Source organism: Vibrio atypicus, assembly GCF_009811315.1.
Taxonomy (GTDB): domain Bacteria; phylum Pseudomonadota; class Gammaproteobacteria; order Enterobacterales; family Vibrionaceae; genus Vibrio; species Vibrio atypicus.
The window spans coordinates 57,672-115,342 of record NZ_BLID01000004.1; the positions used below are offsets into that span (position 1 = coordinate 57,672).

The window sequence follows — 57,671 nt, forward strand, 5'->3', positions numbered from 1 at the left end:
CCGTCTTCAAGCACGATGCCCATCTCGGTTAACTTGTCACGCGCCATATCTGCATTTGCCCAGTCTTTAGATGCTCGGCTGTCGTTACGCAGTTTAATTAACGCTTCAATCTCAGCAACTTCATCATCATTACCACTAGCATCCCCTTTTAGGAACGCCTCCGGATCTTGGTGAAGAATACCGATCACATCAGCCAATTCACGCATCAAGGCACCTAACGCACTTGCTGCTGTGATGTTTTCCGTTTTAAGACGGTTAATTTCACGCGCCATATCAAACAGCACTGAGTATGCTTCTGGTGTATTGAAGTCATCGTTCATTGCATCAGCAAAACGCTGAACATAGTCTTCACCACCTGCTGGAGCAACTGTGACATCTAGACCACGTAACGACGTGTATAGACGCTCTAATGATGCGCGAGCTTGGTTTAGGTTATCTTCACTGTAGTTTAGCTGACTACGGTAGTGACCAGACATCAAGAAGTAACGTACCGTCTCTGCATCGTAGTGCTGTAAAACGTCACGAATCGTGAAGAAGTTACCCAGTGACTTCGACATTTTCTCTTTGTCGACCATCACCATGCCGCTGTGCATCCAAGTATTCACATACTGAGTACCGTGCGCGCAGCATGATTGAGCAATTTCGTTTTCGTGGTGTGGGAATTGAAGATCAGAACCACCGCCGTGAATATCGAAATGATTACCCAAAATTGAAGAGTTCATTGCAGAACATTCAATGTGCCAACCCGGACGACCAGGACCCCAAGGCGATTCCCATGTTGGTTCGCCTGGTTTTGACATTTTCCACAGTACGAAATCAAGTGGGCTGCGTTTCGCACTTTCAACATCAACACGAGCACCCGCTTGCAGCTGATCAAGATCTTGCTTAGAAAGCTTGCCGTACTCGTCGAATTTGCCCACTTCAAACATAACGTCGCCGTTGCTAGCAACATAAGCGAAACCACGTTCAATTAGCTTCTCTACTAATTCGACGATTTCAGCGATAAATTCTGTCGCACGTGGTTCAACATCAGGGCGTTTCATGTTTAGCGCGTCAAAGTCAGCATGCATTTCGCCAATCAAACGTTCAGTCAATGATTCACAGCTTTCACCGTTTTCATTCGCACGTTTGATGATCTTATCGTCAATATCAGTGATGTTACGTACGAAATTCAGATCGTAACCTAAGTAACGTAGGTAACGTGAAACAACATCAAAAGAAACAAAGGTACGACCGTGACCGATGTGACAGAGATCGTAGATGGTTACCCCACAGACATACATGCCAACTTTACCGGCAGTGATTGGTTTGAATTCCTCTTTCTGTCTTGTGAGTGTGTTGTATATCTTTAGCATGATCTCTATCTAATTATTAGGTGAAACAAAATAGTGGGTCAGTATATCAAGGAGTCCGCAGTTACGTAATCCCTCTAACGCGTAAAAAGCCATCAATAGCACCTATACTCAAGTCTCAACCCTTACTTTTCACGTATTAATGTGTGAAAAGTTAAGATAGAATCTTGTTCTCAAATCGAAAACCTATGTAAAGGACATAATCATGATCACCCTTCACACTAATTTTGGTGACATCAAAATTCAGCTAAACGAAGAGAAAGCACCAGAAACAAGCGCGAACTTCCTACAGTACTGTCGTGATGGTTTCTACGACAACACGCTTTTCCACCGTGTTATCGATGGTTTCATGATTCAAGGTGGTGGTATGGAGTCTGGCCTACGTGAAAAGCCAACTCGTGCACCAATCAAGAATGAAGCAAACAACGGCCTAAGCAACAAAGTGGGTACACTTGCAATGGCTCGTACTATGGAACCACATTCTGCTAGCTCACAGTTCTTTATCAACGTGAACAACAACACTTTCCTAGATTTCCGTAGCGAAAGCCTAGACGGTTGGGGTTACTGTGTATTTGGTGAAGTGATTGAAGGCATGGACATCGTTGAGAAAATCAAAGGTGTTAGCACAGGCTCTTACGGCATGCACCAAGACGTACCTCTAGAAGACGTGCTAATTACAAGCACAACTATCGAAGAGTAATGATAGTCAGGAAGAGCGCCCGCCGCTCTTCCTATTATTTGTGCAGGTAAATCACGTATTATGACCACCCTATTCATCTCTGATCTCCACCTTTCCGCTTCGACCAAAAAAATAAACGATAGCTTCATTACCTTTATGCGCGAAGAAGCGATTCATGCCGATGCGCTTTACGTATTGGGCGATCTGTTTGAGTTCTGGATTGGCGATGATGACAAGTCTGACTTTGCATCCTTGATTCGCCAAGAGTTCAAACGACTCACTCAATCAGGTGTGCCTTGCTATTTTACGCAGGGTAACCGTGACTTCTTAGTTGGTAAACGATTCGCAAAAGAAACCGGAATCACACTACTTGGCGATGAAACCGTCATTGATCTTTATGGCCAGCAAGCGGTCATTCTACATGGTGATACTTTATGTACCCGCGATGTCAGCTATTTAAAATTCCGGGAAAAAGTCCATCAACCGTGGCTGCAATGGATATTTAATCGTATCCCTATGTTTATCAAGAAAAAGATTGTCTCTAAGGTACAATCCGATATAAAAGATGATAAACAAACCAAATCTCTCGACATTATGGATGTGACTCAGAGCGAAGTAGAACGCGTTATGGGACATTACAACGTGCCTGTCATGATTCATGGTCATACGCATCGGCCCAAAGTTCACACATTTGATGTAGAAGGCCAGATAAAGACTAGAATTGTTTTAGGGGATTGGTACACTCAGGGTTCTGTACTGGCATACGATAAAAACAATTTTGACCTCCAGCACAGGCCTTTTGTCACTAAATAGACTCGCTAAAACCCTGATTTGGTGACAATTTGACTATTTAATGCAGCAGAATTCTGCTGTGGGTTGTAAACATATCATTGAGCGCGGCGTACACTTTGAAAAATTCGTATATTGCACGGCAACCTATACTAGACAGAACTAAAAAAACGGTTGGATACGAACTGCTATTTAGGGATGGGCCTAAAAACACCTTTCCCGCGGTCGACCCTGAACATGCGACGAGCCGTCTTCTCTCTGACCATTTTTTGTCTACTCATTACGCGACTTTGGGCGACAAGCTCGGTTTTGTAAATTTCCCTTACCAGAGCTTGATCAACAAAGTGCCGACTTTGTTCCCATCTGAAAGCCTAGTAATTGAAATACTCGAAGACTGCACTCCGACACCGGAACTACTCTCCGCAGTGAAAGATATGCACGAACTCGGCTACAAATTGGCGCTTGACGACTTCATTCCATCAAAAGAATGGCGGGCATTTTTACCCTATATTTCATTAATTAAATTTGATATTCGAGCAATTTCTTTTGAAAAAGCGCAGCTGTTTATCGATAGACTGTCCGGTAGCGGTATTCAATTTTTGGCTGAAAAAGTAGAGACTCACGAAGAATTTGATCAAGCCAAAAAAGTCGGCTTTGACTACTTCCAAGGGTACTTCTTTAGTAAGCCGGAAATGATTCAACGAAAATCGCTTGAGCCGTCTTTCATGACTGTTGTACAACTACTAACAGCGATTTCACAGCAAGAGATAGATTACGCGAAGGTAGAGTCCCTTATCAGTAAAGACGTCACACTTTCCTATAAGTTGCTGACATACGTGAACTCCTCGTCCATCGTCAACAATAAGATCCAGTCATTTAAGCAAGCTCTGGTCTATTTGGGTGAAGATAAGCTGCGTAAATTTATCTCTTTGGTCGCGTTGGCCTCTTCTCAAGATGATAAGCCAGACTATCTCTACGGCCTGTCGATCCAGCGAGCGCGGCACTGCGAGTTACTCGCAAACCAACAATCTGAGATTGAACCAGGACAAGCCTTCCTAATGGGCATGTTCTCTCTGCTCGATAGCTTATTAGATCGACCTATCGAACAAATCATCAACGAAATACCCGTCGATGAGGCAGTCAAGCAAGCATTGATATTGGGTTCAGGTGAGCTAGGTGAACTACTCGCTCTCGTCCGTGCTTACGAACGAGCTCAATGGAATGAAGTCAACCAACACTGTCAAGAGCTGGAACTATCGCAAGCAACCTTAAGTGAATCTTACGATAAATCAGTCAAATGGACGGCAGAGCTCCTGACCGTTCAGCGTTAAAACTATTCGGAGTAACCATGCCTTCATGTCCATGTGGTAGCCAGCAAGAATACAACGCTTGCTGCCAACCTATTCACCAGAATCCCAAGTTAGCTCTAACTCCAGAGCAACTCATGCGTTCACGTTATTCTGCGCATGTAAAACAACTTGTAGACTACGTTATCGATACCTATCACCCAAGCTGCGAAGCAGAAAATGAACGGGAGGCTATTGCTGAGTCCGTTTTAAGTAACTGGTGCGGATTAGAAGTCACCTCAACGGAGAGTGGTAGCCACACCGATGAAGGATTCGTCACATTCAAAGCATTCTTCAATCAAGATGGCCAGGAATACTGTTTAGAAGAGCGATCTCGTTTCATTCGAGAAAATGATCAATGGTACTACATCGATGGTACTTTCCCTGAACCTGAGCAAGATGAAAGGCTCACTCAATCTATCAAAGACTTAAAAGTCGGCCGAAATGACCCATGTATTTGTGGGAGTGGGAAAAAATTCAAGAAATGTTGCGGCTAGCCGCTAAATTAAAAAGGCAGAGAGTTCTCTGCCTTTTTTACAACTACTGTTTGTTTGGGTTCACTCGCATAATATCTTGCTGATCGGCTTGGAACTGTTTTTTTAATTCAGCTTTTGATTTAAAGCTGATTTCTCCGCCCTGCGCAACGGTCATGTGCTGAGCTTCGCTGTTATGCTTAGATTGATACATCATCACAGCTTGCATACATGAATCTCGCTGCTCTTGTGTGAGTGTTGTACCCTCAGGCCACTTTCCTGTTTCGACAGCAAAAAGTAGACGCTCATAAGCCTCAGGTGTGATGGCATCAATTAACTGCTTTGCGTCCATGGTGTATCCTTTATGTAGTATTGAACAGCAACGAAAATAACCAGCTGCCTCCATGAGTCAAGGATCGAAGCGGAAATAAGTGTAACGGATCACAAGCGACATCAATATGAAGAAAATACAAGCTCTAACCCTCAGTTTGATCAGCATCGCGCTTGTCGGCTGTTTCGAATCAAGAAAAAACACTGAACAGCTGTGTAATGACAATCCAGCGCTGCGATGTGAACGATTAAACATGAATGACGGTCAATGTCGCGTCCCAAGAACCGACCTCATATGGCATCGTTTCGAAGTGCTGAAAAACCCAACCCCAAGTAACCATATTAAAGAGTATGAATTACTTGCGGAGTACAAAAAGTGTTTGGAGCTCGCATCACAAATCCAAGCGATTGACCAAAATAATGTGAAAGAGAGACGTTTTCATGCACTGGTTAATTCCGGCGATGATCTTGAAGCCTTGGTGAAGACAATAGAAAAATCTAACTCCCCTGACGCGCTCTATTTTTTATGGAGCCGAGTTGGAAGTGAAGAGGCTAGACGGTCATTTCTTCAGTTAGAAGGCACCAAACAGCTTGATACGGCGGAAATGCAGTATGCTTTGGCGACTTTCTATACCAGTCGAGATCAACAGAAAACTCGCCAATTACTCCTTAGAGCATTGGAACTGACCAATCGAAACAATATCAATACCGAAGTCTTTAAATCTCTGGCCAGTACAACCTATCGCCTTGACCGAAAAGAAGAAGCTTATATTTGGGCGATGGTCGCGAGTGAATTTGGTGTGCCAATTGCCACCAAGCACGAACTCGTCTTGCTGTATGGATTTGAAGAAGAGAAATACCAGCAGCTCCAACTTCAAGCAGACACTATCAAAGAATCGATAGAGAATGGCACCTTTAAGAAAAGTCAGATGCCAAGATTTGAATAGAGCAATTGAAAGGATAAAACAAACAGCGGTGATTAAATCACCGCTTTTTTATGAATTGTTGAAAATTAACGACACAGAGTTAACGCAAAAACGATCCCCTGTTGTCTTTGGCCCATCTGGAAAAACGTGACCTAAGTGGCTATCGCATGCCGCACATCTGATCTCTGTACGCACCATTCCGTGACTTATGTCTTCTAAATAGCGAATAGCCTGATCATTTATAGGGGCATCAAAACTCGGCCAACCACAACCAGAGTCGTACTTATTGTCAGATATGAACAGAGGCGCATTACAGCAAGTACAAGAGTAAACACCAGTCTGCTTATTATGCAGCAGCTTTCCAGAGAAAGGCGCTTCCGTTCCTTGCTCTCTACACACTTTGTACTGTTGTTCAGATAGCACCTCACGCCAGTATTCATCTGGCTTTGTGACCTTTTCTACCTTATGTTTCACTCAGTTAAATCTCCATGTTCTCATTTTTAGTTATGACTTTTTTCGCGAAAAACTTGCGAACAATCACCTTTGTAGCACATACTTTGACACCATAACAGGATGGCTAAACTTTCAGCATAGCAGTAAACATCTGAACTATTTTACGTCAACTGGTTAAGGAAAAAAGCAGTAATCCGTTCAAAACATAACCATTTGCGACTAATTGTGAAAAAAAGCGACGCTTTTTTTTGACTTTAAACAAGTTAAGTCCGATTATCAGTTGCAGATTTAGACTGGATTCTGTAATTTTACTACCAGTTATCTTTAATCAGAAATTAAGTTGTGGAGCAACTATAATGACTATCAAAGTAGGTATTAACGGTTTTGGCCGTATCGGCCGTTTCGTATTCCGCGCGGCACAAGAGCGTAATGACATCGAAGTTGTAGGTATTAACGACCTTATCGACGTAGATTACATGGCATACATGCTTAAGTACGACTCAACTCACGGCCGTTTCAACGGTACTGTTGAAGTTGAAGGCGGTAACCTAATCGTTAACGGCAAAACTGTACGTGTAACTGCAGAGCGCAACCCAGAAGACCTAAAATGGGATGCTATCGAAGTAGACGTAGTAGCAGAAGCAACTGGTCTTTTCCTAACTGACGAGACTGCACGTAAGCACATCACTGCTGGTGCTAAGAAAGTTGTTCTTACTGGTCCTTCTAAAGACGCAACTCCAATGATCGTTATGGGTGTTAACCAAGACACTTACGCTGGTCAAGACATCGTTTCTAACGCTTCTTGTACTACTAACTGTCTAGCACCTGTTGCTAAAGTTCTTAACGACAAGTTCGGTATCGTTTCTGGTCTTATGACTACAGTTCACGCTACTACAGCTACTCAAAAAACTGTTGACGGTCCTTCTGCTAAAGACTGGCGCGGTGGTCGTGGTGCTTCTCAGAACATCATCCCATCTTCAACTGGTGCTGCTAAAGCTGTAGGCGTTGTTCTTCCAGAACTAAACGGCAAACTAACTGGTATGGCTTTCCGCGTACCAACAGCTAACGTTTCTGTAGTTGACCTAACAGTTAACCTAGAGAAAGGCGCATCTTACGAAGCTATCTGTGCAGCAATGAAAGAAGCTTCTGAAGGCGAACTAAAAGGCGTTCTAGGCTACACTGAAGACCAAGTTGTTTCTCAAGACTTCATCGGTGAAGTTCAAACTTCAGTATTCGATGCTAAAGCTGGTATCGCTCTAACTGATAACTTCGTTAAAGTTGTATCTTGGTACGACAACGAAATCGGTTACTCAAACAAAGTTCTAGACCTAATCGCTCACATCTCTAAGTAATTACTTAGGATGCGCAATTAGCGTATGAATTTTGAAAAGGCGGCTCTCGAGTCGCCTTTTTTGTATCTAAATTTTGAGTAAACCTCTAGTGTCTAGGACATGAACTATGGATTTGAAAACTCTCCCAACCCTAACGGCATTATCTGACAGCGTCACGATTGTCGAAATTGACCAAACTAAAGTTGTTCGCGTTATTCACGACAAAGCGACAGCTGGTATTTGCCTTCATGGCGGCCACGTTATTTCATTCAAACCTGAAGGCCAAGAAGACCTGATTTGGATGAGTGAAGAGGCGATTTTTGACGGTAAAGCTGCGCTTCGTGGTGGCATTCCAATTTGCTGGCCTTGGTTTGGTCGTATTGCGGCACCTGCGCACGGCTTTGCTCGCAACAGTGAATGGACTTTACTTGAACACCGTGAAAATGAAAACGGCGTGATTGTGGAGCTTGGCTTACTTCCGTCTGAATCAACACTTGCCGTTTGGCCTCATCAATTCCAAGCTCACTTATTGGTTGAGATCGGTGATGAGCTTAAAGTCACGCTAGACGTTACCAATACAGATTCTCAAGCTTGGACGTTCTCTGGCGCACTGCATACTTACCTAACTGTCGGTGACATCGCTCAAGCTAGCACAACAGGCATGGGCCCTGAATACATAGACAGCCTAAAAGGTGGGGAGATTTGTCAGGGTGGCGAAACACTTCAGCTCACTGACACCATCGACCGTGTTTACACTCAACCAACTGAGCAAATCACAGTTCAAGATCCCGTCCTTAAGCGCTCGCTAGTAGTAGAGAATCAAGGCCACAACTCTGCCGTGCTATGGAACCCTTGGGCAGAAGGTGCACAGAGTATGGGTGATATGCAAGACGACGGTTACAAAACCTTCCTGTGTGTTGAATCTACGTTACACGCGCCATCGATTGAGCAAGGTAAAACGCTACAACCTGGTGAAAGCCACCAGCTCATTACCACTGTGTCCTCTAAATAAGCAGCGCACACATCTATAGCCCTAGTTTCGACTGGGGCTAGCCAAAACAATTCCTTTTTCCTCATAGCAGTTCCTGCTAGACTCTGCGCTCTCAAATATCGAATCTGAGCATTTCTATGTCCTACACCTGCCCTCTTTGCCACCAATCGCTCTCATTAACCGCGCGTACTTATCGCTGTGAAAACAATCATTCTTTTGACTTAGCTAAAGAAGGCTATATCAATTTAATGCCAGTTCAGCACAAACGCTCAAAAGATCCGGGTGATAACAAAGAGATGATGCAGGCGCGCCGTCGATTCCTAGAGCAAGAACACTATCAACCAATGAAGCGTAAAATCGCCGACTTGTGTGCTAAATATGTACAAGGTACAAACCACCAGCTGCTCGATATTGGTTGTGGTGAGGGCTATTACACAACAGAAGTGGCAAGTGCACTTCTTAGTCAATCATCAAGTGCGCAGACCTATGGCTTAGACATATCTAAAGTGGCGATAAGATACGCCGCTAAACGCTACCCAAATTGTACTTTTAGTGTTGCCTCGAGCCATCGTCTACCTTTTGAAGAGCGTAGCTTAAACGCAGTTTTACGCATCTACGCACCATGTAAGGCTGAAGAGCTTGCACGCGTTGTAACAGATAATGGCGTAGTCATTACTGTGTCACCGGCAGGTCGTCACCTCTACCAATTGCGTGAGGCCATCTACACCGATGTGAGACTACACAGCGAAGAGATAGAGACCATTGAAGGCTTTGAATTAGAACACGAGGAAAAGCTCTCATACACGATGGAGCTTGATAATGGTGCTGGCTACGATCTCTTGCAAATGACACCTTTTGCTTGGAAAGCATCCGACGAACTTCGCGCTCAGCTCAAGTCAGCTACACTGTTTGAGTGCGAGGCGGACTTTTTAATTCGAATCTATCGAAAGAAGCAATAGAGAATAGTTCTCATTATTATTGAAACCTTTTTAAGCCTCCAGTAGTATGCACCCACTATTTTACGGAGGCTTTTTAATGCGTACTCTTATCGCAACTTCTCTTATTACTCTATTTCTAACGGCTTGCTCAACAACATCGGGCCAAACTTCGCCTACCTTTTTCGATTACCAGCTGTATTCTCCGTCTGCACAGTCGATCCAGCTAAACAATCTGTCACAAGAACTCAAAAATGCAGACGTTATCTTGGTCGGTGAATGGCATACACATACTGGTATTCATCGCTTCCAAACCGATCTACTTCGCGAGCTTATTAATTCAAACCCGAAGGTCGCTCTCTCGATGGAGCAATTCTCCCGCGATAAACAGTCGGTGGTAAACGAATACTTAGCCGGAACCATTGGTGAACAAATGCTGATGAAAAACGGTAACGCATGGCCAAACTACGAGAGTGATTACCGCCCGCTTGTAGAACTAGCGAAATCACAAAACCTAGACATCATCGCTTCTAATGCCCCAAAACCCATTGTTCGCTGCATTGGTCGACAAGGCGTCGATTACCTAGACAAACTAACGCCTAAAGAGCGCACTTTCCTGGCTTCATCGATCGATACTTCAAAGAGCCCATATAAAGAGAAATTTATGGCCTCCATGCACCATGGCAAACCAGAGCAGACTGAAAAGCAATTCGCCGCTCAAGTCACTTGGGATGAGACCATGGCAGAAAGTATCGTCAACTATTTAAGTGATCATCAAGGTGCTCAGGTCATGCATATTGCTGGAAAATTTCATATCGAGCAGGGGCTAGGAACTAAAGCGGCCATAATGAAGCGGAACCCAGCGCTAAAAGTAGTAGTGATTACTCCTGTCAGTGATCTAGAAACAGACATAGGTGATGATTATCGCTTAGAAGTCCTTGAGCCACCGGTTCGTTATGTTCAGATGGAAAACCGAATGGCAGCATATAAGAATCTGAAAGGCCGAAACGACAACCTCACCTGCCGCTAATTTCCACCTTTACTCTCCAGCTCAATCGGTGGCTGGAGAGTTACCTGCCTCGCAATACCACTCCTAAACGACAAAATCAGGCACAGTTTATGCTTGAGTGAATTTCATACAAATTACGCATATTTTGCGCAAGTTTTTCACATTACGGTCGATATAGTGTCTGAGGACAGTATAAGGAGTTCAGTATGACACCAGTAGGAATGGAGCCAGCTAAGCTGACACCAGCCCAGCAGGTCAAGCCTCAAGCGAGCCCAGCCGAGACCTCACAGGCCTCTACTCCACTGAAAGTAGAGCAAAACAAAGTCACCCTTTCTGCTGAAGGTAAAGCCTTGCTGGCCGCTCTTCAGGAAATAGAGAAAGATGCGAAAGCAGATGCTGGGGACAAAACTGTCGGAGACAAAGTCGAATCTTTTGCCCATGGTGCATTAGGTATTGATCATCCTGATAAGATAAAAGAAGAGCAAGACGGATCATACTCTGCGGGGCAATACCTTTCCGCAGCGGCAACGATCGGTGGTATTCTCCTCGCGATTCTTTAATCGACTGACAGACAAACCATTTTAATCATGTCGACAAACAACGTCGTTTGTCGCTATAACCTCGCACACTCCATAATCAAGTTAGTTTTTATTTATGGAAAAATAACTTGTGAGAGACTCATTTTCGCTTATTGATAAGCCAACCTTCTTTGGCGCCATCGCCCTTCTGCTGAGCATCATTTTCCCTCTAATTTTATTCCCTCAGCAGGGTGCGGATTGGATTGCCGTCGCTAAAAGCTTCATGACAGACAAACTGGGCTTTTTATACCTAGCTCTGGGTATTAGTGCATTCTTCTTTATGATTTATGTCGTATTCAGTGACATGGGTCAAATCAAGCTAGGCGACCCAGACGAAAAGCCAGAATTTGCCACTGCGTCATGGGCAGCGATGCTGTTTTGTGGCGGTATCGGCGCAAGTATTTTGTACTGGGGTTGTATTGAGTGGGCTTACTACTATCAATCTCCACCTTTCCAACTTGAACCAGGCAGTGAAGAAGCGGTTCGTTGGGCGGCAACCTACGGCCTATTCCACTGGGGCCCGATCGCTTGGTCTATCTACCTAATTCCAGCGCTTCCTATTGCCTACTTCTTCTATGTTCGTAAGCAACCTGTACTAAAAGTATCGAGTGCACTAATGCCAGTTATTGGCGAAGAACGCACGAAAGGTATGCCAGGTAAAATCGTTGATATCCTATTTATCTTCGGTCTACTTGGTGGCGCAGCGACAACACTAGGCCTTGCTGCGCCTCTTATCGGTGAAGGTCTTTACTTCCTATTTGGTATAGAGCAAAGCACACTTAGTCAGATCGCTATTCTAATGGTGTGTACGGCTATTTTTGCTTACTCTTCGTATGCTGGTATGGAAAAAGGCATCAAGATCCTAAGTAACATTAACTTCTGGGGTGCGATGGGTCTGCTAGCGTTTGTTCTTGCAGTCGGTCCTACCATCTTCATGCTAGAAACGGGTCTAGACTCCATCGGTCGCATGCTATCTAACTTCTTTGTGATGGCAACATGGGCGGAACCATTTGGTGGCTACGGCACATTCGACGATACTCACTTCCCACAAGACTGGACGATTTTCTACTGGGCTTGGTGGTTGGTATTCGCGCCAAGTATGGGTCTATTCGTTGCGCGTATCTCTCGTGGTCGCACAATTAAACAAATGGTCTCTGGCTCTATCTTCTTCGGTTCACTGGGCTGTTTCCTATTCTTCATGATCTTAGGTAACTACGGCCTATCATTGCAATTGTCTGGTGAGCTAGACGTTGTCGGCATCCTGAATGCAGAAGGTGCGACTAAAGCAATCTTCTCTATGCTTGACGCCCTACCAATGAGCACGCTTGTTATTGCAGTATTTACCCTACTCTGCGTGATTTTTACAGCGACGACATTTGACTCAATCTCTTACATCCTAGCTTCTGTAGTACAAAACAATGTGACCGAAGAGCCAATGCGTTGGAACCGTATGTTCTGGGCATTTACGCTGTCGTTCTTACCAACGGTTCTAATGTTCCTTGGAGGTCTAAGCACACTACAAACAGCTGCGATTGTCGGTGGTTTACCACTACTTGGCATTTCTGTCATGCTGATGATTTCAGCAGTACGTGCTACCTCACTAGACCTGCGCCATCAAGAAGATTACGTTGAGCCAACCATCAACATTGAAGAACTACCAGATATGGATCCTTGGTCTTCTGAAGGTATGGCTTTAGCACGCTTTGAAAGTAGCCGTGATGCAGCGCAAGAGGCCGCTGAACTTGAACGTGAAGCTATGGCCAACGTCATGAAAGTGAAAAAACGCATCCGCGCTTTCGCTCTTGAACACAATGGCGAAGAAGAATTCTCTGATCACCACTTACCGCAAGAGCTGCAAGATGATTTGCAAGCAGCTCTAGAAGCTGTATCTAAAGCGCAAGATGCTAAGATTGCGGCATCTGAGCAAGCTCAACAGGCAAGAAGCGAGTTTAATCAAGCGGTTGTAGCCGCAGCAAGCTAAACCTATTTGACCTCATTTTCTTCTCCTTCCTAACTCAAAGCCCACTTCTCGGTGGGCTTTTTTTATCGAAGTAATAAAAACTGAATGATTACTCAATTTCATCTAGTTGAAACATAGACGAAGCAATTTTGAAATAAAGCAGTGCTTTAATCATCCCGCTTATATAAAAAGGGATAAACAATGAAGCAGTTAATCAAACCCATTATTGCCGCAGTGGCAACCTCTACGCTCTCTTTCAATGCGCTTTCCGCAGAGATCAAAAACGTTATTTTGATGATTGGTGACGGTATGGGTCCGCAGCAAGTGGGCTTATTGGAGACTTATGCTAATCAAGCTCCAAACTCAATTTATAAGGGAAAGAAAACCGCTCTGTATCAACTTGCTCAAGATGGTGTCATTGGCTCTTCTCTGACTCATCCAGAAGATGCGATTGTCGTGGATTCCGCATGTTCAGCAACTATGCTTGCTACCGGTATTTACACCGCTTCAGAAGTGATTGGTATCGACTCTCAAGGAAACCATGTTGAAACCGTACTTGAGAAAGCAAAGAAAGCAGGTAAAGCGACAGGCTTAGTCTCTGATACGCGCTTAACTCACGCGACACCAGCCGCATTTGCTGCACATCAACCTCACCGCTCGTTAGAAAATGACATTGCATCAGACATGCTTGAAACCGGTGTCGACGTTATGTTGTCTGGAGGCTTACGCCATTGGATTCCAAAATCAACCAATGATAAGGGCGAAACTTACAAAGAGCTTGAACAGCTGACTCATGGTGACGTCTACCTCAAATCAAAACGTAAAGATGAACGTAACTTACTGAGCGAAGCGCAAAGTGATGGTTACCAACTCGCCTTCAACCGTAACATGTTGGACCAAGCTAAGGGTGACAAACTGCTCGGATTGTTTGCCTATTCTGGTATGGATGACGGCATCACTTACAGCAACAACAAATCCAACCCAGAAAGAACTCAGCCAAGCTTGAAAGAGATGACCGATAAAGCATTGAATGTACTTTCAAAGGATAAAGATGGCTTTTTCCTAATGGTTGAAGGCGGTCAAATTGATTGGGCGGGTCACAGCAATGACGCTGGTACAATGTTACACGAGATGATCAAGTTTGATGAAGCAGTACAATCAGTTTATCAGTGGGCGAAAGATCGTGATGACACGATTGTTATCGTAACCGCGGACCACGAGACCGGCTCTTTCGGCTTTAGCTACTCTTCACAAGATTTACCTCAACCGCAAAAGCGTTCCGGCGAAGCGTTCTCGAATCGTGACTATGCGCCTAACTTCAACTTTGGCGCATTTAAGATTCTTGATGGCTTGTACAATCAAAAACAGAGCTACTACAGTATGATCAGCCAGTTCCAAAAACTGGATAAGAGTGAACAAACGCCTGAGAAATTAGCGGAAATCGTTAACCAGAACAGCGCATTCCCTATTACGGCAGAACAAGCGAAAAACGTTATGGCTAGTAAGCCAAATCCTTATCGCTTAGCACAGCACAAATACTTGTCGAAAGAAGAAGTCCCAGCGATAAATGACTTCGATGCTTTCTTCCCATACAACGATCGCGGCAACCTACTGGCTCGCGAACAAGCCACTGGACAAAACATTGTTTGGGGAACAGGAACCCACACCCACACACCGGTGAATGTGTTTGCTTGGGGACCTGCAGAAAAAATTCTTCCCGTATCAAAGATCATGCACCATTCTGAACTGGGTGAATACATAAAAGCACAAGTGAACTAGCCTGAATAAGTGTCACTTGTTTGGTTCAACGCCCTTCGGGGCGTTTTTTATTTATAGTGCTATTGATTGACTCATCACTCTCGAAAAGATAAAAATAGATCCACACTCGCAAACTAGCCCGATAATTATGTGTGATATCTTCTCCAAACAACCTCAAGAAAACTATCAAACGGTTGCTCGTTCAATTCGAATCGATGGTCATGCAACCAGCATTAAACTAGAAGCCAGCTTCTGGCAAATTTTGGAAGAGATTGCAGCCAAGCAAGATATGACCTTGCCTCGCTTTATCAGTTACATCTACAAAGAGGCTTTAGAACATAATGGAGAGATCAGTAATTTTACCTCTCTACTACGCTGCGCATGCCTAATCTATTTACGTCAGCCAGACGATGTCATGAGTATTGTCAAACAACAGCTCATCCCAAATCACTAAAGTTCTTGCTGTCGTACTCTAGTACTACCTACTCACATTTCTCTGCCCTTATTCTAACGTCCATCAGAATAAGAGGTAGATATGACAAAACTCATCCACTCAATGGTCAGGGTCAGCAACCTTGCCGAGTCCATTAACTTTTACCGCAACGCTCTTGAGCTTGAAATCAAAGATCAGTATATCTTCGACAGCTTTAGCCTAACCTATTTAGCCAATGCGGAAACAGGATTCGAACTTGAACTGACCCACAACCACGATCAATCAGAGCCTTATACCCATGGCTCTGGTTACGGTCACCTTGCGGTTAGCGTTGAAGATATCGAACAAGCACACCAACGAATCCGTGATCTCGGGATTGAAGCTTCAGACGTTAAGGCGTTTGACCACAACGAAACTCATCTCGCGACCTTCTTTTTTATTACCGATCCAGATGGATACAAAATCGAATTCCTGCAAAGACAGGGCCGATACTTATAACAAACCCAAAAAGAGTAAACACAATGATCAATTTGACAGCAACATTTCACGCTAAAGCCGGACAAGAACAACAGCTTGAATCACTATTAGTTGCAATGCTAGCACCCACTCGCCAAGAACCAGGTAATACGCGCTACTGCCTCTTTAAAGATAAAGAGAATGCTGCAATCTTTACCTTCCAAGAGCAATTTTCTGATCAAGCGGCATTTGACGAGCACTGTAAACAACCGCACTTTACTCAGCTACTCGCGAGCTTAGACGGCCTTTTAGAACAGGAACCAAAGATTACTTTCTTAGAAGAGTTATCCGCATAAAAAAAGAGCGCCTTTCGGCGCTCTTTTTACTGCTCTGTGGTCTCGTTTTCTTTCACCATGTGCAAGTGAACGTCCTGTTGAGGGAACGGAATAGAGATGCCCTCTTTATCAAAGCGCAATTTCACTTCTTTGGTTACATCCCAATAAACATCCCAGTAATCATCAGTTTTTACCCAAGGACGTACAATGAAATCAACAGATGATGTATTCAAAGTATGCACTTTGATATTTGGCTCTGGTGTACGTAGAACTGATGGGTGGTTCATGACAATTTCAGTCAGTACTGATTCTGCTTTTAGTAAGTCGTCACCATAACCAATACCAAACACCATGTCCACGCGACGTACTCGCTCATGGGTTACGTTTTTAATCACATCGCCCCAGATCTTACTGTTTGGAATAATAATGATCTGGTTATCGAAGGTTTTAATCGTGGTATTCACCAAGCTCATGTGGCTAACTTTTCCGTCTACCCCACCAGCGAACACAAAATCACCTACATCAAATGGACGATAAATTAGCAGCATCATACCGGCAGCGAAGTTCGATAGCGTATCTTGCAGTGCAAAACCGATAATCACACCCGCAATACCAAAACCTGTCAGCACTGGCGCCAGATTCAATCCAATCTGTGATAGCGCAACAAGAATACCAATCACCCAGACGATATTGCCTGACATACCAATGAAGAAGTCCTGCATCAGCTGAGACAGCTTCAGATTTTTCGATACCACGGTTTTACTGATCACTTTACGCGTTAACTTCGCCATCAGGCTAGTAGCAAACAGTAACAGTCCAAACACAAATAATTGGAACAAATGCTGCGGCGCATTGTTGGCAATCCAATCCCAAATATTTGTCGACCAATGGGAAACAATCGATAACAACACCTGACCATCAAGCAGATCTTGAGTGATACTGCCTGTCACCTCAAACATGAGCCTTTTATATTCAGAAGTATCGATATCTAACTGATCACCGATAGAGATCAGTGAGCTTAAGCTATCTACCGCAATTGTCATACGCTGCTTAATCACAAGCTGAGATAGCTGCAATGAAGACTTTTCAGATTCTGGGCTTGCAGTAAGCTGCTTACCAACAAGATCAATTTGCTGACTAAAATACTCAACCGAAGCCGCCATTAAGCGCAATCGCTTCGCGACGAGGTCGCGGAAACTGGCTTCAGCTGCAGATTCATCAACCCCGAGTTTTTTCAGCCACTCAATGTTTTGCCAGTTCGCTTCAATAACCGTGTCTTGATAATGCTGAAGTTCTTGATAATCATTGAGCAGAGTTAAGCGCTCATCATCTTTCGCACTATTGATTTTCTCATTGAGTGCTTTGATTTTATCTTCAAGATAGACCGTCGCACCGTGCGAGTAGTTTTGCTGCATCTCAACTTGTGCAATCAACTTCTCTTTCGGAATACTCTCGCGGCTAATAGCACTGGCGAGCGCCGTTCTAAGATCTTCATTTTTTTGGAACAGTTTGAGCTGCAACGCATCTTTTTCTTCGCCACTGGCACTCGCCAAAGCGTCAGACAGATCTTTCAAATCAAGGTTGATTCGCTCTAACGTTTGCTCTGCTTTTGTCAGTTGAGGCGATTCCGTCTCTTGCGTAGCATGCACATTGAAACTAAAAGCAACGAAAAACGCTGCCCACAAACATAATAGAGAGAAACCTCTATTCCCACGAGATAACCGTCTCATGAACACCTCAAACAATAAGTCGTTGTTTCTGTTGTAGATAGCAGTAAGTGTACACCACAATATTGAAAACCCTTGTCTATTATTCGTCAAAGGTCAGCAAATAGAAAAACAGCCGCGATAAGCGGCTGTTTGAAAAGAGTTAGTCTCGGGCTGGGTGGTTCAAAATGTGGTCTTCCCAGTTTACGACTTCTATCTCATAGACCACTTTATTCCGCACACTTTCACCTGCGGCATGCATGGCAGATTTTGAACCTGTGATCAGCGGGTGCCACTCAGGAAGCGGCTGATCTTCCGCTAACAAACGGTAAGCACAAGTGTGTGGTAGCCAAGTAAAATCTTCGATATCGTCACGAGTGAGCTTGGTGCACTCTTCATCGTAGTTGAAACGATTTGGGTAATCTTTACACGAACATGTTTTGCTATTGAGTAGACTACATGCCACGTTGGTGTAGTAGATTTCATCCGTGTCTTCATCCATGAGCTTATGTAGGCAGCATTTACCACAACCATCACAAAGAGACTCCCACTCTTGCTCAGTCATCTGCTCTAGTCTTTTACTTTGCCAAAAAGGTGCGCTCATCGGTGTTACTTCATTATCGGACAGGGGTGCGATTTATACCGTTTAGGCTTTAAAATTTCAAGGGCAAAGTTTGAGCTGATCAGGCAATGCTTTTTTGCTACTATCGCGCCCTTAAAATTTTTCGAGGTTATCGTGATGGATTGTCGCCTAGGCTGTGGTGCCTGTTGTATTGCGCCAAGTATCTCTTCTTCTATTCCTGGCATGCCAAATGGCAAACCTGCTGGCGTTCGCTGTATTCAGCTAAATGAAGATAATCTTTGTAAACTGTTCGGCAAACCAGAAAGACCTAAAGTGTGTCATGACTTCAAAGCATGCCCTGTGATCTGCGGTAAAACCAATCAGCAAGCTTTGGACAACATTACCGAGTTGGAAATTCTGACATAAACCTTGTTTCATAACTAAGACAATATGAGTCTAGTGACTCTATTGTTAGAAATTACTACTTTCACTCACACCCTGCTGACATTTCTCAACTATCTTCCTTGGGTCTTCCACGTATAAAAAATCAGGAAACCCATGAATAAATATATTGCAGAATCTTTTGGTACGTTTTGGCTAGTACTTGGTGGCTGTGGTAGTGCGGTATTGGCGGCCGGCTTCCCAGATGTTGGTATTGGCTTGCTAGGAGTATCTCTTGCCTTTGGTCTAACCGTACTGACTATGGCTTATGCAATTGGTCATATCTCAGGCTGTCACCTGAATCCAGCGGTAACGATTGGCCTTTGGGCTGGTGGCCGTTTTGAAGCGAAACACGTCCTTCCATATATCCTTGCTCAAGTTTTCGGTGGCTTAATTGCAGGCGGCGTGCTTTATCTTATTGCTTCTGGCCAAGCGGGCTTTGATGTTGCAGCATCAGGCTTCGCAGCAAATGGCTTTGGCGAGCACTCTCCTGGCCAATACTCAATGACTGCAGCTTTGATTTCAGAAGTTGTCATGACGATGATGTTCCTTATCATTATCATGGGTGCAACCGATGAGCGCGCTCCGCAAGGGTTTGCCCCAATTGCTATTGGTTTGGGCCTAACACTAATCCACCTTATCAGCATTCCAGTGACCAATACATCAGTTAACCCTGCTCGTAGTACCGCAGTCGCGATGTATGTCGGTGAGTGGGCAGCCTCTCAACTTTGGCTATTCTGGGTAGCGCCGATTGTTGGTGGTATCTTAGGTGCCGTTATTTATCGTGCAATCTCTGCATCAAAATAAGCATCCATTAGATCTAAAAAGCCGCAGCGTTTGCTGCGGCTTTTTCGTATTTGTCATAGCAGTTAAAGCTTGTGTCGACCAAGAAGTGAATGGGACAAAGTGGTACCGTCCACCAGCTCAAGCTCACCACCAACGGGCACGCCATGAGCAATGCGGCTGGCGGAGACTTCACTCGCTTTACAAAGCTCTGCGATATAATGCGCGGTCGCTTCCCCTTCGACGGTAGGGTTGGTTGCCAGAATCACTTCTGAAATGTCCCCACGTCGTAAGCGGTAGTCCAATACATCCAAGCCAATATCACTAGGCCCGATACCGTCTAGTGGAGATAAGTGCCCCATCAAAACAAAGTAACGTCCAGAATATTGCCCTGTTGCTTCTACAGCAGCAATGTCTGCAGGGCTTTCTACCACACACAGTTGACCATTTTCCTGACGTTTAGGATTGGTACAAATATGACAAACTTCTTCCTCAGTAAAAGTTCGGCACTCTGTGCAGTGGCCAATTTCGGTCATTGACTGACTTAAAGCGTCTGCGAGTTGCAGGCCGCCTTTTCTATCTCGCTGTAACAAATGAAAGGCCATACGCTGCGCCGACTTGGGACCAACCCCAGGTAGACAACGTAAGGCCTCCATCAATTGCTCCAGCATATGACTGGTGCGCATTTAACTAACCTTGTCGATTAGAATGGCATTTTCATACCTGGTGGTAATTGCATACCGCCAGTTACGCCAGCCATTTTCTCTTTTTGTGTTTCTTCAACACGACGAGCCGCATCATTGAATGCCGCTGCGATCAGATCTTCAAGCATCTCTTTGTCGTCTTCCATCAGACTTTCGTCGATTTCTACACGGCGCACGCTATGACTACCAGTAATCGTTACTTTTACAAGGCCAGCACCAGATTCACCGGTTACTTCCATATTTGCGATTTCTTCTTGAAGCTTTTGCATGCGATCTTGCATTTGCTGGGCTTGCTTCATTAGGTTGCCCATACCGCCTTTACCAAACATGTTTATCTCTCTGGTTAGTTAGCTTGTTTCGTTATTAGATGGGGCTGAAAACGTAAACTTTCAACCCCGAAAATCAAATCGGTCTCACGCTTTCTTTATCAAGCTCCGCAGCAAAGCGCATCTCAATAAACTTAACATGATCATCATTCTCTAGGCTGGTAAACGCTTGGCTTAACTTACCTTGATAGAGCTTATCTCTTAATTCTAGCGGGGTTTCACCACTATCGCCGACTTCAACACTGAGATGACACTCTTCGCCTAATGCGGTATTGAGTGCTTGCAGAAGTTCGCTCTGAGCGCGATCTGTGTTTAAGTGCGCTTGTTGCGGTCTTAGCGTTAGTGAAATGGACGAACCATTTTTCTCGTAGTACGAGTTAAGCGCTAACTGCTCTGTCAATTTGGCTGTTTCAAGCTTACTGATTAGCTGAGCCCAATCACTCTGCTCTAGGCTCTCTGCAAACAACTTCTTCGACATCTCTGGCGTTTTTTCGTGTTCTAGCGCTTTCTTCAATAACGTTGGAGTCAGCTCTGTTTTTTCTTTTTGCTGCGTCTGCGGCAAAATTGGCTTCCAACGATATGGTTCATTTTTATCAGATTCAGGTGTTGCGACTGATGGATTAGACAATGGCGACACCTGCGCAGTTCCCGCGTGTTTTTGTGCTACACGATCGAGGACTGATTCTGATTTAGCAGATGTCGCTTTAGCCTTTTTTGGCCCATTTCCCGAATTGTCTTGGCTGGGCGCTAACCCTTTACGCTGTGAACGCAATTGATGACGTAGCCCGCTGATTGGCGAAGAACTTCGACTCGCTGGCTGCTCAGCTTGCTGCACAGGTTGAGACGGAGTAGGTGCAGGACTTGGCTGCATTTGCGGCGGCTGAGCCTCACCATACATTGGTGGCTCATCATACATTGGCGGCGCATCGTATTGTGGTGGCTCAGACATGTATCCCGCAGGCGGCATGTCATAGTTTTGCTCCGGTGCAACCTGAGGCTGTCTCTGCACCGGCGGCGTTGATGGTGCAGCTTGCGCACTTGGAGCGGGTGCAACTGGCTGAGATTGCGCCGCTTGCTGAGACTGAGCTTTAGGTGCTACTGCCACTTGCTCGGTTGGTTCAGACTGAGTTGAAATGACATTAGCTTGCGGCTTGGACGCTGGTCTGAACGCCATCATACGCAGTACAACCATCTCGAGACCAATACACTCAGAAGGCGCAAGTGGTAAGTCTTGACGACCTTTCAATGCAATCTGGTAGTAGAGTTGAACGTCTTGCGGACTTAACGCGCGGCTCAGTAATTCAATCTTTTCGGCATCTGGCTGCGCTTTATCTAACGTCGAAGGTAAAGCTTGGAACATCGCCATGCGGTGCAGCTGAGTAGCAAGTTGCTGCAGTAGCCCATCCCACTCTACACCGTTTTGCGCAAGCTGAGACAATGTTTCCATTGCTTGTTGTGGCTGCTTAGAGCTAATCGCTTCAAGCAAATGCAGAGCCTGATCAGTATCAAGAGTACCAAGCATGTGGGCGACGCTGTCAGTTAAAACAGTACCATTACCCAGAGCAATCGCTTGATCCGTTAAACTTAAGGCATCACGCATACTGCCGTCAGCGGCGTGCGAGATCATGCCTAACGCGCGAGGCTCAGCAGTCACTTGCTCTTGAGCTAAAATATGGTCCAGCTGCTCATGGATGGTATCCACATTGATAGGCTTCAAGTGGAACTGAAGACAGCGAGACAAAATCGTCACTGGCAGCTTTTGCGGATCTGTGGTCGCCAGTAAGAACTTCACATACTCAGGCGGCTCTTCTAAGGTTTTAAGTAAGGCATTAAAACTGTGGCGCGAGAGCATGTGAACTTCATCGATCAGGTAAACCTTGAATCGACCACGAGCTGGTTTGTATTGAACATTGTCTAGCAGTTCACGAGTATCTTCGACCTTAGTTCGGGACGCTGCATCTATCTCAAGAAGATCAACAAAACGACCTTCATCGATCTCTTTACAAGTATCACAAACGCCACACGGGTTCGCAGTAATACCTGTCTCACAGTTCAGTCCTTTAGCAAACAAACGACCAATTGAGGTTTTACCCACACCACGCGTACCACTAAACAGATAAGCATGGTGGAGGCGATTCTGTGCTAACGCATTTTCCAGTGCGGTTAATACGTGGCTTTGTCCTATCACTTCATTGAATTTACTAGGACGCCATTTTCTCGCTAAGGCAAGATAACTCATGAAACTATACCCATTAATAACCTACCCGATTAGTGACCTTCAAACTCACAGATGCTGTAAACGTTCAGGCCTAGGCCTTCAAGACGCTTGTCACCACCAATTTCAGGAAGGTTAATCACGAATGCTGCATGTTCGACAACACCACCAAGCTGACGAATCAGTTTAGTTGTTGCTTCGATTGTTCCGCCCGTTGCTAGTAGGTCGTCAACAACAAGAACCTTGTCACCTTCTACGATAGCATCTGTGTGGATTTCTAGCGTGTCAGTACCGTACTCAAGCTCGTAAGACTGAGCGACAGTTTCACGTGGCAGTTTGCCTGGTTTACGAACCGGTACGAAACCTACGCCAAGCTCTAGAGCAAGCGGCGCACCAAACAGGAAGCCGCGCGCTTCAGTACCGACAATCTTGGTAAAACCCATAGATTGATACTTTTCTACTAATAGTTTAATCGTTGCTCGGTACGCGGCAGAATCTTCCATCAGACTCGTCACATCACGAAACAGAATGCCTGGCTTTGGATAGTCTTGAATGCTTTTAATACTAGATTTGATCAGTGAGAGTGTTTCAGTTGTCATAATTCTTTACTTAGATTGGCTAGGCTTGGCTATTTATATAATTAGTATTTTCAAGCTATAGCGTGGGTTCTCTGCACAAGTAGACGATTCGAGCCTGCTCAAACTGCTGACTAAATTTGACTGTGCCTAAAAAACAAACGCCCACATAGAAGGTGGGCACGCTTCCTTGCAATCTTAGTGATTTTCTTGCTTGTCAGCAAGGTGCTCCATCACAGGCAACCGAATAAACCAAGTGAGTAATGCCACCAGCATAAAAACAAGTGCAATTTTTAACCAAAAGTGCGGCACAAACCAAATTGAAAAAGAGAAACTAAGAAGAATGTACACCGCCCCTCGCCTTTTCACTTTTGCAGTGACGGCTCTGTGCTGATGCCAGTTATCTAGAATAGGACCAAACGTTTTGTGTTCGTGCAACCAACGATGAAAGCGTGGGCTACTGCGCATAAAGCATGCACTTGCTAGCAGCACAAAAGGCGTTGTTGGAAGAAGAGGAAGGAATATGCCCAGAAAACCCAGGCACAAACTTGTAATACCAACAATATTTAAACTCAATCTTCGAATACTGATGGTACGCTCCAAATGATTTAGAAGCCCGCGTATCCGTTTAAAACACGAATCCAAGTCAAAGTCGCTGGAAGTGTTGGGATAAGAAGGACTGCAATAAAACCTAAAAAGTAAAAGATATTATAAGGTTCTTTAAAATCTTTGTCTGCCATGGGATTACTTCTCTAAGTGTCGATTGTTATTTTTTAAACCTACGTTAAGTGAGCGTTAACGCTTTGGTTTATTTTTGTTTCGGCGGACTATACCCCAAACTCAAGACAACAAACACCGAGTAATAAAAGGGTTATTAAGATTTTATGACACGTAAGGTAGCGCTTAAGCACTACCTCCACTATAGATATCAAGAGTGAAGCTACTAGAACCTAGGCAGCTTAATGCAATCTGACAAGCTGACTGAATCGGTAAGTCAGTAGTAATGAAGTTTTTAATGCAGTTGTCACCAAGATTCACACCTGGTTGAATATGCTGAGATACATACCCATTTGACCACTGACAATCTAGGCCTGCTGGCAATAAAGATAAGGTACTCTCAGAAAGGTCCGCCACACCAAACAGAGCTTTGACGGGAGTGGCACATTCCGAGCATTGAATACCCTTTTCTAGTAAATAGGCAATATCTTTCAAATCAGCATTAAAGCATTTCAAATTGCGAAGATAGTCGTGGAATAAAGCTCGAACGAGCAACGTCGTCGCAGCGCCATGCTCACCTTCACTGGCAGAATCCACAATGTAAAAGGCAAACTGACCATTCATCAGCCATGCGTAATCAAACACGATAGGCATGACATCTGTCGATTGCAATAAGCGATAGCTGCACTTCCAACTGCCCTGCGATGTGTCTCGCTCTGGGAGCAAAGCGTGCAGTAAATCTTTCGCTGCACTGCGATTATCTTGTAAAAACTCAAGGTGCCAGTGCAACTCCTGCTCTTCAGGAATATCACCGCTATCAACGCGGAACCATTGGCTAGAAAAGTCTCGTTGATCACTCAGATGATTGTCTGAATCATCTAGAGTGTTTTCAATAGCACATACAAGGTGTTCGTAATTGCCAATCGGTTTTGGTAAAAAGTCTTTAATGCCGTAGCGAAGCGCTTTGGCGACATCGGACATATCATCCGTTGCTGACACTACGATAAGTGGCAGAGATGGATACTCTAAACTCACTTCTTCAACAAACTCGATGCCATCTAATACTGGCATTGCTAAGTCACACATGACGATGTCTGGTTCCGCATCACGAAGCTTCCTTAGACCCTCCAGTCCATTTTCAGCTTCAACAACTTTGTAGCCTTGGGTAACTAGGAAAGCGGACGTAATTCGGCGGAATATAGGGTCATCATCAACCAACATGACAAGTTTTTCACCTACAGCGATAGCCGGTACGTCGCTGGGTGCAACTTCTATCGTTTTATACATAAACCTTTGCCTCACACAACTAAAGTACAACTGATTTATTATTGTTATTTGTAAATTCAAACGCTCTATAAAAAATAGTCATGAAAGGCCTTTTATACAAATCTTCCACTTTGGCTCTAGGTTGCATACTATATGTATGGAATCTTAAATATCGATAAAGTTGTTGATGTGACTCAACCTTTGACATTTGATATAGAGATAAATTAACCGAATTCGTAAAAAAATGTGTCTGGTGAAATGAAATTAGATGATCTCAACTTGTTCAGGCTTGTCGTAGAAAATGGGAGTTATACAGCAACTTCCCGTAAAACGATGATTCCTGTTGCAACCATTACGCGACGTATTCAAGCTTTAGAAGACTCTCTAAACTTGCGTCTGCTAAATAGACACGCACGTAAACTTTCGCTTACGGAAGCGGGAGAACGCTTTTACAGCGAATGCTCACCTCTGTTGGATAGATTAACGCTAACCGCAGAAGAGTTGTCTGATGAATGCCGCGGAGCTGCGGGGAAAATTCGTATTACTTCGCCATCCAATTTGACCAAACGCATGATGATGCCGATGTTCAATGCATTCATGAGCCAGTATCCAGACATTAACCTTGAGCTAACAACCAGCAACCACTCAGATCAACTTGATCCAACAGAGTGGGATGTGATCTTCCGCGTTGGCCCGCAGCGAGACTCCAGCTTAATCGCTCGTAAAATCAACTCAGTGGAAGATATCTTAGTTGCTAGCCCAGAGTATTTGAAAGCGCACCCGGCGCCTAAACACGCTGAAGAGCTGCATAACCACAGCCTACTCAAGGGTGCTCCACTGCTAAAGTGGCAGTTGTCGAATCAAAATGGTGAAACAGTCATCAACAATGATAAGGGCCGATTCCAATCAAATACTCTTAACGTTGTTCGTAGTGCTTGTTCTGATGGCTTAGGGATTACCTTGATGCCTGATGTGATGCTTAAAGAGTACATTGATGATGGCAGCTTAATTCGTGTGCTTTCTGATTGGAGTGCCAACCCGCGCGATATTTATATGTTGTACAACCATAAAGACCACTTACCAGAGAAAGTGCGTTTATTTATTGATTTTGTCATCGCTTACAACATCCACTAAACAAAAAAGAGCTTGGTTATCCACCAAGCTCTTTTCTATTGCATGCTATAAAAATTCAACAAATTTACTTAGGTCTCGCTCCGGCACCTTCATCGGTGTACAACCCGGTGTTCCTAAGTAAAGGAAACCAACGATCTCATCGTCCCCTTCTAAACCGAATGCTTGATGAACCTCTGAATGGAACATCCACTTTCCTGAGCGCCAAAAACCTTGGAAGCCTTGAGCAACCGCAGCCATCTGCATAGCTTGAGCAGCGCAACCTGCAGATAAATACTGTTCTAAAGCCGGCACCTTGTCGTGTTCCGTCACTTTAGCAATCACAGTAATCACCATAGGTGCTCTAAAAGGCGCATTTTTCACCTTCTCTACCACGGCTTCGTCGCTGTTGTCCGCTTCTGCCGCTTTAACCAAAATATCAGAGAGCTTGTTCAACCCTTCACCCTGAGCAATCACAAAGCGCCAAGGCGTCAGTGCTGCGTGGTCAGGCGCACGTAAACCTGCGCGGATGATGTTTTCTAATACTTGACCTTCCGGCGCCGGGGCCGAAAGTTTGGCAATAGAGCGACGGTTGAGCAATAGATCTAAAGCGTCCATTTGAATTCCTTAACGTTTACTCGTTGTTTTTCTTGATAATAACTCTCAAATAAAAAAAAGGCGAACCTAATGGCTCGCCTATCTATCATTATTGCGGCTATTCGTAGAACGGCTTATCAAGCCCTGCTCGAGTTAACAACCCATCACACGGAGCAAAACGATCACCGTATTTCTCTGCGTGCTCATTCATGATCTCGACCAGTTTCTTGATGCCGATTTGATCCATATAACGGAACGGACCGCCTAAGAATGGCGGGAAGCCAATACCAAAGATTGCACCAATATCACCATCTCGTGGACTGCGGATAATACCCTCATCCAAACAACGAACCGCTTCATTCAACATTGGTAACACGCAACGCATCGCCATGTCGTTTTGAGCCATTTTAGATTCAGGGCTCAGGCCAAGCAGCTTGTAGACAGATTTATCGACTTCTTTCTTCTTACCTTTGTAGGTATAGAAACCTTTACCACTCTTACGTCCTTTACGGCCGTCATTGAGCAGCTTGTCAAATACATCTGGGCCTTTGAAGCGATCACCTAGCTCGTTAACCAAAATAGGCATGATTTTCGCGCCGATATCGACACCAACTTCATCCAATAAGGTAATTGGGCCGACAGGGAAACCAAAGTTAAGCAACGCTTTATCTAGATGACCTATTGGCTCACCAGACATCAGCACCTGCGCCGCTTCATTCATGTAAGGCGCCAGAATTCGGTTGACGTAAAAACCGGCACAGTCTTTAACAACGATTGGCGTTTTACCTTGCTTACGAGCAAATTCAACCACAGTTGAAATAGCTTCGTCCGACGTCCCTGCGTGTGGAATCACTTCAACCAAAGGCATTTTTTCTACCGGGCTAAAGTAATGCAGACCGACGACATTTTCAGGACGTTTTGCTTTTTCAGCAATCTGAGAAATAGGTAGCGAAGAAGTATTTGTCGCGAAAACCGTGCTATCTTTCGCGTTATCTTCAATATCTGCAACTATACTCTGCTTAAGTTCAAGATCTTCAAATACTGCTTCAATAACAATATCCGCATGATTGAAGCTGGTAAAATCAATGCCACCTGACAGTTGCAGCATCTTTTCTTGCACTTGCGCTTTTGACAAGATACGGCGTTTTCGCTGCGTTTCGAATAATTTATGGTTGTACTTGAGGGCATTCAGTACGCCATCATTAGACACATCTTTAATACGAACCGGCACTTTAGCTTTAGCCACACTAACATGGCTAATGCCTGCGCCCATCAAACCACCGCCCAGTACAGCAGCGCGTTTTACGGTTAGCGGCTCGGCATCACTGCCATTTTCTTTCTTCATTTCTGTCGTTGCAAAGAAGATAGAACGTAGCGCTTTGGATTCAGGAGTCATAACTAGCTCAGCAAAACGCTGCGCCTCTTTCTGTTGCCCTTTTTCGAACCCTTTCTCTAAACCAGTGCGAATGACTTCGAGAATTGCGTCTGCTGCTGGGTAGTTACCGCGAGTTTTCTCGTGAGTTTTCTTCGCAGCTTGTTCAAAAATAACTTTGCGACCAAGGCCAGTATTTGAAATGAGCTTCTCTTTGGTTGAAACTTTACGCTTCGCTTTTTTGCCTCCGCCATTCTTTTCGACAAAGCTCTTGGCAACGTCTAGTAAAATGGTATCTGGCACAACCGCGTCAACCACACCCAATTTCTTGGCTTTTTTCGCTCGTAATTGCTTACCTGTAAGAATCAAATCCAATGATGGTAGTAAACCAATTAGACGAGGTAAACGCTGAGTACCGCCTGACCCCGGCAATAAACCAAGTTGAACTTCAGGAAGACCTAAGCGTGTTTTGTCTGAGTCGGTACAAACGCGATAATCACATGCTAGTGCCAACTCAAGACCACCACCCAAACATGGACCGTGAATCGCAGCAACAACTGGGTAAGGCAGATCAGACAGGTGTTGGAACATCTGCTGGCCTTTTTCTGCTAACGCTTGAGCTTCATCAACAGTAGTACAGGCATCTAACATGCGAACATCTGCACCCGCGACAAAATTATCTGGTTTAAGGGAGTGTAGAATCAGCCCTTTGATTGAAGATTTCTTCTTTTCAAGTTGCGTGAACACCTCTTCCATCTCTTGCGCGAATGCAGCCTGAAGCGTATTCATTTTTTCGCCAGGTACATCAATCGCTAGCCAAGCAATGTCATTTTCATCAATATTTAGCTTAAACGCTTTCTGTTCGCTCATTACTCAACCTCCAAAATCATCGCTGCGCCAAGACCACCCGCTGCACACGCGGTATTTAGAGCCAAACCACCACCACGGCGTTGAAGCTCTCGTAGCGTTTGAGTAATCATTCGAGCGCCAGTCGCTGCAAATGGGTGACCATAAGCAATCGAACCGCCAAGAACATTAAACTTATCCATATCAATCTCGCCAATCGCCTTTGAACGACCAAGGTGCTGCTGGGCAAACTGATCGCTAGCAAACATTTTTACATTGGATAACGCTTGTGCGGCAAAAGCTTCATGCATATCAATTAAGGTCAAATCTGACAATTCGATACCCGCACGCTCTAGTGCCATTGGTGTTGCGAAAGAAGGCCCCATCAACATGTCTTTTTCGACGCCGATGGCTGAAAATGCATAAGAACGGATGTAACCCATAATATCGAGACCAAGCTCTTTTGCTCGACCTTCACGCATCAACATGATTGCAGCAGCGCCGTCTGTTAATGGCGTGCTGTTTGCCGCAGTCACACTACCGTATTGACGGTCAAACGCAGGGCGCAGTTTTTCATAGCCTTCCAGCGTCGAGTCATAACGAATATTGTTGTCTTGAGAGATCCACTTTTTATAAGGTTCAGGGAAAGCGGTCATGACCTCCCCTTCAATTTTTCCATCTTGCCAAGCTTGGGCCGCAAGCGTATGAGAACGGTGCGCGAGTGCGTCTTGTTCTTGACGAGTAATACCATGTGACTTCGCCATTTGTTCGGCTGTTTGCCCCATAGAAAGGCCTGTCGAATACTCTGCAACCGCAGGTGGAACAGGCACCAAATCTTTTAGCGATAAGCTTTTTAGTATTTTTAGTTTTTGACCTACTGTTTTGGTTTTACTCAATGCCAACAAATTCGCTGCAAGCTTTTTAGAAACACCGATAGGTAAAACAGAAGAAGAGTCAGCGCCACCCGCAATACCCACATCAATGGTGCCAGACATAATGCTCTCTGCCACGTTGACCGCAGATTGGAAACTCGTCGCACAAGCACGAGTTACGCTATACGCATCAGTATTGATATCCATGCCAGTGCCTAACACAATTTCACGTGCGATGTTTGGCGCTTCCGGCATTTGTACTACTTGGCCAAATACCAATTGATCAACCATCTTCGGGTCAATCTCCGTACGCGCCATCATCTCGCTCACCACCATTTTGCCTAGGTCAACAGCAGGAACTTGGCTAAATTCCGTGCTCTGACGAGCAAAAGGGGTTCGCAAACCAGCGACAATTGCAACGCGCTCACCTGAGCGGGTTTTCATTTCCTGCTTGCCCATTGTTTCTCCTTGGATATTAAGAGGTCTGACCACGTCATTGTAACGAGATTGTTAACGCAATCAAACGATCGTTTGAATAAACGTGATTTAGAATTGAAAAGTGCTTCTTGAGATATAATGATTTAGTATGAATCGCACTGTTTTAATTTGATGTTTATCAATATGTTGACAGAGCTGAATTGCCACTGCGTCAAATCAGTGCAACTTTAGCGTTTGATTTGTTTCAGGCAAAAAAAAACCACACAAAACTGTGTGGTCGGAATGTATAAAGCAATTAACTTACGCCAATTGAAATAATCAGTTTCCTGATTAGGAGAAAGTAAAGTCAGCCTTCAAAAGGAAGTGTCATCTTGCTCAACATGTCAGTGAAACACTGACTAGATGACAGGTGCTACTATAACCTTTGAGATGCGCTAGATTTTGAAATAGATCAATTTTAAGTGAGTTTCTATCACCGTATGGCATTTATATATCGTTCAAATAACAGTGATGCGTGTGAATAGATATTTATTGAACAAATAATACTCACTATTACTTATTCGTTTGCTAGAAAATAGGTTCAGTAGAAATCGAGTTTTGTCAGACCTTTAGTTTGATTAAGCAGTATGAATCACAGAGCAGTTAGGGAGGCTCTTGTGTCGATAATCAATTTTTTTGGAAAGAAAAAGTCTGCCACCCCGGTCAACTCGGATATGGACAGACAAAGAAAATACGAAGCGCTCGTTCGCGCCTATCATCGAGATCTTTATCGCTATGCCTACTGGCTTTGCAAAGATCCCACGGTATCAGAAGACTTAGTGCAAGAAACCTGTTTACGCGCCTGGAAGTCTCTTGATAGCTTGCAAGATGAAAAGGCCGCTAAATCATGGCTTATCACTATCTTAAGACGTGAGAATGCACGACGCTTTGAGCGTAAACAATTTGATCTGGTTGATATCGACGATCATGGTAACGATGCTAAAGTCAGCGATGATCCTCACCATCAAACCGAGTGGATTCAGGCACAGATTATGAAACTCGACGTGGATTATCGAGAACCTCTTTTCCTCCAAGTCGTTGGTGGGTTTAGTGGTGAAGAGATTAGTCACATTCTGGATCTAAATAAAAATACGGTAATGACCCGTCTCTTTCGAGCTCGAAACCAACTTAAAGAGATGATCGATCCGGATAACAATCAAAGAGGACAGCATAATGGATGATTTAGAATTTCGTCGCAGCATCATGTCCGATCCAAAGTACAGAGACAACGAGCTCAATGAAGCCATCAAAAGTAGTGAAGCCAATTGCAAGTTTGCCGATGAAATTTTAGATTTGGATGCTCAAATAGCAAAAGCTATGAATGTGGATGTACCAGAAGATCTCGCCGACCGAATACTGTTTAACCAAACATCGAGTTCACAAGAAGACAATGTGATCAGGCCTAACTTTGCTCGACGTGCAATGGCAATGGCTGCATCAGTAGCGTTTGTTGCTGGCTTACTCGTTGGACAAGTGAATTGGGGTAATATTGTCGTTTCTTCAGCGCAGGCAAGCTTGGCTTCAACGGCAATAAAGCACGTCATTGCGGAAAAACCGTTCGTTAAAGATCTTGATGAGCAAGTTCAATCGTCGCAGATCAATGCCAAGATGGCGCCATTTGCTCATCATTTAGCAGAGAATTTCCCTTATCATGTCTACTACCTCAACCATTGTGGTTTTGGTGATTCAAATGCACTGCACATGGTGTTTGAAGGTCAAAAAGGCAAAGTTACTCTATTTTTGACAGGTATTGCTTCAGACAAAACCACAGACTTTGTCAAAGAAGGTATGGTTGGTGTAGTAGAACCAATCGGTCACACTAGTATGATCATCGTGGGCGATGAAGGTGAAGATGTAGCGAAGATCGCCGAAAACATCGCAGAAATCATCAAACCTATGAGTTAACAAAAAAATAACATTTTGTGACTTAGCTCAAGGCCTGAACAATCTGTTCAGGCCTTATTTTCGCCCAAAACTTAGAGTTAACACTCTAAAAAGGCGAGTTTTACAGCATTTTCCTGCTAGATAACCATCATTTCAGCAATTTTACCCCCCAAATAGGCAATGGTCGGATTTCTATATTCTATACTTGGGTCTAGTATCAGCCACCACTGAGCTTTTGCTCAAATATATCGCCCAGCTAGAGGCGAACTAAAAAGGAAAAAGCACCAATGAACAAGACGCGTCTGTTTAAAAAATCACTTTTAGCAGTGACAATTACCACAGCAACACTCGCTTCGCAGCACACTCTAGCTGCTGGCTTCCAACTTAACGCCCAATCTGCAACCGGTATCGGCCGTGCATTCGCCGGTGACGCAGTAATCGCAGATAACGCATCTGTTATGGCTCGTAACCCAGCGGCAATGGCACTGTTTGATGACGTAGAGCTTTCTCTAGGTTTTGAAAGCATTACTTCGATGATTGAAGTGAAAGATGCTACTTACACTCGACTTCTTGTTGATGGAAGTGGTAACCCGCTAGCAGCACCAACTCAATCAGACGCTAGTTACGATGATGCGGGTGGTACTTCTATTGCACCGAACATTCACCTAATCGTTCCAGTCAACGAGACTTTTGCTTGGGGTATCAACGCTTACACTAACTTCGGTACTAAAACAGAGTTCAGCGACGATTATGTTGCTGGCGAATACGGCGGCCTAACCGATGTTAAAAGCATGAATATCGGCCTTGCGGGCTCATTCCGTATGAATGAGCAATGGAGTTTCGGTGCTGGTCTAGATATTATTTATGGTCAAGGCAAGCTAGAGCGTTCTTTGACAGGCGGCCCAGAATTACTTGACGTAGACGCTGATGGTTGGGCACTTGGTTTTAACGTAGGTACAGTTTACGAACTCAACGAAAACAACCGTTTTGGCTTAGCTTACCACTACTCACCTAAGCTGCAGGCAACAGGCGATATCAACTTTGCTGGCTACACAGGCTCGAATAGTGCAATCAGCGACACATTATACATGCCTCTACCAGACCTACTGGAATTTTCTGGTTACCACCGCATCGAAGACACTAAGTTTGCCGTTCACTACAGCATTCAGTACATTGGTTGGAGTTCGTTCGATAAGTTAGAAGCGGATAAGAGTGGCACTCTAAACGATTACGAATGGCAAAATGGCATGCACTACGCACTTGGTGGTACTTACTACCTGAACCAAGACTGGACACTACGTGCCGGCTACATGTATGACACCAGCGCACAAGATGAGCTAACGTCAATCTCTGTACCAGATTCAGACCGTCAATGGTTCTCAACTGGCTTTACATACCACCTAGACAGTAAGTCAAACATCGACTTCGGCTTTACCTACCTAATGGGTAAGGATGTTGATGTTAAAGAAAGTAAAGCACTACCAACATCGACATCTGGTGTATACCTAGCAACACAGGTAGAAGGTACAACCCATGCTGACGCTATCTTGCTAGGCCTACAATACAGCCGTAGCTTCTAAGACTAGCTAACAAATACAATCCAAAAGGCCAGTGTTCACTGGCCTTTTTTGTACTCCCAATCTTTGTAATCCCCTGAAACTCATCATTTCTTCTATTGCTCGTTGCTGATTTTGGCTTACACCTGTTGCGCTAAACGCCATTCCAAACCTACAAGTGTACGCTGAAATGAATAAACAACTGCGTAACAATCAAAATTTATCACTACCAATCAAAGGTTATGACAAATTAAACTCCAAATAGACTTAGTACACTGTTTTTAATTTTTAAAGTAATAGCTCTAACCTTATCATCGCCCGACTGATTAAACTCAATCTCAGCGAACATTATAATGAAAACAAATAAGACTCTCCTTTCACTAGCAGTAGCGTGTAGCCTAGTGAGCACCTCAGCGGCAGTTAATGCAGCAGGCTTCCAATTAGCAGAATACTCAGCAACGGGTCTAGGTCGTGCGTACGCTGGTGAAGCAGCAATGGCAGACAACGCAAGCGCACAGTGGCGTAACCCAGCAATGCTGACTTACCTAGAAGGTACTCAGGTTTCTGTCGGTGCGATTTATGTGGATCCAAACATTGATATTGACGGGGAAATCACAACAGCTTCTATGACAGGTGATCGCCGCGGCGCAACTTCGGCTAAAGATATTGCTCACAGCGCTGTCGTTCCTAACTTTTACCTTTCACACAAGTACAGTGACAAGCTCGCCGTTGGTTTCGCTCTAGGCACCAACTACGGAATGGAAACAGAACTGGAAAGCTCTTTCAATGCTATCCACTTCGGCGACGAAGCAAAAGTAATGACAGTTGAAGCAGTCACAAGCATTGCATACCAAGTTAACGAAGAAGTTAGTATTGGTGGCGGTATTCGCTATGTAACTGGTGAAGGCCACTTTGGCGCAAGCAACCAAGTTCTTAAAACCCTCAAATATATGGAAGGCGACGATAGTTCTTGGGGCTATCAAGTCGGTACAGCATGGCAGATTAATGACAATAACCGCATTGGTTTTGCATACAAATCTGAAGTTACCATGGACTTTGAAGGCTACGCGACAGGCTTCGGCTTTAACGCTACAAATCCAACAGCAAAAAAAGATGGCAGCTTAGCGATTATCTTACCAGCGACAGCGGAAATTGCGTCATACAGCCAAATCAATGAGAAAGTTGGTGTTCACGCAAGTATTAACTGGACTGACTGGAGCACGTTTAAAGAGCTGAAGGCAGATTTCGACGATGGTACATCAGACGTTATTAAAACCGAAAACTGGAAAGACAACTACCGCTTTGCAGTCGGCGCAACGTACCAAGTAGACCCTAAACTAGCCCTTCGTTCAGGTATCGCTTACGACACTGCAGCTGTAGATGACAAATATCGTACAACAACGATTCCTGAAACAGACCGTACTTGGCTAAGCTTTGGTGCTTCTTACGAATTCACCAAAAACTTAACTCTTGATGGCGGTTTTACCTACATTATTGCTAAAGACGCTCCAATCAAAGAACCACGTGACGCATCTGATAATTTATCAGCAGCAATTGGCGGTGAATTCGAAGGTGAAATCTCTGGTGACATCTGGCTAATCGGCGTACAAGCAAACTACAAATTCTAATCGTTGCTAAAGCACATATTAAAAAGGCTTGGTCCGTGACCAAGCCTTTTTAATATGTGCAGTTTTGATAACTAGAAATCGTCTAGATACTCATCTAAATACGCTTCTTCATCAACATTGTATTCATCTGACTCAATTTCCGCTTTAAAGTCTTGTCGCTGCAAGTATGCATCACGCGTCAAAGAGTATGGATCAGGCGAGTTATGGAGCATTGCTTCTTGCGGAACTAAGGCAGCTCGACTTTCCATTCCCTCTAAAGCCCACTTCCCGAGCCCTGCCCAGAAGTTAAGGTAGGTCAATGGTACATACATACCATCCACAACATCGGATGCTTCACGTACTGTCCAAGGGCCGTAACCTGGCACCATTACATATGGACCATTCCCAACACCATAATGGCCTACGGCATCACTGAACGCCTTATCATTGTGATCCGAAATACCTGCTGCGCTAGCAATATCGATCAAACCTAGCAAACCAAATGTGCTGTTAATCCAAAAACGGTTAAAGTGATCAACGGCCTTTTCACCATTTCCCATAATGATGTTATTGACCATACTGGATGGCTCATCAAGATTGCTCAAGAAGTTCGCAACACCTTTACGTACTGGTACTGGTACATAATCTACATAAGCGAGTGAAACTGGACGTACTAAATAGGGATCAAGGTAGTCATAGTTGATATCCCACATCGCACGGTTGAACCCTTCTATAGGGTCATTAACCTCTGATTCAAAAGGTGTTGACTCAGATTCAGAGGTTGCTTCTGGAGATCCCGCGCAACCCGCTAAGAATAAAGTCGCGGAGAGCGCCAACCACATCTGAGACTTAAAACTATTCATTATTATAATTTCCATAAAAAAGGCCGGTGAATCACCGGCCTCTATTCATTGATAATTCACAGTTATTAATACTGCTTATCAATCACAACTTCAACTGGTTCGCCTATTTTAACGGCTTCACTCTCGCCAAACCAGTCCCCATCTCGAGTCGCAACATTGCCATCGCTATCAATACGTGCGCGAACCATTAACGATTCAAGTGAAGAAAGCTTACGCTCAGCCATCATGCTGTTGCCATCATCCAAAACAACTGTACGAGGCAGACTGCCCACAGGATAACGCGCTGCTGCGATAGGCATTGGAGAACCATCAGCAGAATGAACAGAAACGATAAGTGCAGCATTCGGGTCAGCGACAACATTCTCAGCGACTGAGATTGTGACTGCGACAGATTTGCCCGTCCCTACTTGTTGACCCATCTGTTTCTGCGCGTTCTCAATACTGCGACCAAGCATCTCATAACGGCTGTCTTCTGGACCGATCATTTGCTGCATAATACTCCAGTAACGAACCGCCGCTGGGAAGTCTTTACGCTCAAATGCATCAAATGCCAACAATGAGAACACACGTAGGTCGACGTAATCATTCTGAACAAGACGACCTAAGATACGGCGTGCGTTGTCCTGATCAACATCATCTTGAGATAACATCAAAGCTTGCGCGTAACCTAACATGATATCGTTGCTATCTGGCTCAAGTTTATACGCTTTTTTCATTGCACCAATCGCCGTATCCACACTGCGATTTGCCAGCGCAATACGGCCAAGCAACAACCAACCTGTTGAATCTTCAGGTTGATAATGTAGGCGAGTGCGTAGTGCTAAAGACAGGTCTTGCATTTCATCTTCACTAAGCTCAGCACCTTGTGGAGACATCAGCTTCTTCGACAATGCAGGTAAGTTAGACGTTACTTCTTGCCACTGCTTCACGTCATCCTGAGCACCAAACTTAAAGTACATTGCATAAGAAAGACCAACCACCAAAATCATCGATGGAATCAACACAGCCATCGGAGATACTGCGTTTTCTTTCTCTCGCTTTTCATCTGCGGGAATATCGTCTAGCAGTGATTGTTTCAAGTCATCAATCAGATCTTGCTGGTTTTCAACAAGCCCTTCTTCCGCCTCTTCTTCAAGTTCACTCAGACGATCTTTATAAAACGCTTTGTTCAATTCATCGCGCAGCGCTTCATCATTATTTGCTTTCTGTTTCAATATCGGCAGTGCAACAAGTACACAGCTCAATACGACAAGAATGACTGAAGCTATCCAAAATAGTGTCATTACTGCTTATCTCCATCATTCTTTTCATCAAGCAGAGCTTTTAAACGTGCTTCTTTACCTTGATCCCAATCATCTTGCTGCTCAGTCGTAACTTTCTTTGCTCGACTACGCAAAACGATAAAACCAAAGCCAAACAAGACAACGCTAATTGGACCTAACCATAAGATCGCAGTCGCCGCTGTAAATGGAGGGTTATACGTCACAAAGTTACCGTAACGTGCGATCATGTAATCAATGATCTCTTGCTTTGATTTACCCGCTTTCGTCATCTCATAGACTTTTTCACGTAAATCAACCGCAAGTTCGGCATTGGAATCTGCAATCGTGTTGTTCTGACACTTAGGACAACGAAGCGTATTACCCAGCTCTTTAAACTGTTGTTCTTGCTCTAATGTATCAAATTCATGAACTTCGATAGCAGCATGCGCTGCCATCGAAAATGCGACTGCGGCAAACAAAGAAAGCATTAACTTCTTCATTGTTTAGCCTCCGCTAGCAGTTCTTCATACATTGGTTTAAGTTTTTCGTTCCAGTTACGAACGTTAACATCACCAACATGACGGTAGCGGATCACGCCATTAGCATCGATTAAGAAGGTTTCCGGCGCGCCGTATACACCAAGGTCAAGGCCTAACATGCCGTTGCCATCGAACAGGCTAATCAAGTAGGGATTGCCTAAGTCATTTAGCCAACCTATCGCCTTATTGCGATCATCTTTGTAGTTCATACCGATGATCTTGACACCTTCACTTGCCAATTCATTAAGATACTGGTGCTCTGCATAACAAGTCGGGCACCAAGTCGCCCAAACGTTAAGCAGTAAGGGCTCACCTTTGAAAATAGCTTGGTCGTACAACTTACCTGGCTCAGCCAAGTCTTCAAGACGGAACTCAGGCACTGCCTTACCAACCAGCACAGATTCAAGCTTTGTTGGATCGTCACCTTGCGAGTTTTTAACAAGCTGAGTGGCAAACACAGCCACCAAGCCCATAAACGCCAACAGTGGGATAAAGAGAAGTTTCTTATTCATTATGCCTCCTGCTTCTTCGCGCTTTTTCTAAAGCGGTAACGTTTGTCACTAATTGAGATAAGACCACCAAGTGCCATCAACAATGAACCAGCCCAGATCCAACGCACAAATGGTTTGTGATAGATACGAACTGCCCATGACTTGTTGTCATCCAATCTTTCACCCATCGCGATGTATAGGTCGCGAGTAATACCGCGATCAATCGCCGCTTCGGTCATCATTGAGCGTGCTGTGCGATAGAAACGTTTCTCCGCATGAAGCGTATTTACGTACTTACCATCAAGGGTAATTTCAAAATCAGCAATGTAGCCGTCATAGTTCGGGCCATCTTTATCACGCAAACCTTTGAAATAGAAATCATAGCCTTGGATCTGATAATGCTCACCCGGCGCCAAACGTACATCACGTTCAATACTGTAGTTTTGCACCATTGCAATACCGATGATTGAAACTGCAAGACCAATATGACCAAGCATCATTGCCCAATGACTACGTTGCAGTTTCTTCACGCCTTCCATAAATGAATGACGGTGAGTTGCACGTTGATGTAATTCAAAGCCATGCATGAAGATAATCCACAGCGCCATTACCCAACCGATGTAAGCCATAGTTAGGAAAAAGTCTGAGAACAACACAGTAAACACATAAGCCAACGCGAATGATGCAACACCTGAAATTAGCATTGGCTTTTTCAAGCTTGATAGATCATCACGCTTCCAGCGAATCATTGGGCCAATACCCAACAAGAACGAGAATGGAATCATTAACCACGCGAAAAGCATGTCAAAGAATGGCGCGCCGATAGAAACCGAACCAAGACCAATCTGCTTGTGAACCAATGGTAGTAGTGTACCTACAAGTACAACGACTAAAGCTGCGATAAGTAGAACGTTATTTGCTAACAGTGCATTCTCGCGAGAGACCAAATCAAAGTTACCACGAACTCGAACTGAAGCCCCTTTCAGAGCAAACAGGAGTAGCGAACCACCAATAACAAAGACTAGGAAGCCTAAAATAAACATACCGCGAGATGGATCCGACGCAAATGCGTGAACCGAAACCAAAATGCCTGAACGGACTAGGAAAGTACCCAGTAAGCTAAGTGAGAATGCAGAGATAGCTAGCAATACCGTCCATGCTTTGAACGTACCGCGTTTTTCTGTCACTGCTAATGAGTGCATCAATGCCGTACCCGCAAGCCAAGGCATAAACGAAGCATTTTCTACTGGATCCCAGAACCACCAGCCACCCCAGCCAAGTTCGTAGTAAGCCCACCATGAGCCTAATGCGATACCCAGAGTTAGGAATAACCATGCTGCTGTTGTCCAAGGACGAGACCAACGAGCCCAAGCAGTATCAAGGCGACCAGTCATCAGTGACGCAATCGCAAAAGAGAAAGCAACGGAGAAACCTACGTAACCCATGTACAGCATCGGCGGGTGGATAATCAAGCCCGGATCTTGAAGTAATGGGTTAAGATCTCGACCGTCAACTGGGAAGAAAGGTAAAGTTCGTAAGAACGGGTTTGAGGTTACGATGATAAACAGTAGGAAACCAACGGTAATCATACCCATTACAGCTAGCACTCGTGCTACCGACTCTTGAGGCATACCACGACTAAATGAGGCAACCGCCACAGTCCAAGCAGCTTGAATCAATACCCAAAGTAGTAATGAGCCTTCGTGAGCGCCCCATACTGCCGTTAAACGGTAATACCAAGGTAACAAACTGTTCGAGTTTGTTGCCACATAGTTCAGCGTAAAGTCGTTGGTATAGAAAGCCCAAAGCAGTACACCAAACGAAAGGGAAAGAAGTAAGAACATACCCCAAGACAAAGGTCTTGCGGTGTTCATAAGCATGGTGTTGTTACGCGATGCCCCAACCAACGGCAAAATACTTAAAAGTACTGCCATTGCCAAAGAGACAATTAGGGCAAAATGACCAATTTCAGCAATCATTGACCGCTTCCTTGTTTTTGTTGTTCACTGTATTGAAGCGGCTCGTGAGTCTTCTTCATTGCTTCTGCCACTTCTGGCGGCATGTATTCTTCATCGTGTTTTGCCAACACTTCGAAAGCTTCAATCGTGGTTGCATCTTTTAATACGCCCTGCGCAACGATCCCCTGCCCCTCACGGAATAGATCCGGCAAAATACCATCATATAAGATAGTGACTTTTGGGCCGACATCATGCAGATCAAACGAAACACGGAGTGATTCAACATCACGCTTCACAGACCCTTCTACCACCATGCCACCAATACGTAGTCGCTGACCTACCTCTGGTTTTGAACCATCAGGTTTGCCATTCACTAGCTCAGTTGGGGTATAGAAAAGGTCCATATTTTGATTTAAGGCATACAGCATTAGGCCGATTGTGGCACTAACACCAATGAAAATGGCAAGAACAATGCCGAGCCTCTTTTTACGTCTTGGGTTCATAGTGTGTTCTCCAAATTCTTAGCGGCGTCAATACGAGCTTGTCTGTCGACTTTTGATTGCACTTCATTTAGCAAAGCTTTTCCACGGCGAACACTCACAATAAGCAAAATCAACATGGAAAGAAAAGTAATACCAAATGCGCTCCAGACATAGCCTGCGTAACCACCCATAGCGAAAAAATCGCTCAAAGATTCAAAATGCATAATTTAGTTACCTCTCTGAGACTTAGCAGCAGCTAACTTCATCACCCATGGGCGGTGACTTTCGTTATTAATGATTTCATTGCGGAAGCGAACCATAGTCACCGCCCCAAAGAAGAAAGCAAAACCAAAAATATTTAGCAGCAACGGCCACAACATATCACTAGAGATCGATGGCTTTTCGAACTTAGTGATCGTGGCACCTTGGTGAAGGGTGTTCCACCATTCAACAGAGAAATGAATAATTGGCAAGTTAGCAACACCAACAATCGCCAGAATACCTGCGGCTTTGGATGCGGTCTTTTGATCATCAAAAGCGTGGTAAAGCGCAATTACACCCAAATAAAGGAATAGAAGAATGAGCTCTGCAGTCAGGCGAGCATCCCATACCCACCAAGCGCCCCACATAGGTTTACCCCATACGGCACCAGTAAGTAGAGCAATAAATGTGTAAACAGCACCGATTGGAGCCATCGCTGAAGCAGCAAGATCGGATAATCTAATTTGCCAAACTAAGCCAATAAAAGCGGCAATGGCCATCGACATATACACACCCATTGACCAAATCGCAGAAGGTACATGGATGTAAATAATTCTAAAGCTATCGCCTTGCTGATAGTCCGACGGGGCAAACGCTAATCCCCATACCGTACCTACTGATAAACACAGCAGTGCCAATATGGAAAACCAAGGTAGAAGCTTACCGCTGAGCTGATAAGCTGATTCGGGCTTGGCGTAAGGATGGAGCCATTTCCACATGTTTAATTCTCGCTCTTACTTCAGTGTTGTCTTATGTTCTAACGTCACAGAGACAATTATTGGTTTTGTAATTTATATAATGGGAAAATTTCGTGCTTGATCGAGAACAACTAATTGACGCTTACTCGCAATGCGGCACTAATTGCAAACGGTGTAAGGGTTAATGCTCCCATGAACATTGCACCCAAAATTGCCAATTGCCCGTTATACGCGATACCTAAAGATGCAGCATCAATCGCAGACGTGGCAAAAATTAAAATTGGTATGTAGAGCGGCAGTACAAGAAGGCTCAACAAAACGCCTCCTTTTTGTAACCCTACCGTCAGAGCTACACCAATTGCACCAATAAAACTCAATGTTGGCGTTCCGACAAGAAGAGTCAGCACAACAGCAAGCCAGGTGTTAAAGTCTAGCGACAGTAAAATCGCTAGCAATGGACTGATCAAAATGAGTGGCAAACCCGTCAATATCCAATGCGCAATCACCTTTGAGATCACGACAATCGGTAATGGGACAGGCATTAACATCATTTGTTCCAATGAACCATCTTGAAAGTCGTCACGGAACAACCTTTCCAGCGATAACAATGCAGAAAGGAGAGCTGCAACCCAAACTATCCCCGCCGCAATACGGGCTAGTAGGTTTGGCTCAGGGCCAATACTCAATGGAAATAAAGTGATGACAATGATGAAAAACCACAATGGGTTAAACACATCCGCTTGACGACGAAATGCAATCAACAGTTCACGACGAACGATACTATTCATAATGCCTATCATGATTAATCACCCAGTTTAATTTTTCTAAGTTTCGGGTTATCCGTGAACATATCTTGGTGGGTGGTTAATACCACAATGCCACCTTGCTCCGCATGATTAAGAAAAAGTGATTCCAAAACCTTAACCCCTTGCTTATCAATCGCAGTTAGAGGTTCATCCAGAATCCACAATTTGTGCTCGCTTAACCATAATCGAGCTAAAGCAACGCGGCGTTGTTGACCTGCGGACAGCTGCGCGACAGGAACATCTTCACGTCCGGCAAGACCTACTTTTAATAGTGCGTTGTAGATAGTTTCTTTATCGACGGGAGTCTTGGAGTGCACGTTCAGATAAAAACGTAGATTCTCATATGCAGTGAGCTCACGCTTTACGCCTGTAGAGTGACCAAGAAACAACAAATCTTCATGGTAAGCATCTCGGTTAGATTCGATGTTTTCACCGTTCCAGAAAATCTCACCATTATCTCGGTCGCCCAAGCCAGTCACAATACGCAGCAATGTTGTTTTACCGGTACCATTGCGGCCTTCTATCTGGACTAACTCACCGGAATCTATAGTAAAAGACAGGGATTCAAAGAGAATTCTTTCATCTCGGATGGCAGTAAGCTGAGATACTTCTAACATGGGCGGTCACTACTAAAATTTTGAGAATGTATATTACCACAGCCAGTTAAACACAAAACAGCATTAGACCTATACGAATCACGAAACTACGTAAGAATCTGTTAACAATTATACATATAGTGACTTATATACCACTAAATGGTTACATGCAATCATAAAAAAAGGTGCTAATCAGCACCTTGTTTATTTTTATCTTCTAACTGGACGTTTTTGTCGAACAGCTTTGTGTCTATCAGGACTGCTTTCCAAAGGAGGAACTTTTTCTTTGCCTGCTATTTTTTTCTGCAATGACATCATAAGTTCCGCTTCTGCTTTCGGCAATTCACACTCTTCAATCAGCTCATTAAGATCAGCACCTAGTTGTACCATCTTGCTTGCTCTTGAGTACATGCGCCCATCACTATCTTCTTGTTCTAGTTCTGTAATGCGCTCGTTTAAGTGCTGAATAATATCATGTTGCTCACTTACCCTTTGCCCTAAGCCAACAACGACTGATCGAACCTCAAGCAGTTGCTTGCTTGATTTTTGTAGCTCTTTATCTAAATGTCGATTCTGCTGACGAAGTTGATCCGCGACTTTTCTTTGGCTAGCTTTTACTCGCAATAACAGCAATAGCAAAAGCAGTACAACTAGAGCAACAGCCCCAGCGATTGCTGGAGCACTAGATAGAAAACCAACGTCCATTATAGGTGAGCCATCTCATCCCATTCTTCGTCTGTCAGTAGTTTGTTCAAGTCGACAAGGATAAGCAGTTTACCATCACGGTTGCTCACACCTTGGATGAACTTAGCACTTTCATCTGTACCAACGCTTGGCGTTGTATCGATTTCTGAAGAGCGCAAGTAAACGACTTCAGCAACACTATCCACCAAAATACCGATCACTTGGTGCTCTGACTCGATCACGATAATACGTGTGTTGTCGGTGATTTCACCTTCAATCAAACCAAAACGAGAGCGAGTATCGATTACCGTAACCACATTACCACGTAGGTTGATAATACCTAGTACGTAGTCTGGTGCACCCGGTACAGGAGCAATTTCCGTATAACGAAGAACTTCACGGACTTGCATTACGTTAATGCCGTAAGTCTCTTCCTCAAGCTGGAACGTCACCCACTGAAGCACTTCGTCATTAGACTGGTCCTTTCTTACTTCTACTTCATTAGTTTGAGACATACCTAATCCTCTCTATGCCTAAATTGGCACTCATGTTCTAATTATCTAATGCTTTGACATCAAGTCCTGCATTAAGCATAGCTATCAATGCTTCAACATGAATCAATGCACACATTTTTTCTTTTACCATTCCGGCAAGCCACGGGCGTTTTCCCGCAGTTTCTCGCCATCTAACCATACCTGGGTCAAGAGATTCAGTCCCCATTAACTGAGTGGAAGCTAAGCCCCACATACTCTCGCCAAGCATAACAATGTATTGATAAGCCTCTCTATGAGAGTCATCTTTCAATTTCTCAGGCATTACCCACTTTGCCGTATCCACAACGTCAAGTTGTGCCTCTCGACTGGTTTGTAAACCTAGATACCAAGCTGGTCGACCAATTAAATGATTGAGTTCAGCGATACGATGAATACCACCTAGCTCATCCAAAGGGACTGCAAAAGTCACGCTATTCACATCAAAGTATAAGACTTGAAACGAGACTTCTCGAACTCGCGTCTCCCATGTGCCTAACCCACTTGAACCTGATTGGGTTTGCAACTCAGTTTCCGTATCAACATGAGTCTCCACCTCCACGACTGGCTCTTCGACAATCACCTCTTCAATAATCGGTGTATCGAGCACTATTTCGATATCAGGTGTTTCTTCTGCTACGGGTTCCAAGTCCCATTCTTGAATCTCTTCAACTTCCACAACGGTTTCCGTCTTGACTTGAGTTTGAGCGATCTCAATCGTGTTCTGCTCGAGTATCTCTTCTAGATCAAGTTCAGCGACAGGATTCGTCGACTCAAGTTGTTTAAGCAGCCGCTCAACATCCTCAAGATTAGGAACTTCAACTTCTTCCGTTGGTAACTGGTAATAACTTTTTTCTTCGACGGACTGAAGCATTGGCTCCAATTCGTAATCAATAGCTGTTATTCGTGGCTCTGGCTCTGGCTCTGGCTCTGGCTCTGGCTCTGGCTCTGGCTCTGGCTCTGGCTCTGGCTCTGGCTCTGGCTCTGGCTCTGGCTCTGGCTCTGGCTCTGGCTCTGGCTCCGCAAGAATGGTCTCACCTTGCATAGAGTCGTCAAGCCATTGTTCATCTACACTTTCTTCAAGCAGTGCAGTAAAGTAATCATCTAACGCTTGTTCACTTGAGAGTAACGACTGGTTAGTCATTGATAGCCAGCCTCTCTAAGTAAATCAACAGCTGCTTATAAGCAAAGACCCCTCGGCTTCCAGATGCAAAGTGAGACACGGGAAGGTGTTTCAAACTCGCATCACGAAACTTTGTATCAATCGGAACAGCAGATGACCAAACCTGATCTGGATAATCTTTCTTCAGCTCTTGCAATGTTTGTAATGACGCTCGGGTGCGTTTGTCGTACATCGTCGGAACAATGGTCACTTTAAACGCTTGCCCACGTGATTTCTGCATAATCGCCAGCGTACGAACCATACGTTCCAACCCTTTCATCGCCAAAAACTCGGTTTGTACAGGAATTAGAATGCGATCGCTTGCTGCTAATGCATTGACCATCATGACACCCAAAATAGGCGGGCAATCAATCAGCACATAATCATAGTGCTGTTTTAGCGTATTGAGAGCTCTTTTTAGAATAAGCCCCATTCCGCTTCGGTTACCCATCACTCGATCAAGTGTCGCAAGAGACATATGTGCAGGAATAATATCGATTCCTTCAATGTCCGACTTCATGATCAACGGCTTAACACTATGCTCGTTAAACTCTTTCAATTGAAAAAGATCAAACAAGCTAACTGGAACGTTATCAGAATCGTAACCAAGGTAGGTTGTTAAAGATGCGTGAGGGTCCGTATCTACTAATAAGACGCGCTTCCCTTGCTTACTCAACAATCCTGCTAAGGTAATGGTAGTGGTCGTTTTACCGACCCCGCCTTTCTGATTTGCAATGCTCCATACAATCATGAGTGACCTCTATGCTAGACCTACTTCGACTAACATACGCTCTGCGATGCGATCTAAGGGTAAGTCTTCCGATGAAATCCCTGCTTTCGCTACCGCTTGTGGCATACCATAAACAACGCAGCTCTCTTCATCTTGAGCCCATATCGTTGCGCCCGTACCTTTTAACATGCGAGCGCCTTCACGGCCATCAGCTCCCATACCTGTGAGTACCATTGACAAAACTTGATCGGAGTAAATTTTCGCAGCGCTACCAAATGTCACATCAACGCAAGGCTTATAGTTCATACGCTCACCACCATCAATAATGCGTAGTTTTGCAGAACCTGGTCGACCATCGATCATCATCTGTTTACCACCCGGTGCAAGATAAGCAACCCCAGGCTTTAAAGCATCGCCATCTTCCGCTTCTTTCACCTGTATCTTGCAAAGTGAGTTCAAACGACTCGCAAAGGCCGCTGTAAACGTCGCTGGCATGTGCTGAATCAACACAATTGGGTGAGGATAGTTAACAGGTAACTTAGTTAAAATTTTCTGTAGCGCGACTGGACCACCAGTAGATGTACCAATCGCTGTTAATTGATACTTCTTACCTGATGCTTTAAAGCGAGTCGCGACTGTAGCTTTGACCGGTGCTGTGGCTCGTGGTTGTAGTGATGTTCTAGTCGTAGTTGCTGGCGCTGCGGTTGCCCTTGTTGGCGAACTTGGTGCCGCCACAGAACGACGCATCATCGCTCGACGAGAAGCAATCTGAATCACACGCTGCTGTAGCAAGGTTACGGCTTCATCACGATTGCGAGCGATATCTTCGAACTTCTTAGGCAAGAAGTCCAACGCACCCGCTTCTAACGCATCCAATGTTGCTTTCGCGCCATCATGAGTCAAAGAAGAAAACATCAAAATTGGAATTGGACATTTCGCCATGATTTCACGGACGGCTGTGATACCGTCCATCACTGGCATTTCAATATCCATTGTAATCACATCCGGCTTAATTTTTAGCGCTTTTTCAACCGCTTCTTTGCCGTTTGTCGCGACATCAATCACTTCTAGTTTTGCTTCAGAGTTAATGATTTCACTTACTCGTCGGCGGAAGAAACTCGAATCGTCTACAACTAATACTTTAATCGCCATATCTTTCCTTTTATATTCCGCGACTTAGATTCGAGAAGCAGCTGCGTACTGCTTAAGTAAATCTGGCACATCTAGGATAAGCGCTATATGACCATCACTAGTGATCGTCGCGCCTGCCATACCTGGAGTGCCTTGCAATAGATTATCAAGCGGCTTAATTACCACTTCTTCTTGTCCGATTAGAGTATCAACCACAAAACCAACACGTTGACTACCAATCTGAACAATCACAACATGCCCATGACCTTTGCGTAGTTCAACTTGGCCGGCTTGCGGTGCTAGCCAATTTTGTAGATAGAATAGAGGAATGGATTTTTCACGAACGATTATCGTTAGCTGACCATCAACCACGTTAGTGCGGCTTAGATCTAAGTGGAAAATCTCGTTCACGCTAGCCAAAGGCAGTGCAAATGGGTGGCCTGCAACCCCAACCATCAAGGTTGGTAGAATCGCTAGGGTCAATGGCACCTTGATGGTGATCTTTGTCCCTTTGCCCATTTCAGAATCGATATCAATAGAACCATTTAGAGTGTTGATCGCTGTCTTAACAACGTCCATACCTACACCACGGCCAGAGATATCCGAGATCTGCTCTTTACTTGAGAAGCCCGGCATAAAGATAAGGTTAAAACACTCTTTATTTGATAAACGAGAGGCAGCATCTTCGTCCATGATCCCACGTTTTACCGCAATTCCACGAAGTTTATCCGGGTCCATACCACCACCGTCATCAACGATAGCCAATTCGATATGGTCGCCCTCTTGAGCAGCAGATAGAATCACTTTACCTGTTCTAGGCTTGCCTGCTGCTGCACGAGCGTCAGGCATTTCTACACCATGGTCAACCGAGTTACGAACCAAGTGAATCAATGGATCCGCTAGGGCTTCTACCAGGTTTTTATCAAGATCAGTATCTTCACCGCGCATTTCAAGCGTGATGTCTTTGTTTAGGCTACGCGCCAAATCACGAACCACTCGAGGGAAGCGACCGAAAACTTTCTTGATCGGTTGCATTCGAGTCTTCATCACAGCGCCTTGTAGGTCTGCAGTAACAACATCAAGGTTAGAGACAGCTTTTGACATCTCTTCATCGTTGCTATTTAGACCTAAGCTCAATAGACGATTACGCACGAGTACAAGCTCACCCACCATATTCATAATGGTGTCTAGCGTTGAAGTATCAACGCGAACTGTTGCTTCAGCTTGTGGTTTCTTCGATTGAGTCGCAACTTCTTTCTTCGCCGCAGGTTTTGCTTCCGCTTTCACTGCTGGCTTAGGTGCAGGAGCGGGTGCCGCTGCTGGCTTAGGCGTAGGAGCTGGCGCAGGTGCTGGAGTCGGCTCACTTTTCACTTCAACTGGTTTAGTTGCAGCTTCTAGCTCTTCAGGCGATGGACCTTTGCCTGAACCATGCAACTCATCCAGTAGCTTTTCAAATTCCGCGTCGGTCATTAAATCGCTATCGCCCGCTGCGGATGAAGCTGCAGGAGCGACTGGCTTAGATGGTGGCGGCGGAGGTGGAACCGATGCTGTCGCTGGCGCGTTACCGACACCATGCAGTTCATCTAACAGTTTTTCAAACTCATCATCAGTGATGTCACCGCTCATATCGACTGCAGGTTGAGGCGCAGCTGCTGGCGCTGGCGCAGGTGATGAATCACTTGGTGCACCACCTTTTCCGTGCAGTTCATCGAGTAGCTTTTCAAATTCATCTTGAGTAATTTCATCAATAGAATTCGCAGAGACTTCTGTTTCAGGCTCAGGCGCTGCGACAGGCTCTTCTACAACAGGTTCTGGGATCGGAGCAGGCTCTTCAACTGTAGCTACTGCTTCATCTTCTGATTCTGGTCGGCTTAGACGATGAAGTTCATCTAGCAAAGATTGTTCTGCAGGAGGCAGAGACTCTTCTCTATCTTGAACTGCTTGAAACTGTTCGTTAACCGTATCTAGCGCTTTCAGCATGGTGTCCATCAAACTGGCACTTACTGAACGCTGACCATTACGCAAAATATCGAACACGTTTTCTGCACCGTGACATGTGTCAACGAGTTCTCCTAACGAGAGGAAACCCGCGCCACCTTTTACAGTGTGGAATCCACGGAAAATAGCATTTAAGAGATCTTTGTCGTCAGGATTGTTTTCTAGTTCTACCAACTGCTCGGAGAGAAGTTCCAGTATCTCCCCTGCTTCCACTAAAAAGTCCTGAAGAATATCTTCGTCTAAATCGTAGCTCATATGTTACCTCTAAAACCCAAGACTCGAGAGCAAATCATCAACTTCGTCTTGTGATGAAACGGCATCATCCCTTTCATGAGGGTTAAGTATCGGACCTTCCGGGTCCGTAGATGCATCTTTTTTGTTATCAGCGCTTTCATCCAACTGGCTAGTACTAAATGCCGTAAGGATTTCGACTAACCTACCTTCAACTTCATTAACCAAGGTAATAACACGCGAAATGATTTGGCCGGTTAAATCTTGGAAGTCCTGAGCCATCAGAATCTCAGTCAACTGGCCTCGAAGTTCCGAACTGTCCCCTTCGACTTGACTCAATAAATCGTCAATGTGGTGACACAATGCTTTGAACTCAGCAAGGTCTATTCGACCGTGCATCAACTCATTCCACTGAGGGCGAACCTTCAGCAGCCCTTCATGTAAGTTGTCAGCAATGGGCATACAGCGATCGACAGCATCCATCGTTTTGTTTGCTGCGACTTCTGTTTTATCAATGACGTATTGAAGGCGATCCCTGGCGTCTGGGATTTCGTCATTGGCAATTTCGCTCATACGCTGGTCAATCGTAAACTGCTTAAGCGATTCGTGTAGATCACGAGTCAGCTCACCTATCTCTTGAAGCATAGGATTCGAAGCACTGTCATAGATCTCTTTAAAAAGAGTATTTGCTTCTTGCTGTTGCTCGCTTTCAAGCAGCTCGACGAGTTGCTTTGCCTGTTCTAATGAAATCATTCTCAATGGCCTTTAACACCCAAAGTCTTACCTTGACTATAGACGCTCAAAAATCTTATCTAATTTTTCTTTTAGTGTTGCAGCAGTAAACGGTTTAACGATGTAACCATTCACACCTGCTTGTGCTGCTTCGATGATTTGCTCACGTTTTGCTTCTGCTGTGATCATCAATACTGGTAGGTGCTTGAGCTCGTCGTCTGCACGAATGTGCTTAAGAAGATCGATCCCCTGCATTCCTGGCATGTTCCAGTCAGTAACTACAAACTCGAACTCACCTTTTTTGAGCATTGGTAAGGCTGTTAGACCATCATCTGCTTCTTGAGTGTTATTAAAACCCAAGTCGCGAAGTAGGTTCTTAACGATACGGCGCATTGTTGAGAAGTCGTCAACAATAAGGATTTTCATGTTTTTATTCAAAATTGCCTCCACTGAGTTCGATATCAGTGTTTTACTCATTATTTGTCCATGCACTTAACTTTGTGCGTAGACGCTGCATTGATTGACTTAATATTTGGCTGACACGTGATTCGCTTACACCAATCACATCGCCTATTTCTTTCAAGTTTAACTCTTCATCGTAATAAAGCGAAAGTACTAGAGCCTCTCGCTCTGGCAAAGTTTTGATCGAATCGATCAATGCTTTGCGAAAATACTCATCTGCCACCCCTTTAAACGGGGTATTTGAGTCATCGTCGTCTTCTGGAGAAATTACATCTTCCGAGACACCCAAATCTTCAATCCCAACCAGGCGAGAGCAGTTTATATCCGTTAGTGCCGAATGATACTGCGATAAACTTAACCCTAAATGCTGAGCAATCTCGGCATCAGTAGGATCTCGATTCAACGTACCTTCAAGTTCTGCAATCGCTTGATTTATCTCACGACTATGTTTGTGTACAGAGCGAGGTACCCAATCACCACGTCTAATATCATCAAGCATAGCACCACGAATGCGAATACCAGCATATGTTTCGAAACTCGCGCCCTTACTACCATCGTAATTCTTTTGAGCTTCGAGCAAACCGATCATGCCTGCCTGAATAAGATCTTCAACCTGAACACTCGGAGGTAACCGCCCCAATAAGTGATGAGCAATACGCTTCACAAGCACCGAATATTTTTCTAAAAATGCTCGCTGACTATTTTGATTTGCGTACTGGTCATAGGTCAGGGCCTTATTCACCAAATGGTTCCTCTAGCATTTCGTTCCTATTCAATAAGCGTTCTACAAAAAACTCTAAGTGTCCACTCGGCGTTTTAGGAATTGGCCAAGTCAGTGCTTTATTTGCCAACGAACCAATTGCTAATGCAGCTGGAGAGCGCGGAAAAGCATCAACAACAATCTTTTGTTTCTTAACAGCTTGTCGAACTTTATCATCTAATGGAATACATGCTACGAGCTCAAGGCTAACATTCAAGAATCGCTCTGTGACCAAGGTCAACTTTGCGAACAATTCTCTGCCTTCACGGTAGCTTCTGACCATATTTGCAACGATTTTGAAGCGCTGGACGTGATGCTCTTTGCTCAACAACTTAATTAAAGCATATGCATCAGTGATTGACGTAGGTTCGTCACAAACCACAATTACAACGTCTTGTGCGGCACGTGAAAAACTAACGACCATATCAGATATACCGGCGGCCGTATCAATTAATAATACGTCCATTTCATCTTCAAGGCTACCAAAAGCTCTTATCAGGCCAATGTGCTGTGCATGACTGAGTTCAGTCATCGACTGAGTACCCGATGTCGCAGGAATGATGTTGATACCATGCGGACCTTGTACAATCGCATCCTTCAACTCACATTCACCAGCAAGAACATGGCCCAAGTTACGCTTAGGTCTAATACCCAACATAACGTCGACATTAGCAAGGCCGAGGTCAGCATCAAGTACCATGACTTTCTTACCTTGGCGCGCCATACAAATTGCCATACCTAACGTAACATTAGACTTACCGACGCCACCTTTACCACCTGTGACAGATATGACCTTTGTTAAAGAAGGTTGTGTTAAGCGGCGTAATCCGCTTGCTTGGTCTTGTATCATATTATTTGTCATAATCGTCCGCCGCCTAGAACCTTTCCGCTTCACTATTCCAGTAGTGAGGCTCATCATCTGTCGACTTCTCTAGTAATTCGTTTGCCTTGGCTACCATGTATTTTGGTTGAGCTATCACAATGTCTTCTGGTACACGCTGACCATTTGCGATATACGCAACGGGTAATGCGTTTTGTACTATCACACTGACAAACTCGCCGAGACTTAATGATTCATCAAGCTTAGTCAGAATACATCCCGACAATGGGATGCGTTTGAAGTGATCAATCGTTTCTTGTAACACCTTGCGCTGCGCAGTGGCAGGTAACACTAAGTAGCTATGAATGATTTCTCCACTCTCGTGCATCAATGTATCTAGCTGCTCAGATAACCTCACATCGCGCTGCCCCATACCTGCAGTATCAACAAGAATAAGGCGACGATTCCTTAACTGATATATTACATCGGCTAACTCTTTGGAATCTTTAGCGACTTTTACTGCACATCCCATAATTCGGCCATAAATCGCCAATTGTTCATGTGCACCAATTCGATAAGTATCGGTCGTGACGAGCGCTACGTTGTCTGCGCCCCACTCCATCGCTGCTCTTGCAGCAAGTTTCGCAACCGTGGTGGTCTTGCCAACGCCAGTAGGCCCTAACAAAGCAACAACACCGCCGCGTTTTAAAATGTCTTGTTTAGAAATTGGAATTTGGTCCGCGACTAGACCTAATAAGGCTTTCCACGCTTTAGTCGGAGGCGTATCTTCTGGGATATAACAAGCTAACTGATCGGCTAAATCGGAAGAAACACCCATACGCTCTAAGCGTTTGATCAACATAGCTCTAAGTGGCTCACGTCGCTCTACTTCCTGCCACATCAAACCTGAAACTTGGTGTTCTAAAAGACGACGAATAGACATCATCTCTTCTTTCATATCTTCCAAGTTCTCATTTGAAACGGAAGTTTCATTCGGCTTACCGCGCTCGTATCGACTAGGATCAAGGCGCGCTTCTGGACGTTCCACTCGGCGATCTTCTGCGATTAAGCGAGCCAATGGTGAATCTTCTTTCACCTGAACACGGTCGCCACCCGAACGTGCACTAGACTGACGTTGCAACAGTGCCGATAAGGAATCTGCACCTTGCTCATCTGTTTGCTCTTCTTCTGGACGACCAGAGCTGTACTGTTTCAGCATGTTCGCAAAACGCTGAGTCATAGAGCGCCCTGAATCTGCTTGAGTTTGCAAAGTCACTCGATCATCTTCAAGCTGTCGCTTTGACGGTGTTGGCAAAGAAGCAGGAGCTTGACGTGGAGTGTGTCTTGGGCTGGAACCATAGTTGTTATTTGTTGGACGACTGGAAGCACCATCGTTATCCACAGCAGCAACAATCTCTACACCGCCTGCGACTTTTTTATTCGACATGATCACCGCATCGTCACCTAACTCCCCTTTAACTTGGAGTAGTGCCGTACGCATATCTTTGGCAAAAAATCGTTTAATCTTCAATTTGGGTACCGTTTATTCCCGCATTAGAGCTAGTTACCAACCGCTTGGACAATGCGAATTTGTTTCTCATCTGGTATTTCTTGGTAGGAGAGTACTCTCAAGGAAGGAATCGTGTTCTTCACGAATTTCGCTAACGTTGATCGCAACACACCCGAGGTCAATAAAACAGCTGGTTCACCTTTAAGCTCTTGCTCTTGAGTTGCTTGGCTTAATGATGATTGTAGTCGCTCAGCCAAACCAGGCTCTATTCCCGCAGATTCACCACCAGAAGCCTGCATTGTCTGATGCAATATTTGTTCCAACTCAGGAATGAGAGTTATCACTGGTAATTCAGGCTCTATGCCATTGATTTCCTGAACAATTAGTCGTTTAAGGGCAATACGAACTGCGGCTGTTAAGATGTCAGGTTCTTGACTCTTACTTGAGTACTCGGACAAGGTTTGTACAATCGTGCGAATATCTCGGATAGGTACCGCTTCGTTAAGCAAGTTCTGCAGCACTTTCACGACCACACCCAGTTGCAATTGATCAGGAACGAAGCCTTCAATCAGTTTCGGTGTACTGCGACCAAGAACTTCAAGTAGGTTTTGCACTTCTTCGTGGCCGATTAGCTGAGAAGCATTGTTAGTTAGCAACTGGCTTAGATGTGTTGCAAGTACGGTAGATGAGTCCACCACGGTGTAACCTAATGCCTGTGCATGCTCGCGTTGCTCTTCACGGATCCAAACCGCCTCTAGCCCAAATGCTGGGTCGATAGTCGGCTCACCATCAATCATGCCATAGACCTGGCCAGGGTTAATAGCGAGCTCCATATCTGGGCGAATCTCAGCTTCACCAACCGCAACGCCCATCAAGGTAATTCGGTAGCTATTTGGGGTAAGTTCTAAGTTGTCACGAATATGAACCGCTGGGATCAAGAAGCCAAAGTCTTGAGACAGTTTTTTGCGTACGCCTTTCACACGCTCTAGCAGCTCTCCGCCTTGATCTTTATCCACCAGCGGAATTAAGCGATAACCGACTTCAAGACCCACAATATCGACAGGCTGTACATCGTCCCAAGAAAGCTCTTTAGGTGTTGGTGCATCGGCTTCTGTAGTTGCTGGTAGGTTTGGTTTTTCCGCTTCTTTCTTCTGTTTGCGTTGAATCCAGTATGCGCCACCGCCCGCGAGCGCAGCCAGCAACAAGAATGCAAAATGTGGCATCCCAGGTACGATACCCATCACGCCTAAGATCGCAGCTGTGATCATCAAGGCTTTCGGGTTGTCGAACATTTGGAATCTAAGCTGCTGGCCCATATCTTCGTCAGTGTTCTGACGAGTTACCATGATCGCTGCACCAATCGAAAGTAGTAGTGACGGAATCTGAGCAACCAGACCATCACCAATGGTTAACAGCGTATAAATCTGTAACGCTTCGGTAAAGCCAAGATCATACTGAGCCATACCAATCGAAAGACCACCGATGATGTTGATAAATAGAATCAAGATACCGGCAATCGCGTCACCTTTTACAAACTTAGACGCACCATCCATCGAACCGTAAAAGTCCGCTTCTTTGGTCACTTCCTGTCGGCGTGTACGAGCTTGGTCTTGATCAATCAAACCGGCATTCAAATCCGCATCGATCGCCATCTGCTTACCTGGTAACGCATCCAACGTGAATCGCGCGCTTACTTCCGAAATTCGCCCTGCACCCTTGGTAACAACCATGAAGTTAATGATCATCAAAATCAGGAAGACCACTAGACCTACCGCGTAGTTACCACCAATTACCACGTTACCAAACGCTTCAATTACGTTACCTGCAGCGCCTGGACCTTCATGGCCATAAAGCAATACAACACGCGTCGAAGCAACGTTTAACGCAAGGCGCAGCAACGTAGCGATCAAGAGCACAGTTGGAAAGGCAGCAAAATCGAGAGGTCTGCGTGTATAAACCGTCACCAACAACACGACCATTGAAAGCGCAATGTTAAACGTGAAGAAAAGGTCGAGTAAAAATGCCGGGATCGGCAGTACCACCATCGCCAAGGTAGCCAGAACCATGACTGGTGCGCCAATCGCAGGCATCGCTCTCTTAGGTAGCGGTGGTAACTTATTCGCAAAAGGTAAAGAAAACTTCATAGATAGGCGTTTATAATTGTCTATGGAAAGAAAAACTTAACTAGTTATGCAAGTTCCAGTCCATATAACATGTCAAATAAATGACTGATATTAGTGCTGATTACATCATTCATCAGACTATTTATGTCATTTCATTGTAGGTTTGCGTAATTTTAATTCAATGCACACAAATCGAATAGAAAAGGACAGCTTGCACGTAAAAAACATACAAGCTACGTCATAAATCCAGCGGTTAAGTTACTGTGGTTGAATATTAAATGCGACTTGGCCATTTCGACTCTCTGGCGAATAATCGATACAAATAAGGCCTGATGTAGGAAACATGGGCGGAGCCATATCCGTAACAAACTCAGCGGTTAAATAGCCAACTAAAGGAAGGTGGGAGACAAGCAGCACAGAATCCAGTTTGTCTACATCAATCAGCGCGTTAATGTATTCAAACACATCTTCTGAGTCTCCGTAAGGAGTGATGTCATCACTGGTTAACACTTGCTTAGCGTCGAAATGCTTAGAAATCTCAAACCACGTTTGTTGCGCTCGTAAATAAGGGCTGACAATCACTTTATCAAACTGTTGAAATCCTTGTTCGACGCAGGATTTGGCAACAGAAACCGACGCGCTACATCCTCTTTGCGTTAACGCTCGCTCTGCATCACTTGGTGCATAGTGCTCTGCTTCTCCGTGACGCATAATAAAAATCTTCATGGCTAAATCCTACACTGTTCTTCTGAAATGGCTTCTTGGTGATCATTACTAATCGTTGTTATTTGAACACCGCAATCTGAACTGTGCTCAGTTATTGCGCTCAAATTGATCACTCTCTCCGACAATTATATCAAGTAGCTTGATAAAGACTCTGACTTCCTTAACACTCTTTGGCTCCAAACGAATAACATCAATAAAACAATTTTGCTCAGATTTCTCAAACAGATAGTTTGCAGAGATCTATATCCGAGTCATAATTATTAAGTTAAATTGATCTCAAATTACCCAGTTCCAGCTCAACCGTCTTAATTCATTGGAGAGAGTCACGTGCATATTAGCCCTAATGACACCAATCAATATCGTTAT

Annotated in this window: 60 protein-coding genes (2 of these 60 cut by a window edge); 23 read left to right on the plus strand and 37 right to left on the minus strand. The window is 44.6% G+C overall.

Annotated features, from left to right (window positions below; translation table 11 throughout):
* On the minus strand, window positions 1–1,355 hold the 5' portion of the coding sequence (gene cysS / locus GVO60_RS09785; protein ID WP_159653420.1) for a cysteine--tRNA ligase. The gene continues 31 nt to the left of window position 1, outside the view; 1,355 of the gene's 1,386 nt are visible here — the first part of the coding sequence; it begins with the start codon at window positions 1,353–1,355; its stop codon lies off the left edge, out of view.
* Between the two features lie 202 nt (window positions 1,356–1,557).
* Between cysS and GVO60_RS09790 the strand changes: the two genes are divergently transcribed.
* The 4 genes from GVO60_RS09790 to GVO60_RS09805 all read left to right on the plus strand — a co-directional run bounded on the left by GVO60_RS09790 (window position 1,558) and on the right by GVO60_RS09805 (window position 4,663).
* Entirely contained in the window at window positions 1,558–2,052 is a 495-nt protein-coding gene (locus GVO60_RS09790; RefSeq protein ID WP_159653422.1) for a peptidylprolyl isomerase, read from the plus strand.
* 60 nt (window positions 2,053–2,112) lie between these two features.
* Window positions 2,113–2,844, plus strand: a complete 732-nt coding sequence (gene lpxH / locus GVO60_RS09795; protein ID WP_159653424.1) for a UDP-2,3-diacylglucosamine diphosphatase — start codon at window positions 2,113–2,115, stop codon at window positions 2,842–2,844.
* 95 nt (window positions 2,845–2,939) lie between these two features.
* On the plus strand, window positions 2,940–4,151 hold the full coding sequence (locus GVO60_RS09800) for an EAL and HDOD domain-containing protein (protein ID WP_159653426.1): 1,212 nt from the start codon (window positions 2,940–2,942) through the stop codon (window positions 4,149–4,151).
* A 17-nt stretch (window positions 4,152–4,168) separates the two neighbouring features.
* Window positions 4,169–4,663 (plus strand): YchJ family protein, encoded by a 495-nt coding sequence (locus GVO60_RS09805; protein WP_159653428.1) that lies wholly within the window; start codon window positions 4,169–4,171, stop codon window positions 4,661–4,663.
* A gap of 43 nt (window positions 4,664–4,706) precedes the next feature.
* Here GVO60_RS09805 and GVO60_RS09810 read toward each other — a convergent pair whose 3' ends face one another.
* Entirely contained in the window at window positions 4,707–4,991 is a 285-nt protein-coding gene (locus GVO60_RS09810; RefSeq protein WP_159653430.1) for a YeaC family protein, read from the minus strand.
* A gap of 106 nt (window positions 4,992–5,097) precedes the next feature.
* On the opposite strand from GVO60_RS09810, the gene GVO60_RS09815 reads away from it, so the two are divergent.
* Complete coding sequence (locus GVO60_RS09815) at window positions 5,098–5,916, plus strand: DUF2989 domain-containing protein (RefSeq protein ID WP_159653431.1); 819 nt, start codon at window positions 5,098–5,100, stop codon at window positions 5,914–5,916.
* 48 nt (window positions 5,917–5,964) lie between these two features.
* On the opposite strand, the gene msrB is transcribed toward GVO60_RS09815, so the two are convergent.
* Window positions 5,965–6,369, minus strand: coding sequence for a peptide-methionine (R)-S-oxide reductase MsrB (gene msrB / locus GVO60_RS09820; RefSeq protein WP_159653433.1), 405 nt, complete (start codon window positions 6,367–6,369; stop codon window positions 5,965–5,967).
* A gap of 335 nt (window positions 6,370–6,704) precedes the next feature.
* Between msrB and gap the strand changes: the two genes are divergently transcribed.
* The 10 genes from gap to GVO60_RS09870 all read left to right on the plus strand — a co-directional run bounded on the left by gap (window position 6,705) and on the right by GVO60_RS09870 (window position 16,155).
* A complete protein-coding gene (gene gap / locus GVO60_RS09825; RefSeq protein WP_159653435.1) occupies window positions 6,705–7,700 on the plus strand; it encodes a type I glyceraldehyde-3-phosphate dehydrogenase in 996 nt (331 codons plus the stop codon).
* 106 nt (window positions 7,701–7,806) lie between these two features.
* Window positions 7,807–8,691 carry a D-hexose-6-phosphate mutarotase gene (locus GVO60_RS09830; RefSeq protein ID WP_159653437.1) on the plus strand — a complete coding sequence of 295 codons (885 nt, stop codon included), beginning with the start codon at window positions 7,807–7,809 and terminating at the stop codon, window positions 8,689–8,691.
* 116 nt (window positions 8,692–8,807) lie between these two features.
* Window positions 8,808–9,629 (plus strand): 23S rRNA (guanine(745)-N(1))-methyltransferase, encoded by an 822-nt coding sequence (rlmA, locus tag GVO60_RS09835; RefSeq protein WP_159653439.1) that lies wholly within the window; start codon window positions 8,808–8,810, stop codon window positions 9,627–9,629.
* 76 nt (window positions 9,630–9,705) lie between these two features.
* Window positions 9,706–10,635 carry a ChaN family lipoprotein gene (locus GVO60_RS09840; RefSeq protein WP_159653441.1) on the plus strand — a complete coding sequence of 310 codons (930 nt, stop codon included), beginning with the start codon at window positions 9,706–9,708 and terminating at the stop codon, window positions 10,633–10,635.
* Between the two features lie 185 nt (window positions 10,636–10,820).
* The gene (locus GVO60_RS09845; protein WP_159653443.1) at window positions 10,821–11,174 is read left to right on the plus strand and encodes a hypothetical protein; all 354 of its coding nucleotides are present in this window, start codon (window positions 10,821–10,823) and stop codon (window positions 11,172–11,174) included.
* A gap of 109 nt (window positions 11,175–11,283) precedes the next feature.
* A complete protein-coding gene (locus GVO60_RS09850; protein WP_159653445.1) occupies window positions 11,284–13,173 on the plus strand; it encodes a BCCT family transporter in 1,890 nt (629 codons plus the stop codon).
* A gap of 180 nt (window positions 13,174–13,353) precedes the next feature.
* The gene (locus GVO60_RS09855) at window positions 13,354–14,931 is read left to right on the plus strand and encodes an alkaline phosphatase (RefSeq protein WP_159653447.1); all 1,578 of its coding nucleotides are present in this window, start codon (window positions 13,354–13,356) and stop codon (window positions 14,929–14,931) included.
* A 127-nt stretch (window positions 14,932–15,058) separates the two neighbouring features.
* The gene (locus GVO60_RS09860) at window positions 15,059–15,364 is read left to right on the plus strand and encodes a ribbon-helix-helix domain-containing protein (protein WP_159653449.1); all 306 of its coding nucleotides are present in this window, start codon (window positions 15,059–15,061) and stop codon (window positions 15,362–15,364) included.
* Window positions 15,365–15,445: 81 nt separating this feature from the next.
* The gene (locus tag GVO60_RS09865) at window positions 15,446–15,841 is read left to right on the plus strand and encodes a VOC family protein (protein ID WP_159653451.1); all 396 of its coding nucleotides are present in this window, start codon (window positions 15,446–15,448) and stop codon (window positions 15,839–15,841) included.
* A gap of 23 nt (window positions 15,842–15,864) precedes the next feature.
* Window positions 15,865–16,155 (plus strand): putative quinol monooxygenase, encoded by a 291-nt coding sequence (locus GVO60_RS09870; RefSeq protein ID WP_159653453.1) that lies wholly within the window; start codon window positions 15,865–15,867, stop codon window positions 16,153–16,155.
* 26 nt (window positions 16,156–16,181) lie between these two features.
* On the opposite strand, the gene GVO60_RS09875 is transcribed toward GVO60_RS09870, so the two are convergent.
* Window positions 16,182–17,864: a mechanosensitive ion channel family protein gene (locus GVO60_RS09875; RefSeq protein ID WP_159653455.1), complete on the minus strand. Its 1,683-nt coding sequence runs from the start codon at window positions 17,862–17,864 to the stop codon at window positions 16,182–16,184.
* A gap of 139 nt (window positions 17,865–18,003) precedes the next feature.
* Window positions 18,004–18,444 carry a YcgN family cysteine cluster protein gene (locus GVO60_RS09880; protein ID WP_159653457.1) on the minus strand — a complete coding sequence of 147 codons (441 nt, stop codon included), beginning with the start codon at window positions 18,442–18,444 and terminating at the stop codon, window positions 18,004–18,006.
* 135 nt (window positions 18,445–18,579) lie between these two features.
* Between GVO60_RS09880 and GVO60_RS09885 the strand changes: the two genes are divergently transcribed.
* Together GVO60_RS09885 and aqpZ are read left to right on the plus strand one after the other, a co-directional pair.
* A complete protein-coding gene (locus tag GVO60_RS09885) occupies window positions 18,580–18,828 on the plus strand; it encodes a YkgJ family cysteine cluster protein (protein ID WP_159653459.1) in 249 nt (82 codons plus the stop codon).
* A gap of 132 nt (window positions 18,829–18,960) precedes the next feature.
* A complete protein-coding gene (gene aqpZ, locus GVO60_RS09890) occupies window positions 18,961–19,650 on the plus strand; it encodes an aquaporin Z (protein WP_159653461.1) in 690 nt (229 codons plus the stop codon).
* A gap of 62 nt (window positions 19,651–19,712) precedes the next feature.
* Here aqpZ and recR read toward each other — a convergent pair whose 3' ends face one another.
* The 6 genes from recR to GVO60_RS09925 all read right to left on the minus strand — a co-directional run bounded on the left by recR (window position 19,713) and on the right by GVO60_RS09925 (window position 25,450).
* A complete protein-coding gene (recR, locus tag GVO60_RS09895; protein WP_159653463.1) occupies window positions 19,713–20,312 on the minus strand; it encodes a recombination mediator RecR in 600 nt (199 codons plus the stop codon).
* A 17-nt stretch (window positions 20,313–20,329) separates the two neighbouring features.
* The gene (locus tag GVO60_RS09900; protein ID WP_004413339.1) at window positions 20,330–20,659 is read right to left on the minus strand and encodes a YbaB/EbfC family nucleoid-associated protein; all 330 of its coding nucleotides are present in this window, start codon (window positions 20,657–20,659) and stop codon (window positions 20,330–20,332) included.
* 73 nt (window positions 20,660–20,732) lie between these two features.
* Window positions 20,733–22,895 (minus strand): DNA polymerase III subunit gamma/tau, encoded by a 2,163-nt coding sequence (dnaX, locus tag GVO60_RS09905; protein ID WP_159653465.1) that lies wholly within the window; start codon window positions 22,893–22,895, stop codon window positions 20,733–20,735.
* Window positions 22,896–22,924: 29 nt separating this feature from the next.
* Window positions 22,925–23,470 carry an adenine phosphoribosyltransferase gene (gene apt / locus GVO60_RS09910; RefSeq protein ID WP_159653467.1) on the minus strand — a complete coding sequence of 182 codons (546 nt, stop codon included), beginning with the start codon at window positions 23,468–23,470 and terminating at the stop codon, window positions 22,925–22,927.
* 174 nt (window positions 23,471–23,644) lie between these two features.
* Window positions 23,645–24,049: a YbaN family protein gene (locus tag GVO60_RS09915; RefSeq protein ID WP_159653469.1), complete on the minus strand. Its 405-nt coding sequence runs from the start codon at window positions 24,047–24,049 to the stop codon at window positions 23,645–23,647.
* A gap of 300 nt (window positions 24,050–24,349) precedes the next feature.
* Complete coding sequence (locus GVO60_RS09925) at window positions 24,350–25,450, minus strand: response regulator (RefSeq protein WP_159653471.1); 1,101 nt, start codon at window positions 25,448–25,450, stop codon at window positions 24,350–24,352.
* 237 nt (window positions 25,451–25,687) lie between these two features.
* Between GVO60_RS09925 and GVO60_RS09930 the strand changes: the two genes are divergently transcribed.
* Entirely contained in the window at window positions 25,688–26,563 is an 876-nt protein-coding gene (locus tag GVO60_RS09930; RefSeq protein WP_159653473.1) for a LysR family transcriptional regulator, read from the plus strand.
* Window positions 26,564–26,608: 45 nt separating this feature from the next.
* Here GVO60_RS09930 and GVO60_RS09935 read toward each other — a convergent pair whose 3' ends face one another.
* The 3 genes from GVO60_RS09935 to fadI form a co-directional block, all read right to left on the minus strand.
* Window positions 26,609–27,157: an NAD(P)H nitroreductase gene (locus GVO60_RS09935; RefSeq protein ID WP_159653475.1), complete on the minus strand. Its 549-nt coding sequence runs from the start codon at window positions 27,155–27,157 to the stop codon at window positions 26,609–26,611.
* 97 nt (window positions 27,158–27,254) lie between these two features.
* The gene (fadJ, locus tag GVO60_RS09940; protein ID WP_159653477.1) at window positions 27,255–29,378 is read right to left on the minus strand and encodes a fatty acid oxidation complex subunit alpha FadJ; all 2,124 of its coding nucleotides are present in this window, start codon (window positions 29,376–29,378) and stop codon (window positions 27,255–27,257) included.
* Entirely contained in the window at window positions 29,378–30,685 is a 1,308-nt protein-coding gene (fadI, locus tag GVO60_RS09945; protein WP_159653479.1) for an acetyl-CoA C-acyltransferase FadI, read from the minus strand. Before fadI ends, fadJ begins: the two co-directional genes overlap by 1 nt.
* Window positions 30,686–31,290: 605 nt before the next feature.
* On the opposite strand from fadI, the gene GVO60_RS09950 reads away from it, so the two are divergent.
* The 4 genes from GVO60_RS09950 to GVO60_RS09965 all read left to right on the plus strand — a co-directional run bounded on the left by GVO60_RS09950 (window position 31,291) and on the right by GVO60_RS09965 (window position 35,771).
* The gene (locus GVO60_RS09950; protein ID WP_159653481.1) at window positions 31,291–31,884 is read left to right on the plus strand and encodes a sigma-70 family RNA polymerase sigma factor; all 594 of its coding nucleotides are present in this window, start codon (window positions 31,291–31,293) and stop codon (window positions 31,882–31,884) included.
* Window positions 31,877–32,608 (plus strand): DUF3379 family protein, encoded by a 732-nt coding sequence (locus GVO60_RS09955; RefSeq protein WP_159653483.1) that lies wholly within the window; start codon window positions 31,877–31,879, stop codon window positions 32,606–32,608. The genes GVO60_RS09950 and GVO60_RS09955 overlap by 8 nt, the downstream gene beginning before the upstream one ends.
* A 266-nt stretch (window positions 32,609–32,874) precedes the next feature.
* Window positions 32,875–34,167, plus strand: coding sequence for an outer membrane protein transport protein (locus GVO60_RS09960; RefSeq protein ID WP_159653485.1), 1,293 nt, complete (start codon window positions 32,875–32,877; stop codon window positions 34,165–34,167).
* 329 nt (window positions 34,168–34,496) lie between these two features.
* A complete protein-coding gene (locus GVO60_RS09965; RefSeq protein WP_159653487.1) occupies window positions 34,497–35,771 on the plus strand; it encodes an outer membrane protein transport protein in 1,275 nt (424 codons plus the stop codon).
* A gap of 71 nt (window positions 35,772–35,842) precedes the next feature.
* Here GVO60_RS09965 and GVO60_RS09970 read toward each other — a convergent pair whose 3' ends face one another.
* The 23 genes from GVO60_RS09970 to sixA form a co-directional block, all read right to left on the minus strand.
* Window positions 35,843–36,613, minus strand: coding sequence for an MlaA family lipoprotein (locus GVO60_RS09970; protein ID WP_159653489.1), 771 nt, complete (start codon window positions 36,611–36,613; stop codon window positions 35,843–35,845).
* Between the two features lie 65 nt (window positions 36,614–36,678).
* Window positions 36,679–37,896: a c-type cytochrome biogenesis protein CcmI gene (gene ccmI / locus GVO60_RS09975; RefSeq protein ID WP_159653491.1), complete on the minus strand. Its 1,218-nt coding sequence runs from the start codon at window positions 37,894–37,896 to the stop codon at window positions 36,679–36,681.
* Complete coding sequence (locus GVO60_RS09980; protein ID WP_159653493.1) at window positions 37,896–38,375, minus strand: cytochrome c-type biogenesis protein; 480 nt, start codon at window positions 38,373–38,375, stop codon at window positions 37,896–37,898. The genes ccmI and GVO60_RS09980 overlap by 1 nt, the downstream gene beginning before the upstream one ends.
* Window positions 38,372–38,926 (minus strand): DsbE family thiol:disulfide interchange protein, encoded by a 555-nt coding sequence (locus GVO60_RS09985; protein WP_159653495.1) that lies wholly within the window; start codon window positions 38,924–38,926, stop codon window positions 38,372–38,374. The genes GVO60_RS09980 and GVO60_RS09985 overlap by 4 nt, the downstream gene beginning before the upstream one ends.
* Window positions 38,926–40,884 (minus strand): heme lyase CcmF/NrfE family subunit, encoded by a 1,959-nt coding sequence (locus GVO60_RS09990; protein WP_159653497.1) that lies wholly within the window; start codon window positions 40,882–40,884, stop codon window positions 38,926–38,928. The genes GVO60_RS09985 and GVO60_RS09990 overlap by 1 nt, the downstream gene beginning before the upstream one ends.
* Window positions 40,881–41,366 (minus strand): cytochrome c maturation protein CcmE, encoded by a 486-nt coding sequence (gene ccmE / locus GVO60_RS09995; protein WP_159653499.1) that lies wholly within the window; start codon window positions 41,364–41,366, stop codon window positions 40,881–40,883. The genes GVO60_RS09990 and ccmE overlap by 4 nt, the downstream gene beginning before the upstream one ends.
* Window positions 41,363–41,569 carry a heme exporter protein CcmD gene (gene ccmD, locus GVO60_RS10000; RefSeq protein ID WP_159653501.1) on the minus strand — a complete coding sequence of 69 codons (207 nt, stop codon included), beginning with the start codon at window positions 41,567–41,569 and terminating at the stop codon, window positions 41,363–41,365. Before ccmD ends, ccmE begins: the two co-directional genes overlap by 4 nt.
* Window positions 41,570–41,572: 3 nt before the next feature.
* Window positions 41,573–42,325 carry a heme ABC transporter permease gene (locus tag GVO60_RS10005; protein ID WP_159653503.1) on the minus strand — a complete coding sequence of 251 codons (753 nt, stop codon included), beginning with the start codon at window positions 42,323–42,325 and terminating at the stop codon, window positions 41,573–41,575.
* A gap of 110 nt (window positions 42,326–42,435) precedes the next feature.
* Complete coding sequence (gene ccmB / locus GVO60_RS10010; protein WP_159653505.1) at window positions 42,436–43,104, minus strand: heme exporter protein CcmB; 669 nt, start codon at window positions 43,102–43,104, stop codon at window positions 42,436–42,438.
* A gap of 2 nt (window positions 43,105–43,106) precedes the next feature.
* Window positions 43,107–43,727, minus strand: coding sequence for a cytochrome c biogenesis heme-transporting ATPase CcmA (ccmA, locus tag GVO60_RS10015; protein ID WP_159653507.1), 621 nt, complete (start codon window positions 43,725–43,727; stop codon window positions 43,107–43,109).
* A 189-nt stretch (window positions 43,728–43,916) separates the two neighbouring features.
* The gene (locus tag GVO60_RS10020; protein ID WP_159653509.1) at window positions 43,917–44,411 is read right to left on the minus strand and encodes a DUF2802 domain-containing protein; all 495 of its coding nucleotides are present in this window, start codon (window positions 44,409–44,411) and stop codon (window positions 43,917–43,919) included.
* Window positions 44,411–44,905: a chemotaxis protein CheW gene (locus GVO60_RS10025; protein ID WP_008080703.1), complete on the minus strand. Its 495-nt coding sequence runs from the start codon at window positions 44,903–44,905 to the stop codon at window positions 44,411–44,413. The genes GVO60_RS10020 and GVO60_RS10025 overlap by 1 nt, the downstream gene beginning before the upstream one ends.
* Before the next feature lie 37 nt (window positions 44,906–44,942).
* Window positions 44,943–46,064: a chemotaxis protein CheW gene (locus GVO60_RS10030; protein WP_159653511.1), complete on the minus strand. Its 1,122-nt coding sequence runs from the start codon at window positions 46,062–46,064 to the stop codon at window positions 44,943–44,945.
* The gene (locus GVO60_RS10035; protein WP_159653513.1) at window positions 46,057–46,833 is read right to left on the minus strand and encodes a ParA family protein; all 777 of its coding nucleotides are present in this window, start codon (window positions 46,831–46,833) and stop codon (window positions 46,057–46,059) included. The genes GVO60_RS10030 and GVO60_RS10035 overlap by 8 nt, the downstream gene beginning before the upstream one ends.
* Window positions 46,834–46,842: 9 nt before the next feature.
* The gene (locus tag GVO60_RS10040; protein ID WP_159653515.1) at window positions 46,843–47,964 is read right to left on the minus strand and encodes a protein-glutamate methylesterase/protein-glutamine glutaminase; all 1,122 of its coding nucleotides are present in this window, start codon (window positions 47,962–47,964) and stop codon (window positions 46,843–46,845) included.
* 24 nt (window positions 47,965–47,988) lie between these two features.
* Window positions 47,989–50,196 (minus strand): chemotaxis protein CheA, encoded by a 2,208-nt coding sequence (locus GVO60_RS10045; protein WP_159653517.1) that lies wholly within the window; start codon window positions 50,194–50,196, stop codon window positions 47,989–47,991.
* A gap of 9 nt (window positions 50,197–50,205) precedes the next feature.
* Complete coding sequence (locus GVO60_RS10050; RefSeq protein ID WP_159653519.1) at window positions 50,206–50,925, minus strand: protein phosphatase CheZ; 720 nt, start codon at window positions 50,923–50,925, stop codon at window positions 50,206–50,208.
* Between the two features lie 36 nt (window positions 50,926–50,961).
* Entirely contained in the window at window positions 50,962–51,330 is a 369-nt protein-coding gene (gene cheY / locus GVO60_RS10055; protein ID WP_100753113.1) for a chemotaxis response regulator CheY, read from the minus strand.
* A 43-nt stretch (window positions 51,331–51,373) separates the two neighbouring features.
* Window positions 51,374–52,108: an RNA polymerase sigma factor FliA gene (locus tag GVO60_RS10060; protein ID WP_159653521.1), complete on the minus strand. Its 735-nt coding sequence runs from the start codon at window positions 52,106–52,108 to the stop codon at window positions 51,374–51,376.
* Window positions 52,101–52,988 (minus strand): MinD/ParA family protein, encoded by an 888-nt coding sequence (locus GVO60_RS10065; RefSeq protein WP_162596540.1) that lies wholly within the window; start codon window positions 52,986–52,988, stop codon window positions 52,101–52,103. The genes GVO60_RS10060 and GVO60_RS10065 overlap by 8 nt, the downstream gene beginning before the upstream one ends.
* Window positions 52,989–53,001: 13 nt before the next feature.
* Window positions 53,002–54,477, minus strand: coding sequence for a flagellar biosynthesis GTPase FlhF (gene flhF, locus GVO60_RS10070; RefSeq protein WP_159653523.1), 1,476 nt, complete (start codon window positions 54,475–54,477; stop codon window positions 53,002–53,004).
* A 29-nt stretch (window positions 54,478–54,506) separates the two neighbouring features.
* A complete protein-coding gene (gene flhA, locus GVO60_RS10075) occupies window positions 54,507–56,600 on the minus strand; it encodes a flagellar biosynthesis protein FlhA (protein ID WP_159653525.1) in 2,094 nt (697 codons plus the stop codon).
* Window positions 56,601–56,837: 237 nt separating this feature from the next.
* Window positions 56,838–57,305, minus strand: coding sequence for a phosphohistidine phosphatase SixA (gene sixA / locus GVO60_RS10080; protein WP_159653527.1), 468 nt, complete (start codon window positions 57,303–57,305; stop codon window positions 56,838–56,840).
* A gap of 327 nt (window positions 57,306–57,632) precedes the next feature.
* Here sixA and GVO60_RS10085 point away from each other — a divergent pair, with 327 nt between their 5' ends.
* A protein-coding gene (locus tag GVO60_RS10085; protein ID WP_159653529.1) for an insulinase family protein crosses the window boundary here: on the plus strand, window positions 57,633–57,671 show its 5' portion. 2,736 nt of this gene lie beyond the right edge of the window; only the first 39 of its 2,775 coding nucleotides appear in the window; the start codon lies at window positions 57,633–57,635; the stop codon falls past the right edge of the window.

Coding starts and splice junctions, on each gene's coding strand:
- GVO60_RS09790 (WP_159653422.1), top strand. CDS start 1,558: ATGATCACCCTTCACACTAATTTTGGTGACATCAAAATTCAGCTAAAC.
- lpxH (WP_159653424.1), top strand. CDS start 2,113: ATGACCACCCTATTCATCTCTGATCTCCACCTTTCCGCTTCGACCAAA.
- GVO60_RS09805 (WP_159653428.1), top strand. CDS start 4,169: ATGCCTTCATGTCCATGTGGTAGCCAGCAAGAATACAACGCTTGCTGC.
- GVO60_RS09810 (WP_159653430.1), bottom strand. CDS start 4,991: ATGGACGCAAAGCAGTTAATTGATGCCATCACACCTGAGGCTTATGAG.
- GVO60_RS09815 (WP_159653431.1), top strand. CDS start 5,098: ATGAAGAAAATACAAGCTCTAACCCTCAGTTTGATCAGCATCGCGCTT.
- gap (WP_159653435.1), top strand. CDS start 6,705: ATGACTATCAAAGTAGGTATTAACGGTTTTGGCCGTATCGGCCGTTTC.
- GVO60_RS09830 (WP_159653437.1), top strand. CDS start 7,807: ATGGATTTGAAAACTCTCCCAACCCTAACGGCATTATCTGACAGCGTC.
- rlmA (WP_159653439.1), top strand. CDS start 8,808: ATGTCCTACACCTGCCCTCTTTGCCACCAATCGCTCTCATTAACCGCG.
- GVO60_RS09840 (WP_159653441.1), top strand. CDS start 9,706: ATGCGTACTCTTATCGCAACTTCTCTTATTACTCTATTTCTAACGGCT.
- GVO60_RS09845 (WP_159653443.1), top strand. CDS start 10,821: ATGACACCAGTAGGAATGGAGCCAGCTAAGCTGACACCAGCCCAGCAG.
- GVO60_RS09855 (WP_159653447.1), top strand. CDS start 13,354: ATGAAGCAGTTAATCAAACCCATTATTGCCGCAGTGGCAACCTCTACG.
- GVO60_RS09860 (WP_159653449.1), top strand. CDS start 15,059: ATGTGTGATATCTTCTCCAAACAACCTCAAGAAAACTATCAAACGGTT.
- GVO60_RS09865 (WP_159653451.1), top strand. CDS start 15,446: ATGACAAAACTCATCCACTCAATGGTCAGGGTCAGCAACCTTGCCGAG.
- GVO60_RS09870 (WP_159653453.1), top strand. CDS start 15,865: ATGATCAATTTGACAGCAACATTTCACGCTAAAGCCGGACAAGAACAA.
- GVO60_RS09875 (WP_159653455.1), bottom strand. CDS start 17,864: ATGAGACGGTTATCTCGTGGGAATAGAGGTTTCTCTCTATTATGTTTG.
- GVO60_RS09880 (WP_159653457.1), bottom strand. CDS start 18,444: ATGAGCGCACCTTTTTGGCAAAGTAAAAGACTAGAGCAGATGACTGAG.
- GVO60_RS09885 (WP_159653459.1), top strand. CDS start 18,580: ATGGATTGTCGCCTAGGCTGTGGTGCCTGTTGTATTGCGCCAAGTATC.
- aqpZ (WP_159653461.1), top strand. CDS start 18,961: ATGAATAAATATATTGCAGAATCTTTTGGTACGTTTTGGCTAGTACTT.
- recR (WP_159653463.1), bottom strand. CDS start 20,312: ATGCGCACCAGTCATATGCTGGAGCAATTGATGGAGGCCTTACGTTGT.
- GVO60_RS09900 (WP_004413339.1), bottom strand. CDS start 20,659: ATGTTTGGTAAAGGCGGTATGGGCAACCTAATGAAGCAAGCCCAGCAA.
- dnaX (WP_159653465.1), bottom strand. CDS start 22,895: ATGAGTTATCTTGCCTTAGCGAGAAAATGGCGTCCTAGTAAATTCAAT.
- apt (WP_159653467.1), bottom strand. CDS start 23,470: ATGACAACTGAAACACTCTCACTGATCAAATCTAGTATTAAAAGCATT.
- GVO60_RS09925 (WP_159653471.1), bottom strand. CDS start 25,450: ATGTATAAAACGATAGAAGTTGCACCCAGCGACGTACCGGCTATCGCT.
- GVO60_RS09930 (WP_159653473.1), top strand. CDS start 25,688: ATGAAATTAGATGATCTCAACTTGTTCAGGCTTGTCGTAGAAAATGGG.
- GVO60_RS09935 (WP_159653475.1), bottom strand. CDS start 27,157: ATGGACGCTTTAGATCTATTGCTCAACCGTCGCTCTATTGCCAAACTT.
- fadJ (WP_159653477.1), bottom strand. CDS start 29,378: ATGAGCGAACAGAAAGCGTTTAAGCTAAATATTGATGAAAATGACATT.
- fadI (WP_159653479.1), bottom strand. CDS start 30,685: ATGGGCAAGCAGGAAATGAAAACCCGCTCAGGTGAGCGCGTTGCAATT.
- GVO60_RS09950 (WP_159653481.1), top strand. CDS start 31,291: ATGAATCACAGAGCAGTTAGGGAGGCTCTTGTGTCGATAATCAATTTT.
- GVO60_RS09955 (WP_159653483.1), top strand. CDS start 31,877: ATGGATGATTTAGAATTTCGTCGCAGCATCATGTCCGATCCAAAGTAC.
- GVO60_RS09960 (WP_159653485.1), top strand. CDS start 32,875: ATGAACAAGACGCGTCTGTTTAAAAAATCACTTTTAGCAGTGACAATT.
- GVO60_RS09965 (WP_159653487.1), top strand. CDS start 34,497: ATGAAAACAAATAAGACTCTCCTTTCACTAGCAGTAGCGTGTAGCCTA.
- GVO60_RS09970 (WP_159653489.1), bottom strand. CDS start 36,613: ATGAATAGTTTTAAGTCTCAGATGTGGTTGGCGCTCTCCGCGACTTTA.
- ccmI (WP_159653491.1), bottom strand. CDS start 37,896: ATGACACTATTTTGGATAGCTTCAGTCATTCTTGTCGTATTGAGCTGT.
- GVO60_RS09980 (WP_159653493.1), bottom strand. CDS start 38,375: ATGAAGAAGTTAATGCTTTCTTTGTTTGCCGCAGTCGCATTTTCGATG.
- GVO60_RS09985 (WP_159653495.1), bottom strand. CDS start 38,926: ATGAATAAGAAACTTCTCTTTATCCCACTGTTGGCGTTTATGGGCTTG.
- GVO60_RS09990 (WP_159653497.1), bottom strand. CDS start 40,884: ATGATTGCTGAAATTGGTCATTTTGCCCTAATTGTCTCTTTGGCAATG.
- ccmE (WP_159653499.1), bottom strand. CDS start 41,366: ATGAACCCAAGACGTAAAAAGAGGCTCGGCATTGTTCTTGCCATTTTC.
- ccmD (WP_159653501.1), bottom strand. CDS start 41,569: ATGCATTTTGAATCTTTGAGCGATTTTTTCGCTATGGGTGGTTACGCA.
- GVO60_RS10005 (WP_159653503.1), bottom strand. CDS start 42,325: ATGTGGAAATGGCTCCATCCTTACGCCAAGCCCGAATCAGCTTATCAG.
- ccmB (WP_159653505.1), bottom strand. CDS start 43,104: ATGATAGGCATTATGAATAGTATCGTTCGTCGTGAACTGTTGATTGCA.
- ccmA (WP_159653507.1), bottom strand. CDS start 43,727: ATGTTAGAAGTATCTCAGCTTACTGCCATCCGAGATGAAAGAATTCTC.
- GVO60_RS10020 (WP_159653509.1), bottom strand. CDS start 44,411: ATGGACGTTGGTTTTCTATCTAGTGCTCCAGCAATCGCTGGGGCTGTT.
- GVO60_RS10025 (WP_008080703.1), bottom strand. CDS start 44,905: ATGTCTCAAACTAATGAAGTAGAAGTAAGAAAGGACCAGTCTAATGAC.
- GVO60_RS10030 (WP_159653511.1), bottom strand. CDS start 46,064: ATGACTAACCAGTCGTTACTCTCAAGTGAACAAGCGTTAGATGATTAC.
- GVO60_RS10035 (WP_159653513.1), bottom strand. CDS start 46,833: ATGATTGTATGGAGCATTGCAAATCAGAAAGGCGGGGTCGGTAAAACG.
- GVO60_RS10040 (WP_159653515.1), bottom strand. CDS start 47,964: ATGGCGATTAAAGTATTAGTTGTAGACGATTCGAGTTTCTTCCGCCGA.
- GVO60_RS10045 (WP_159653517.1), bottom strand. CDS start 50,196: ATGAGCTACGATTTAGACGAAGATATTCTTCAGGACTTTTTAGTGGAA.
- GVO60_RS10050 (WP_159653519.1), bottom strand. CDS start 50,925: ATGATTTCATTAGAACAGGCAAAGCAACTCGTCGAGCTGCTTGAAAGC.
- cheY (WP_100753113.1), bottom strand. CDS start 51,330: ATGAAAATCCTTATTGTTGACGACTTCTCAACAATGCGCCGTATCGTT.
- GVO60_RS10065 (WP_162596540.1), bottom strand. CDS start 52,988: ATGACAAATAATATGATACAAGACCAAGCAAGCGGATTACGCCGCTTA.
- flhA (WP_159653525.1), bottom strand. CDS start 56,600: ATGAAGTTTTCTTTACCTTTTGCGAATAAGTTACCACCGCTACCTAAG.
- sixA (WP_159653527.1), bottom strand. CDS start 57,305: ATGAAGATTTTTATTATGCGTCACGGAGAAGCAGAGCACTATGCACCA.